Annotated in this window: 46 protein-coding genes (1 of these 46 only partly in view); 22 read left to right on the forward strand and 24 right to left on the reverse strand. The window is 71.7% G+C overall.

Going from position 1 to position 57,671, the window contains the following annotated elements; all coding sequences use genetic code 11:
* Nucleotides 1–73: 73 nt before the first annotated feature.
* Both ACIBM5_RS38040 and ACIBM5_RS38045 read left to right on the forward strand, forming a co-directional pair.
* Nucleotides 74–2,617, forward strand: a complete 2,544-nt coding sequence (locus ACIBM5_RS38040; RefSeq protein ID WP_396011299.1) for a CRISPR-associated endonuclease Cas3'' — start codon at nucleotides 74–76, stop codon at nucleotides 2,615–2,617.
* 160 nt (nucleotides 2,618–2,777) lie between these two features.
* On the forward strand, nucleotides 2,778–4,010 hold the full coding sequence (locus ACIBM5_RS38045; RefSeq protein ID WP_396011300.1) for a styrene monooxygenase/indole monooxygenase family protein: 1,233 nt from the start codon (nucleotides 2,778–2,780) through the stop codon (nucleotides 4,008–4,010).
* Nucleotides 4,011–4,114: 104 nt separating this feature from the next.
* Here the strand turns inward: ACIBM5_RS38045 and ACIBM5_RS38050 are convergent, their stop codons facing one another.
* Nucleotides 4,115–5,671, reverse strand: a complete 1,557-nt coding sequence (locus ACIBM5_RS38050; RefSeq protein WP_396011301.1) for a flavin-containing monooxygenase — start codon at nucleotides 5,669–5,671, stop codon at nucleotides 4,115–4,117.
* Nucleotides 5,672–6,120: 449 nt separating this feature from the next.
* Between ACIBM5_RS38050 and ACIBM5_RS38055 the strand changes: the two genes are divergently transcribed.
* Nucleotides 6,121–7,215, forward strand: coding sequence for a chitinase (locus tag ACIBM5_RS38055; RefSeq protein WP_396011351.1), 1,095 nt, complete (start codon nucleotides 6,121–6,123; stop codon nucleotides 7,213–7,215).
* Between the two features lie 314 nt (nucleotides 7,216–7,529).
* Here the strand turns inward: ACIBM5_RS38055 and ACIBM5_RS38060 are convergent, their stop codons facing one another.
* A complete protein-coding gene (locus tag ACIBM5_RS38060) occupies nucleotides 7,530–7,748 on the reverse strand; it encodes a hypothetical protein (RefSeq protein WP_360324319.1) in 219 nt (72 codons plus the stop codon).
* A 477-nt stretch (nucleotides 7,749–8,225) separates the two neighbouring features.
* Between ACIBM5_RS38060 and ACIBM5_RS38065 the strand changes: the two genes are divergently transcribed.
* On the forward strand, nucleotides 8,226–9,035 hold the full coding sequence (locus ACIBM5_RS38065) for an alpha/beta hydrolase (protein WP_396011302.1): 810 nt from the start codon (nucleotides 8,226–8,228) through the stop codon (nucleotides 9,033–9,035).
* A 56-nt stretch (nucleotides 9,036–9,091) separates the two neighbouring features.
* Here the strand turns inward: ACIBM5_RS38065 and ACIBM5_RS38070 are convergent, their stop codons facing one another.
* From ACIBM5_RS38070 to efeU, 3 genes are all read right to left on the reverse strand, one after another.
* On the reverse strand, nucleotides 9,092–10,297 hold the full coding sequence (locus ACIBM5_RS38070; protein ID WP_396011303.1) for a methyltransferase domain-containing protein: 1,206 nt from the start codon (nucleotides 10,295–10,297) through the stop codon (nucleotides 9,092–9,094).
* Nucleotides 10,298–10,604: 307 nt separating this feature from the next.
* Nucleotides 10,605–12,491: a Na+/H+ antiporter NhaA gene (nhaA, locus tag ACIBM5_RS38075; protein ID WP_396011304.1), complete on the reverse strand. Its 1,887-nt coding sequence runs from the start codon at nucleotides 12,489–12,491 to the stop codon at nucleotides 10,605–10,607.
* Between the two features lie 208 nt (nucleotides 12,492–12,699).
* The gene (gene efeU / locus ACIBM5_RS38080; protein ID WP_396011305.1) at nucleotides 12,700–13,548 is read right to left on the reverse strand and encodes an iron uptake transporter permease EfeU; all 849 of its coding nucleotides are present in this window, start codon (nucleotides 13,546–13,548) and stop codon (nucleotides 12,700–12,702) included.
* A gap of 408 nt (nucleotides 13,549–13,956) precedes the next feature.
* Here efeU and ACIBM5_RS38085 point away from each other — a divergent pair, with 408 nt between their 5' ends.
* The 7 genes from ACIBM5_RS38085 (at nucleotide 13,957) to ACIBM5_RS38115 (ending at nucleotide 23,823) form a co-directional block, all read left to right on the forward strand.
* Nucleotides 13,957–14,157, forward strand: a complete 201-nt coding sequence (locus ACIBM5_RS38085; protein WP_396011306.1) for a hypothetical protein — start codon at nucleotides 13,957–13,959, stop codon at nucleotides 14,155–14,157.
* Nucleotides 14,158–14,375: 218 nt separating this feature from the next.
* On the forward strand, nucleotides 14,376–14,906 hold the full coding sequence (locus ACIBM5_RS38090; protein WP_396011307.1) for a GNAT family N-acetyltransferase: 531 nt from the start codon (nucleotides 14,376–14,378) through the stop codon (nucleotides 14,904–14,906).
* A gap of 486 nt (nucleotides 14,907–15,392) precedes the next feature.
* Entirely contained in the window at nucleotides 15,393–18,761 is a 3,369-nt protein-coding gene (locus ACIBM5_RS38095; RefSeq protein ID WP_396011308.1) for a serine hydrolase, read from the forward strand.
* Between the two features lie 356 nt (nucleotides 18,762–19,117).
* A complete protein-coding gene (locus ACIBM5_RS38100; RefSeq protein ID WP_396011309.1) occupies nucleotides 19,118–20,467 on the forward strand; it encodes a M20/M25/M40 family metallo-hydrolase in 1,350 nt (449 codons plus the stop codon).
* Between the two features lie 134 nt (nucleotides 20,468–20,601).
* Nucleotides 20,602–22,140 (forward strand): YfcC family protein, encoded by a 1,539-nt coding sequence (locus ACIBM5_RS38105; protein WP_396011310.1) that lies wholly within the window; start codon nucleotides 20,602–20,604, stop codon nucleotides 22,138–22,140.
* 214 nt (nucleotides 22,141–22,354) lie between these two features.
* Nucleotides 22,355–22,654: a hypothetical protein gene (locus tag ACIBM5_RS38110; protein WP_396011311.1), complete on the forward strand. Its 300-nt coding sequence runs from the start codon at nucleotides 22,355–22,357 to the stop codon at nucleotides 22,652–22,654.
* A 233-nt stretch (nucleotides 22,655–22,887) separates the two neighbouring features.
* Complete coding sequence (locus ACIBM5_RS38115; protein ID WP_396011312.1) at nucleotides 22,888–23,823, forward strand: LysR family transcriptional regulator; 936 nt, start codon at nucleotides 22,888–22,890, stop codon at nucleotides 23,821–23,823.
* A gap of 165 nt (nucleotides 23,824–23,988) precedes the next feature.
* Here ACIBM5_RS38115 and ACIBM5_RS38120 read toward each other — a convergent pair whose 3' ends face one another.
* The 4 genes from ACIBM5_RS38120 to ACIBM5_RS38135 all read right to left on the reverse strand — a co-directional run bounded on the left by ACIBM5_RS38120 (nucleotide 23,989) and on the right by ACIBM5_RS38135 (nucleotide 26,906).
* The gene (locus ACIBM5_RS38120; protein ID WP_396011313.1) at nucleotides 23,989–24,720 is read right to left on the reverse strand and encodes an SDR family NAD(P)-dependent oxidoreductase; all 732 of its coding nucleotides are present in this window, start codon (nucleotides 24,718–24,720) and stop codon (nucleotides 23,989–23,991) included.
* A 102-nt stretch (nucleotides 24,721–24,822) separates the two neighbouring features.
* On the reverse strand, nucleotides 24,823–25,593 hold the full coding sequence (locus ACIBM5_RS38125) for an oxidoreductase (protein ID WP_391589477.1): 771 nt from the start codon (nucleotides 25,591–25,593) through the stop codon (nucleotides 24,823–24,825).
* 289 nt (nucleotides 25,594–25,882) lie between these two features.
* Nucleotides 25,883–26,005 carry a DUF397 domain-containing protein gene (locus tag ACIBM5_RS38130; protein WP_396011314.1) on the reverse strand — a complete coding sequence of 41 codons (123 nt, stop codon included), beginning with the start codon at nucleotides 26,003–26,005 and terminating at the stop codon, nucleotides 25,883–25,885.
* Nucleotides 25,962–26,906, reverse strand: coding sequence for a helix-turn-helix domain-containing protein (locus ACIBM5_RS38135; RefSeq protein ID WP_396011315.1), 945 nt, complete (start codon nucleotides 26,904–26,906; stop codon nucleotides 25,962–25,964). Before ACIBM5_RS38135 ends, ACIBM5_RS38130 begins: the two co-directional genes overlap by 44 nt.
* Nucleotides 26,907–27,024: 118 nt before the next feature.
* On the opposite strand from ACIBM5_RS38135, the gene ACIBM5_RS38140 reads away from it, so the two are divergent.
* Nucleotides 27,025–27,294 (forward strand): hypothetical protein, encoded by a 270-nt coding sequence (locus ACIBM5_RS38140; protein WP_396011316.1) that lies wholly within the window; start codon nucleotides 27,025–27,027, stop codon nucleotides 27,292–27,294.
* Nucleotides 27,278–27,481, forward strand: a complete 204-nt coding sequence (locus ACIBM5_RS38145; protein WP_396011317.1) for a hypothetical protein — start codon at nucleotides 27,278–27,280, stop codon at nucleotides 27,479–27,481. The genes ACIBM5_RS38140 and ACIBM5_RS38145 overlap by 17 nt, the downstream gene beginning before the upstream one ends.
* 638 nt (nucleotides 27,482–28,119) lie before the next feature.
* Here the strand turns inward: ACIBM5_RS38145 and ACIBM5_RS38150 are convergent.
* On the reverse strand, nucleotides 28,120–29,817 hold the full coding sequence (locus tag ACIBM5_RS38150) for a flavin monoamine oxidase family protein (protein WP_396011318.1): 1,698 nt from the start codon (nucleotides 29,815–29,817) through the stop codon (nucleotides 28,120–28,122).
* Between the two features lie 247 nt (nucleotides 29,818–30,064).
* Nucleotides 30,065–30,760 carry a TetR/AcrR family transcriptional regulator gene (locus tag ACIBM5_RS38155; protein ID WP_396011319.1) on the reverse strand — a complete coding sequence of 232 codons (696 nt, stop codon included), beginning with the start codon at nucleotides 30,758–30,760 and terminating at the stop codon, nucleotides 30,065–30,067.
* Nucleotides 30,761–30,969: 209 nt separating this feature from the next.
* Between ACIBM5_RS38155 and ACIBM5_RS38160 the strand changes: the two genes are divergently transcribed.
* From ACIBM5_RS38160 to ACIBM5_RS38185, 6 genes are all read left to right on the forward strand, one after another.
* On the forward strand, nucleotides 30,970–32,652 hold the full coding sequence (locus tag ACIBM5_RS38160) for an amidohydrolase (RefSeq protein ID WP_396011320.1): 1,683 nt from the start codon (nucleotides 30,970–30,972) through the stop codon (nucleotides 32,650–32,652).
* Between the two features lie 206 nt (nucleotides 32,653–32,858).
* Nucleotides 32,859–34,514 (forward strand): ABC transporter substrate-binding protein, encoded by a 1,656-nt coding sequence (locus tag ACIBM5_RS38165; protein WP_396011321.1) that lies wholly within the window; start codon nucleotides 32,859–32,861, stop codon nucleotides 34,512–34,514.
* Complete coding sequence (locus ACIBM5_RS38170) at nucleotides 34,511–35,542, forward strand: ABC transporter permease (protein ID WP_396011322.1); 1,032 nt, start codon at nucleotides 34,511–34,513, stop codon at nucleotides 35,540–35,542. Before ACIBM5_RS38165 ends, ACIBM5_RS38170 begins: the two co-directional genes overlap by 4 nt.
* Nucleotides 35,539–36,417 carry an ABC transporter permease gene (locus ACIBM5_RS38175; RefSeq protein WP_396011323.1) on the forward strand — a complete coding sequence of 293 codons (879 nt, stop codon included), beginning with the start codon at nucleotides 35,539–35,541 and terminating at the stop codon, nucleotides 36,415–36,417. Before ACIBM5_RS38170 ends, ACIBM5_RS38175 begins: the two co-directional genes overlap by 4 nt.
* On the forward strand, nucleotides 36,417–37,418 hold the full coding sequence (locus tag ACIBM5_RS38180; protein WP_396011324.1) for an ABC transporter ATP-binding protein: 1,002 nt from the start codon (nucleotides 36,417–36,419) through the stop codon (nucleotides 37,416–37,418). Before ACIBM5_RS38175 ends, ACIBM5_RS38180 begins: the two co-directional genes overlap by 1 nt.
* Nucleotides 37,415–38,290, forward strand: coding sequence for an ABC transporter ATP-binding protein (locus ACIBM5_RS38185; protein WP_396011325.1), 876 nt, complete (start codon nucleotides 37,415–37,417; stop codon nucleotides 38,288–38,290). Before ACIBM5_RS38180 ends, ACIBM5_RS38185 begins: the two co-directional genes overlap by 4 nt.
* An 18-nt stretch (nucleotides 38,291–38,308) precedes the next feature.
* Here the strand turns inward: ACIBM5_RS38185 and corA are convergent, their stop codons facing one another.
* Nucleotides 38,309–39,382 carry a magnesium/cobalt transporter CorA gene (gene corA, locus ACIBM5_RS38190; protein ID WP_396011326.1) on the reverse strand — a complete coding sequence of 358 codons (1,074 nt, stop codon included), beginning with the start codon at nucleotides 39,380–39,382 and terminating at the stop codon, nucleotides 38,309–38,311.
* Between the two features lie 341 nt (nucleotides 39,383–39,723).
* Here corA and ACIBM5_RS38195 point away from each other — a divergent pair, with 341 nt between their 5' ends.
* Nucleotides 39,724–40,995, forward strand: coding sequence for an aminotransferase class I/II-fold pyridoxal phosphate-dependent enzyme (locus tag ACIBM5_RS38195; RefSeq protein ID WP_396011327.1), 1,272 nt, complete (start codon nucleotides 39,724–39,726; stop codon nucleotides 40,993–40,995).
* Nucleotides 40,996–41,212: 217 nt separating this feature from the next.
* Complete coding sequence (locus ACIBM5_RS38200) at nucleotides 41,213–42,049, forward strand: alpha/beta fold hydrolase (protein ID WP_396011328.1); 837 nt, start codon at nucleotides 41,213–41,215, stop codon at nucleotides 42,047–42,049.
* Between the two features lie 172 nt (nucleotides 42,050–42,221).
* Here the strand turns inward: ACIBM5_RS38200 and ACIBM5_RS38205 are convergent, their stop codons facing one another.
* The 11 genes from ACIBM5_RS38205 to ACIBM5_RS38255 all read right to left on the reverse strand — a co-directional run bounded on the left by ACIBM5_RS38205 (nucleotide 42,222) and on the right by ACIBM5_RS38255 (nucleotide 56,028).
* A complete protein-coding gene (locus tag ACIBM5_RS38205; RefSeq protein ID WP_396011329.1) occupies nucleotides 42,222–42,881 on the reverse strand; it encodes an RraA family protein in 660 nt (219 codons plus the stop codon).
* Nucleotides 42,878–44,407 (reverse strand): class I adenylate-forming enzyme family protein, encoded by a 1,530-nt coding sequence (locus ACIBM5_RS38210; RefSeq protein WP_396011330.1) that lies wholly within the window; start codon nucleotides 44,405–44,407, stop codon nucleotides 42,878–42,880. The genes ACIBM5_RS38205 and ACIBM5_RS38210 overlap by 4 nt, the downstream gene beginning before the upstream one ends.
* A gap of 735 nt (nucleotides 44,408–45,142) precedes the next feature.
* Entirely contained in the window at nucleotides 45,143–46,741 is a 1,599-nt protein-coding gene (locus ACIBM5_RS38215; protein ID WP_396011331.1) for a hydantoinase B/oxoprolinase family protein, read from the reverse strand.
* Nucleotides 46,738–48,843 carry a hydantoinase/oxoprolinase family protein gene (locus ACIBM5_RS38220; RefSeq protein ID WP_396011332.1) on the reverse strand — a complete coding sequence of 702 codons (2,106 nt, stop codon included), beginning with the start codon at nucleotides 48,841–48,843 and terminating at the stop codon, nucleotides 46,738–46,740. The genes ACIBM5_RS38215 and ACIBM5_RS38220 overlap by 4 nt, the downstream gene beginning before the upstream one ends.
* A 73-nt stretch (nucleotides 48,844–48,916) precedes the next feature.
* Nucleotides 48,917–49,222: a ferredoxin gene (fdxA, locus tag ACIBM5_RS38225; RefSeq protein ID WP_391589497.1), complete on the reverse strand. Its 306-nt coding sequence runs from the start codon at nucleotides 49,220–49,222 to the stop codon at nucleotides 48,917–48,919.
* A complete protein-coding gene (locus ACIBM5_RS38230) occupies nucleotides 49,219–50,310 on the reverse strand; it encodes a 2-oxoacid:ferredoxin oxidoreductase subunit beta (RefSeq protein WP_396011333.1) in 1,092 nt (363 codons plus the stop codon). The genes fdxA and ACIBM5_RS38230 overlap by 4 nt, the downstream gene beginning before the upstream one ends.
* Nucleotides 50,303–52,171, reverse strand: a complete 1,869-nt coding sequence (locus ACIBM5_RS38235) for a 2-oxoacid:acceptor oxidoreductase subunit alpha (protein ID WP_396011334.1) — start codon at nucleotides 52,169–52,171, stop codon at nucleotides 50,303–50,305. The genes ACIBM5_RS38230 and ACIBM5_RS38235 overlap by 8 nt, the downstream gene beginning before the upstream one ends.
* A gap of 902 nt (nucleotides 52,172–53,073) precedes the next feature.
* The gene (locus ACIBM5_RS38240) at nucleotides 53,074–53,853 is read right to left on the reverse strand and encodes a class I fructose-bisphosphate aldolase (protein ID WP_396011335.1); all 780 of its coding nucleotides are present in this window, start codon (nucleotides 53,851–53,853) and stop codon (nucleotides 53,074–53,076) included.
* Between the two features lie 21 nt (nucleotides 53,854–53,874).
* Nucleotides 53,875–54,288 carry a nuclear transport factor 2 family protein gene (locus ACIBM5_RS38245; RefSeq protein WP_396011336.1) on the reverse strand — a complete coding sequence of 138 codons (414 nt, stop codon included), beginning with the start codon at nucleotides 54,286–54,288 and terminating at the stop codon, nucleotides 53,875–53,877.
* Nucleotides 54,285–54,746, reverse strand: a complete 462-nt coding sequence (locus ACIBM5_RS38250; protein WP_396011337.1) for a VOC family protein — start codon at nucleotides 54,744–54,746, stop codon at nucleotides 54,285–54,287. Before ACIBM5_RS38250 ends, ACIBM5_RS38245 begins: the two co-directional genes overlap by 4 nt.
* 82 nt (nucleotides 54,747–54,828) lie before the next feature.
* A complete protein-coding gene (locus ACIBM5_RS38255) occupies nucleotides 54,829–56,028 on the reverse strand; it encodes an aromatic ring-hydroxylating dioxygenase subunit alpha (protein WP_396011338.1) in 1,200 nt (399 codons plus the stop codon).
* Between the two features lie 185 nt (nucleotides 56,029–56,213).
* Between ACIBM5_RS38255 and ACIBM5_RS38260 the strand changes: the two genes are divergently transcribed.
* A complete protein-coding gene (locus tag ACIBM5_RS38260) occupies nucleotides 56,214–57,227 on the forward strand; it encodes an aldo/keto reductase (protein WP_396011339.1) in 1,014 nt (337 codons plus the stop codon).
* Nucleotides 57,228–57,328: 101 nt separating this feature from the next.
* Here ACIBM5_RS38260 and ACIBM5_RS38265 read toward each other — a convergent pair whose 3' ends face one another.
* On the reverse strand, nucleotides 57,329–57,671 hold the 3' portion of the coding sequence (locus ACIBM5_RS38265; protein WP_355547834.1) for a VOC family protein. Its footprint extends 44 nt past the window's final position; 343 of the gene's 387 nt are visible here — the last part of the coding sequence; the start codon falls outside the window, past its right edge; it ends in the stop codon at nucleotides 57,329–57,331.

Raw genomic sequence — 57,671 nt, forward strand, 5'->3', positions numbered from 1 at the left:
CCGATGGCGGTACGGGCCGGCAGGATGCTCGGTGTCCGGCTGCGTGCCGGGCGTCGGGGTGCGGGGGTACCGGATGGCCGAGCGTTCGTTCGTCGAATTCGTGCGTACGGCGACGGGATCGCCGCCGTACGCGTACCAGGAGACGCTGGCCCGGGACGAGTTGCCGCAGGTGTTGTGCGCGCCGACCGGCTGCGGGAAGACGGTCGCGGCCGTACTGCCCTGGCTGTGGCGGCGGTTGGCGCATCCCAAGCGCGCGGTGCGCCGGGCCACGCCCGGCCGGTTGGTCTACGTGCTGCCGCTGCGTTCGTCGACCGAGTACACCCATCGCCTCGTCGTCGAGTGGATCGAGCGGCTCGGCCACGGCGCCGACGTGGACGTGCACGTGCTGTCCGCCGGAGCCGAACGCGAGGCGGACGACTGGCAGGTGCGGCCCGCGCGGCCGGCCGTCTTCGTCGGCACCCAGGACGTGGTGTTGTCCCGGCTGCTGATGCGCGGGCACGGCGAAGGGCGGGCGTCCTGGCCGCTGTCCTTCGGATTGCTGCACGCCGGTACCCAGTTCGTCTTCGACGAGCCGCACCTGATGGGACCGGGGCTGGAGACATCGGCCCAACTCCAGGGCCTGCGCGACGAATTGGGGACGGTGGGTGGCTCGGCGACGATGTGGATGTCGGCGCTCGCCGATCCGACCCGACTGGGCACCCCCGACCACCCGACGGTCGCCCGGGTGGTGAACGCGCTCGACCTGCCGATCGGCGCCCAGCTGGCCCGGCGGCTGGATGCGGCGCGCACCGTCGAGTTCGCCGCCATGCCCACCGACGCCGAGTCCTACCCGGCCGCGGTGGCGGCGGAACTGCTGCGCCGACACCGTCCCGGAACGCGCACACTCGCGATCGTGAACACGGACGAACGGGCCTGCGCCATCCGGGCAGCGCTGGAGCGAATGTTGCCCGGCCGGGCGGCCGTGCCCGAACTGCTGGGCCTGCACGCGTTGCTTCGCCCGCCCGAACGCGCCGCCCTGGTCGAACGATCGACCCGGGAGCCGGGTGCGCCCGGACAGATCGTGGTGGCCACCCAGGTCGTGGAGGTCGGCGTCGAGATCACCGCGCGGGTGCTGCTCACCGAGGTGGCCGCGTGGCCGGCCCTGGTACAGCGGGCCGGGCGATGCAACCGGGACGGCCGCGAGCCGGACGCGCGACTGCTGTGGGTGTGGCCGCCGACCGACGGGTCCACCGGGACGCACCACGCGCCGTACTCGGAGCCGGAACTGCGCCGGGCGGCGCGGGCGCTGATCGGCCTGGAGGGGTGCGCGGTGACCGGCACCCGATTGGCCCGGACGCCGATGGGCACCGACACCCCGGTGCGGCACGTGTTGCGGCGGGCGGACCTGTTGCGGCTGTTCGACACCCTGCCGGGCGCCGAGTCCGAGGCGGTCGAGGGTGCCGAAGAGGTGGCCCGATGGACCCGCGACGATGCCGATCCGCACGTTGCGGTGACCTGGCGACACTGGCCGAACGGCCGCCCCGAGGAACGAGAACCGTACCCGCGCCGGGTGGAGATGTGCCCGGCGCCGGCGACCGAGGTGGCCGGCGCGTGGGCCCGACGGCCGGACCGGTGGTGGACCTTCGATCGGGCCGGCGGCTGCCGGCCGTTGACCGCGGACGACCTGCGGCCCGGGGCTGTGGTGCTGGCCGACGCCGCGGTCGGTTGCTACGACGTGGCGTCGGGCTGGGGGGTGCGGCACGCCGGCCCGGTGCCGGTCGTCCCGCTCGACGACGCGCCGAGCGCGGCCGAGGCGCCGGCGCCGGCGTGCGGGCAGGGCTGGGTCGACCTGCCCCGACACCTGGCCGACGTCGAGCGTGATGTGCGGGTGGTGGCCCAGGAGTTGGCCGAGACCGGCTTCGTGATCCCCGGGCACCTGGTCGAGTCGGCGGCCGTCGCCGGGCGGTACCACGACCTGGGCAAGGCGCACGACGCGTTCCAGGCGATGTTGTGCGACGACTGCCCGCCGGGCGCCGAACCCCCGGGCCCGGGCCCCTGGGCGAAATCGGGCCACGACCGGGGTCGGCACTCGCGCGCGCACTTCCGCCACGAACTGGTCTCCGCACTCGCCCTTTTGCACCCGGACGTGCACCTGCTGCACGACGCGGCCGACGCCGAACTGATCACGTACCTGGTCGCCGCGCACCACGGGCAGGTCCGGGTATCGGTGCGGCCCATGCCGGACGAGGTCGGGCGGGCCGTGCCGCGGGTGCTCGGCGTCGAGGCGGGGGACCGGTTGGGCCCGGTGGAGTTGCCCGGCGACCGGTGGGTGCCGGCGATCGTGCTGGATCCGACGGTGCTCTTCGCCGACGGCGGTGGGGACGGCCTCCGCGGTCGAACCGCAGCCGATCCGGGGACCGGCGGCGCGCCCGGCGACCGGGCAACCGGCCCGGCCGGCGCGCGGATCGGCCCCCGGACCGGCATCGCGGGCCCGCCGACGGCCTGGACCGAGCGGGTACTGCGGCTGCGCGACGCGCCGGGCATGGGGCCCTTCCGACTCGCCTTCCTGGAAGCCCTGGTCCGGATCGCCGACCGCCGCGCCAGTCGTTCCTACCTGCTCCCGACTCCGCAGCCCTGACCGACCCGCCGACCGCACTTCGCCGCCTGTCCTGCGCCGCGCCGCGATCGGCCAGGCGGTGTCGACGGTCCCGGCCGCGGCGGTACGGAGGGCTCCCGCCGACCGGCAGGATGCGTGGTCATAGCATGCATTCGACCGTGAACCGGAAGGAGCGTCATCCGTGCGCAGGATCCTCGTCGTCGGTGCCGGCCACTCCGGGCTCCAGCTCGCGCTGGGGCTCCAGGACCGTGGCTACGACGTCACCGTGATGACCGAGCGGACGCCGGAGGAGATCCGGGCCGGCCGGGTCAGTTCGACGCAGATGATGTTCCCCTCGCAACTGGCCCTGGAGGCCGCCCAGGGGCTGGACCTGTGGGACGAGCAGGTGCCCAAGCTGCCGCACACCGGATTCACCATCCCCGGGCCGGACGGCGTGCCGTTCGTGGACTGGCTCGGCGACATGGGCGGATCCGAGTCGGTCGACCAGCGGGTGAAGATGTCCGCGTGGCTGGACCTGTTCGCCCGCCGGGGCGGCCACGTGGTGTTGCACCCGGTCTCGGTCGGCGACATCGACTGGTACAGCCGGCACTACGACCTGGTGATCGTCGCGGCGGGCAAGGGCGAACTGGTCACCATGTTCGACCGCGACCACGAGCGCTCGGTGCACACCGTGCCGCAGCGGCACCTGGCCGTGTCCTACGTGCACGGCGTCACGCCCCGCCCGGAGGTCGGCCGGCAGGCGGTCCACCTGAACGTGATTCCCGGCCTGGGCGAGTTGTACTACCTGCCCGGGCTCACCCTGTCCGGGCCGTGCGAGATCATCCTGGTCGAGGCGATACCGGGCGGGCCGTTCGACCGCTTCACCGGTGTCCGCGATCCGCTGGAACACTGGGCGTCGACCCTGGAGTTGATCCGCACCCACGCGCCCTGGGACTACGAGCGCACCCGGGCGGCCGAGTTGACCGACGCGCTGGGCGTGCTCAGCGGCGCGTTCACCCCCGTGGTGCGCCGCCCGGTGGCCGAACTGCCGTCGGGCGGGCTTGCCTTGGGCATCGCCGACGTGGTGGTGGCGAACGACCCGATCACCGGCCAGGGCGCGAACAGCGCGGCCCGTGCGGCGGCGGTGTACCTGGCCGCGATCGTCGAGCACGGCGACAAGCCGTTCGACCGGGACTGGATGCAGGAGACCTTCGAGCGATTCTGGGCGTACGCCCGGCACTCGGTGAAGTTCACCACCGCGCTGCTCGCGCCGCCGCCCGAGCACGTGGTGCGGCTGCTCGCGGCCGGCAACGAGCATCAGGAGGTCGCCGACCGGGTGGCCCGGGCCATCGACACACCGGCCGACTTCGAGAACTTCCTGTACGAGCCGGAGCGGACGAACGCCTACCTGAGCGAGGTCGCCGCGCGGGCCTGATCGGCCCGCGAGCGCACGGCCGCCGACCACCCGTTCGTCCGGGCCTGATTCAGTCGGTGCCGCCGGCCACCGGACTCGGCCGGTCCGTTTCGTCCGGGCCCGACTCAGTCGGTCCCGCTCGGTACCGGAGTCGGCCGGTCCGATCTGCGCCCGAAGCGCATTCCCCGGTCCCGGAGGGAGCCGTGTCGGAGCATCAGCACGTCGCGCGGATAGTTCTGGTGCAGCCGCCAGGGGGTGGTCGGCCCCTGTTTGGGCAACAACGCGGTACCGCGCTGCACATAGCCGGACTTGAGGTCGATCAGCGGCTCCAGCGGTGCGTCGGCCGCGGGGGCCTGCGGCGTGCACACCTGGTAGTCGTGTGCGTCCATGTGGTTCAGCAGTCGGCATACGTACTCGCCGACCAGGTCGCACTTGAGTGTCCAGGAGGCGTTGGAATAGCCGATCGTGAGCGCGAAGTTGGGCACACCGGAGAGCATCATGCCCTTGTAGGCCACCGTCCGGGACGGTTCGACCGGTGTCCCGTCCACCCGCAGCGTCATGCCGCCGAGGGCGAGCAGGTTCAGCCCGGTCGCGGACACCACGATGTCGGCGGGCAGTTCGGCGCCGGACTCCAGGAGCACGCCGGTCCGGGTGAAGCCGGCGATCGTGTCGGTGACGATCGAGGCGCGCTCGCCGTGCAGGGCGGTGAACAGGTCGCCGTCGGGGACGAAGCACATGCGCTGGTCCCATGGGTCGTAGCGGGGCGCGAAGTGGGTGTCCACGTCGTAGCCTTCGGGCAATCGGCGGATCGCCCGCCTGCGCAGCAGCGACTTCATCAGCGCGGGCGCTCGGCGTGAGACGTGGAAGGCGAGCATGGCCATGCCGATGTTCTTGGCCCGGATCAGCGAATACGCCGTCCGGTCCGGCAACACCCGGCGCAGCCGCGCGGCCAGCGCGTCGCGCGCGGGCAGCGCCATCACGTAGCCGGGCGAGCGCTGGAGCATGGTCACGTGCGCGGCCGTGCGGGCCAGCGCGGGGACCAGGGTGACGGCGGTCGCGCCGCTCCCGATCACCACGATCCTTCGGTCGGCGTGGTCCAGATCCTCGGGCCACGCCTGGGGGTGCACCACCGGGCCGGCGAAGTTCTCGATGCCGGGGAACTCGGGTGTGTAGCCCTGGTCGTAGCGGAAGTAGCCGGTGCATCCGAACAGGAACGAGCAGGTCAGTTCCACGCTTTCGGCATCGCCGCCACCAGCCGGATCCGTGGCAGGCTCGGCGCCCGCGCCCGCGCCCGGCTCCGCGCCCGAGGGCGTACGAAGGGCCCGGACGGTCCAGCGGGCCGTCTCGGCGGACCACTCGGCCTCGACCACCCGGTGGCCGAAGCGCACCATCCGGTCCACGCCGTGCTCGCGTGCGGTGTCGCGGATGTAGTCCCGGATCGCCGCGCCTTCGGCGATCGACTCGGCGGCGGTCCACGGTCGGAACGAGTAGCCCAGGGTGTGCATGTCCGAGTCCGAGCGGATCCCGGGATAGCGGAACAGGTCCCAGGTCCCGCCGATCGCGTCGCGGCCCTCCAGGATCAGCACCGACTTGCCCGGTGCCCGCTGCCGCAGGTGACAGGCGGCGCCGATGCCGGAGAGGCCGGCGCCGACGATCAGGACGTCGACGTGTTCCGAGGCCATGCCAGTCCCCATTTCGCGATCGGACGCGTGCGGGTCGTCCGAGACCGGACCATGCGTACGACACCCCGGGTCGGCCGGCGCACACGCCTACCGGGTGGTGGTGGCCCGGCCACCGTATCGACGTGTTGTCGAACCGGTCAACACTGTGTCGACTCGGTCGACGCGCAGTAGTTTCGAGAGTGACCGACACCCCTGCCGAGGACGACCGCCGTCCGCGTCGGGCGCGGCGCGAGTCGACCTCGGAGGGCCTGGCTTCGGGCGCGGCGGCATTTGCCGGACTTTGCCAGTGGTCCAGACCTATTGACCGTAAGGTCTGGACCACTTTACGGTCGTGGCAATCGCACCACGTGAATCTCCGGGCCCGTCCCCGCCCGGGAGGCAGGCGTGCCACGCAGGACGTTCCTTCCGTGCCCGGTCGTGCTCGAAGTGCCGAAAGGGAATCGAGCATGATGGGTCGCACGTCACGCCTTCTGGGAGCCGCCCTCGCGGTCGCCTTCACCGTTGCCGGGTCGGTCGCGGCCGCACCGAACAACGCCGACACGAACGGCACTTCGCCCTCGACGAAGCGCGCGAGCGCGCCGGTGGGCAGCACCTGCGCGGTCAAGTCGAAGCCCGCGGGCAAGGTGCTCCAGGGCTACTGGGAGAACTGGGACGGTGCGGTGAACGGTGTGCACCCGCCGTTCGGCTGGACCCCGATCACCGACTCGCGGATCGCCGCACACGGCTACAACGTGCTCAACGCCGCCTTCCCGGTCATCCTCGGCGACGGCACCGCGCTGTGGCAGGACGGGATGGACTCGACCGTCAAGGTCGCCACGCCGACCGAGATGTGTCAGGCCAAGGAGGCCGGCGCCACCATCCTGATGTCCATCGGCGGGGCGGCGGCCGGCATCGACCTCAACTCCCGCGCCGTCGCGGACCGGTTCATCGCGACCATCGTGCCGATCCTCAAGACCTACAACTTCGACGGCATCGACATCGACATCGAGACCGGCCTGGTCGGCGGCGGCAACATCAACACACTGTCCACCTCGCAGGCCAACCTGGTGCACATCATCGACGGCATCCTCGCCCAGATGCCGAGCAACTTCGGCCTGACCATGGCCCCCGAGACGGCGTACGTCACCGGCGGCAGCGTGGTCTACGGCTCGATCTGGGGCGCGTACCTGCCGATCGTGAAGAAGTACGCGGACAACGGTCGGCTGTGGTGGCTGAACATGCAGTACTACAACGGCAACATGTACGGCTGCTCGGGCGACTCGTACTCCGCCGGCACGGTCGCCGGCTTCACCGCGCAGACGGACTGCCTCAACCGCGGGCTCGTCGTGCAGGGCACCACGATCAAGGTGCCCCTCGACAAGCAGGTTCCCGGGCTGCCCGCGCAACCGGGCGCGGGCGGCGGCTACATGACGCCGTCTCAGGTCGCCCAGGCATGGAACCGCTACAGCGGCGGCCTCAAGGGCCTGATGACCTGGTCGCTGAACTGGGACGGCTCCAAGAGCTGGTCCTTCGGCAACAACGTCAAGGCCCTCCAGGGTCGCTGACCGCACACCGGCGCTGCGGATCGCGGCGGTACCGTCGATGCCCGGTACCGCCGCGATCGGTGCGGTTGCGCGGCTGCCCGCCACCGCCGTCGAGGAGGGCCGGGGCCTGCCCTCGATGAGCGGCATCCCGGCCGCCCCCGCCTACCGTCCCCCGGCCGGGCCGCTTCGGGCTCGGGCGCTCGGCCTTGGTCGCACCGTAGGCCGGATGATCCGTCCGTTGCCGTCTCGAAGGCGTCCGAGCCCACGCGGCGGCGCAACCAGGCCGTTGTCGGGAGCCGGCCCCCGCCGGGTGTCGAGGGGAGGGGCGGGCGGCGTCAGGTTCCGTCGATCTGTAATTCGACGAACACGTCCGGATCGAACGGGACCCAGCGGGCCGGGCGATCGCTGCCCACGATCCGCAGGCGGCACCAGTCCTGCCCACGATCGCCGTGCCACCGGGCGTTGATTCGCCCGAGCGCCCAACTGCCGTCGCGGTTACGGATTTCCACCGGCTCGTAGACGCGGCGGATCTCCTCCTCCGGAGGAGCTTGCACCCACTTGGTCTCCGGGCCGTCGGCCGTGGACCGCTCTCGATGATCATTCGGCACAGTTCCACCCCTGATCCGCAGGCGACGGAGCGGTCTCGTCCGAGTCGAATCCGTCGAAACCGGGCTTCTACACATCTGTAGAAACCATACATCAAGCCCATCGGCGACCGTTGCCCCCCACCACCGCACCCGACCGGGCCGGGTACGGGCAGCGCGCCGGACGCAACGGGTCGGGCGGTAGGGCCCGTTCGCCGTGCGCCGGTCGCGCGCACCGGCCGCGAGACCGCGTGCCCCGACCCGCGGGACCGGTTTCGGCGCGCGATCGGGCGGCGGTGGTGACACAGTGGCGGTAAAGGATCTTCGTGTGGCCCGGTCGCAGGCGCGACCGGCGGGGTCGAGCGGCGTCGGTTGCACCGCGGCCCGCCACGAAGGTTGTCTCCGCGGCGATCCCCGGATCGAGACCATTCGCGAGCGAGGCGACGCATGACAACCAAGCGCACACCCGTCGTGTTCATCCATGGCCTGTGGCTGCACTCGACCAGTTGGCGGGCCTGGGCCGAGCGGTTTCGCGACGCGGGATACGAACCGCTGATGCCGGAGTGGCCCGGTGTTCCCGCCACCGTCCTGGCGGCCCGCCGACAGCCGGAGGAGCAGGGCGGCGTCGGTCTCGCGGAGATCGCCGAGGCGCACGTCCGGGTGATCCGCGAGCTGCCCTCCCCGCCCGTCCTCGTCGGTCACTCCGTCGGCGGCTTCATCGCCCAGCGGCTGTTGGGCGAGGGGCTCGCCGCGGCCACGGTGGCGATCTGTCCCGGCCAGATCAAGGGGGTCAAGGCGGTCGGTCCGGCCCAGGCGAAGTCGACGTTCCCGTTCCTGCGCAATCCCGCCAACATCAAGCGCGCGGTGTCGCTGAATCAGGACCGGTTCCGCTACGCCTTCGCCAACGCCGTCTCCCGCAAGGAGTCCGAGGACCTGTTCGCGGCGTGGACGATCCCCAGCCCGGCCCGGCCGCTCTTCCAGTTGGAGCTGGGCAACCTCACCCCGAACTCGGCCGCGCGGGTGGCCACCGAGAACCAGTCCCGCGGACCGCTCCTGCTGCTGTCCGGGAAGCTGGACCACACCGTGCCGGACGTGCTGACCCGCGCCACCTTCAAGCGATACGGCAAGTCCCGTGCCACCACCGAATATCGCTGTTTCGACAACCGCGGCCACTCGCTGATCGTCGACCACGGTTGGCCCGACATCGCGGATGCCTCGCTGACCTGGCTCGCCGACGCCGGCTTCCCGCGGGCCTGATCCGCGACAGGTCCCGATCGCCCCCGGCGCGGCGGCGCCGGGTGTGCCGCGTCGGGTCACCCGCTCGGGGGCGGTGTCCACTCGTGGGCCGGCGCGACGAGCGGATGGTCGGGGGTGCGGTACCAGGGTTGTTGCTCGACCGTGTCGTCGTCGGCGAGGCGTACGGTGAGGCCGAAGTCGTGAATGGTGGGACGGCCCTGGGAATGCCACCAGTACCAGGTCGCCTCGACCTCGTCCCACAACCGGCGGGGGCCGGATTGGCGAATCGTCGGCGGCTCGCCGACGGCGAAGTGGGCTGCGGCGATCGAGTGGCCGTGCCCGGTGTCGGCGCCGTAGAGCCACAACGTGCCGCCGAGCGCGCCGTGCAACACCGGGCGGGCCAGGCAATCGGGCACACACAGGCCCAGTACCAGGGCCACCGGGTCGAACGGGCCGCCCACCACGTCGTCGTAGCCGAGCGTGGTGGTGGTCGGATGAGCGTAGGCGGCCCAGTCCTCGGGGAGCGCGGCGCCGCCGTAGCGGCCCCAGTGCGGGTGATGCGCGCGCAGCTTCATGAACGCGGTGGCCAGGGTGAACGGCCCGCTGGCGGTGCGGCGATCCGGGTCGACGACCAGGCGCAGCGCGCAGTCGCCGCTGCCGTAGTCGGTGCCCCACGGGAGCACGATCACCGCGCCCGGCGCGGCCTGTTCGACCCACGCCGACGGCACGCGCCGGACCCCCGCGGTGACTTGGATGCGTTCGTACGGGCTGCCCGCCGGGTGGCCGAGCGTGCCGTCGCCGGTGACCACCTCGACGAAGTTGCCGAATCCGGCGGCGGCCAGGTTCTCCCGTGCGCGGCGGGCCAGTTGCGGGTCGACCTCGATCGAGGTCACCCGGCAGCCGCGCGCCGCCAGCAGGCCGGCGCTGTAGCCGGTCCCGGTGCCGACCTCCAACACCCGCATGCCCGGCGCCGCGTCCAGGTCGTAGAGCATCTCCGCGAGCGTGGACGGCGTGGAGGCCGACGAGGTGGCCAGCCGCCCGGCGGCGGCGCCGGTGTGCCGGCCGTCGTCCCACTGGGTCACCAGCGCCCGATCCGAATAGACCGCCCGGCGCCAGGCCTCCGGATCGCGATCGCGGTCCAACGGCGCATCGCTGTCGTCCGGCCAGATCCGGGCGGGCACGAAGTCCTCGCGGGCCACCATGCCGAACACCGATTCCCAGCCCGCCGGAAGAACGTCCTTGCCCTTCAGCAGGGCCGTGAGTGTGTCGGGCCCCACCGTCATGACACGAACCGTCGATCGGATAAGACGGACTGACCGAGCATCGTGAACCAACCTTTCCGGAGGGCGACTACTCACCGCACCCTAGGAACCCCGAAGCGTGATCGTCAAGGCACCGAAGGAACTTGCCGTGCCAACGAAGCACCACCCGCAGGAGTGCCCGGATCCGGGCATCACGACGGTCCGTCGGGTCGGCGACGGGCCGATGCGAGCGCTCGGCGGTGTGAAGTCACGGCGAGCTCACGGCGGTTGATCGGTTCGCGCGGGGAGGTCCCGGCGGTGCGGTCCTGCCGCCGACCGACCGGCCCGCTCAGCGGTCCATCAGCGCGCGCTCCTTGGCCGCGTGCACGGCGGCGGTGAGTCCGTCGATGTCGTACGGGCCGTGGTGGCGGCGGCCGTTGACGAAGAACGTCGGAGTGCCGGAGACCCCGCTCAGGTCGGCCGACTCCTCGTCCTCCGTCACCCGGTCGGCGCCGCGATGGGTGCGCAGCGCGATCCGGAACTCCTCCACGTCCAGTCCCAGCGCCTTCGCGTGGGCGAGCAGATCGCCGGGCTTGAGCGCGTCCTGGTTCTCCAGGAGATGGTCGAGCATCTCCCAGAATGCGCCCTGCTCGGCCGCCGCCTCGGCGGCGATCGCGGCCAGTCGGGCCCGCGGATGCACGTCCGGCAGCGGCAGGTGGCGCCACACGTAGCGCACGTCGCCGAAGTCGGCGAGCAGTTCGCGCACCACCGGCTCGGCCAGACCGCAGTAGGGGCATTCGAAGTCGCCGTACTCCACCAGCGTCACCGGGGCGTCGATCGGACCGCGGATGTGGTCGCGCTCGGGGTCCACCGGCACGGCCAGGTCGACCAGGCTCTGGGCGGTGCCCAGCAGTGCCCGGGAGCGGGCCGGGCGCGGCATCGCGGCGATCGCCACCGAGACCAGCCAGGTCACCACGAACGAGCAGACCACGGCGCTGAGCACGCCCACCTTGGCCTCGTCGAGCCGCTCACCCTCGAAGGCCAGCGTGGCGATCAGCAGCGACACGGTGAAGCCCACCCCGGCGATCGCGCCGCCGCCGACCACGGCGCCCCAGCCGACCGGCGGGCGCAGCCGACCGCGACTGAGCCGGGTGGTCAGCGCGGAGGTGCCGATGATGCCCAACGGCTTGCCCACCACGTAACCGACCAGGATGCCCAGCGTCACCGGCGAGGTGAAGGCCCGGGAGACCAGCCCGGCGTCGAGCGTGATGCCGGCGTTGGCCAGCGCGAACAGCGGCACGATCACGTAGCCGGTCCACGGGTGGTACATCCGCTGTAGGCGCTCGTTCGGCGACAGGGCCGCCGCCATGCCCAGCCGGGCGGTGCGTTCCAACTCCGGCGTGGGCTGCTCGCGGAACGAGCGGAACAGCCCGGTGGCCCGCTCCAATTCGATCCGCGACGCCGGGTAGGCGAAGGTCAGCAGGCCCATCACCAGGCCGACCACCACCGGATCCACGCCCGACTTGAGCACCGCGACCCAGGTGATCACGCCGAGTACGCCGTACGCGCTGCCGCGCCGCACCTTCGCGGTGCGCACCAGCACGATCACCACCAGCATCGCCAGCGCCACCAGAAGCGCGGGCACGTCGATGTGATCGCTGTAGGCGACCGCGATCACCACCAGGGCGACGAAGTCGTCCACCACGGCGACGGTCAGGATGAAGGTGTGCAGCCTGCGGGGGAAGCGGCTGCCGAGCAGTGCGAGCATGCCCAGCGCGAAGGCCGTGTCGGTGGACATCGCGGCACCCCAGCCGTGCACCGAGGATTCGCCCGCGTTGATCGCCAGGTAGATCAACACCGGCACCGCCATGCCGCTGAGGCCGGCCAGCAACGGCAGGGTCAACCGGCGCCGTTCGCGCAGTTCGCCCATGTCGAACTCGCGCCGGGCCTCCAGGCCGACCACGAAGAAGAACAGCGTCATCAGCCCGCTGTTGACCCATTCGCGCAGGTCCAGGGAGACACCGGAGTCGCCGAGCCGCACCGACAGGTGGGTGTGCCACAACGATTCGTAGGAGTCGGGGCCGATGTTCGCCCAGGCCAGGGCGACCAGAGTGGCGGCGAGCAACACGGTCGCACTGCCGCTCTCGGTCCGGATGAACGCCCAGCGCGCGGTGCGTGCGCCTCCCTCGTCGAGCGACTGCCCGGCCAGACCCTCGTCGCTGGTCGGCTGCGTCATGCGGATGCCCCCTGTGTACGTGCCGCGCTCCCTGGCGGTAGCGGATCAGAGGATATCGGCCGGTTCCTCACGCATGATCATCCCGCCGCCCGCCGCCCGCCGCCCGCCGCCCGCCGCCCGCCGCCCGCCGCCCGCCGCCCGCCGCCCGCCGCCCGCCGCCCGCCGCCCGCCGCCCGCCGCGGTGGGGTGGGCCGACCGTGTTCGTGGGTCAGGCGGTGGCCGTGGTCTCCCGGGATGCCGGTGCCGGGGTGTTGGTGCGGCTCTTGGGGAGGAGGAGGAACAGGGCCATGACGGGGATGAGGTAGAGCAGCCAGACGGTGGTCTGCAGGACGGTGGGGTCGGGTTGGAAGTTGAGGATGCCCTTGAGCAGGGTGCCGTACCAGCTGTCCGGGGGGATGGTGTCGGTGATGTCGAAGGCGCGGTTGTTCAGGCCGGGGAGGAAGTCGGCCTCCTGGAGGTCGTGGATGCCGTAGGCGAGGACGCCGGCGGCGACGACGACCAGGCCGGCTCCGGTCCACAGGAAGAATTTGGCCAGGTTGATCCGGACGGCGCCGGCGTAGAAGAGGTAGCCGAGGACGACGGCGGTGGCCAGGCCGAGGGCGACGCCGATCATCGGTTCGGTGTTCTCGCCGGTGGAGCGGGCGGTGCCCCAGACGATGACGGCGGTCTCCAGGCCCTCGCGGCCCACGGACAGGAACGCGGTGAGCACCAGTGCGCCGGTGCCCATCGCCAGCGCGTGGTCGAGCCGGCCCTGCAACTGCGCCTTCAGCGCGTGCGAGGTCCGGCGCATCCAGAAGATCATCCAGGTCACCAGCAGCACCGCGACGATCGACAGCGAGCCGCCGAACAGTTCCTGCTGTTCGAAGGTCATCTCGGCGGAGGTCAGTTCGAGGGTCGCCTCCAGCGCGACGCTCAGCGCCACCGCGGCGGCGACCCCGGCCCACACCGCCGGCAACGCGTCCCGACGCCCGCTCTTGACGAGATAGGCGATCAGGATGCTGACCACCAGAGCCGCTTCCAGGCCCTCGCGCAGACCTATCAGGTAGTTGGCGAACACAGGTGACCCCGCTCAGGATTTCGAACACGTCTTCAATTAGGCGAGCCTCACCAAAGCACCCGCCCGGACGGGGCGTCAACATGGCGTACGTCATGCCGAATGCGGCGGACCGGCCCGCTCGGGCGCCGCTCGGGTCGTGTCGTACTGCGGTGCACCTCGGAGTCGGTGTCGAGGCAGGCGTCGACGGGGACGGTGAGGCCGACGTCGGGTGTGTGGCGTCGACCATCTTGTGGTGATTCGGATGGCTGGGTGTCATACGGCGTCGAGAGCCTGTGCGATGAACGACACCGGCCGAGACGTTCGAAGCGCCCGTCTGGTGAGCCGGGCGCCGGCGTTGTTATGGATATGTCGCGCATTCGTGATCATTCGGCAGCCGTGGGCGTCTCCTGGGCGGGGCAGCGGCTCGACATGACGCAGCACGATGCATCCCGGGAGTCAGGTGCCGACGAATTGGCCGCCCTGGTGTGGCAGGCCCGTCGGTGGAGCGAGTCCGCGCCGGAATCGGCGGCCGAGCCGCCGTTGCCCGGCGGGTCCGGCAATTCCTTGCGCGCCCGGATGCGTCGCCTGGTGGCGAATCGCCCCGAACAGGAGCCGCCGCGCGACTCGTGACGCCGCTCTTCGTCCTCGGCTCTTCGTGCTCGGCTCTTCGTGCTCCGCTCTCCGCGAGCCGCGACCACCGCACCGGGGCGGTGGGCGCGGTCGGCACCGCAGGTATTGTCGTCGTCTCGGACAATCGCACCCGTCGCGTCCCCGGCGCACCGGCTTCGTACGCTGCCGACTCCCGGGTGCCGCCGACCGTGCCGACGGCGACCGGACGGAGTCGGATCATGAGTGGCGACGACCAGGTGTCCTTGCGTCCGGCGACGGAGGCGGACATATCCCTGCTCGAACGGTTCCTGACCGACCCCGAGGCGGTCGGGCCGTTCTCCTGGTACGGCTGGTCGGATCCGGGCCGTTGGCGTCGCCAGTGGGCGGAGGACGGCCTGCTCGGCGACGACCAGGGGCTGTTGCCGGTGGTTCGCGGTACGGAGGTGTCGGGCTTCGTGGCCTGGCGCAAGATCGTCACCTCGCGCACCGCGTACTGCTGGAACGTCGGGATCAACCTGTTCCCCGAGGCGCGCGGTCGAGGGATCGGCACCCGGGCCCAACTCCTGCTGGTGCGCTACCTGTTCGCACACACCCAGGTGGCCCGGATCGAGGCCGGCACCGAAGTGGACAACCTCGCCGAGCAACGCGCCCTGGAGAAGGTCGGGTTCACCCGCGAGGGCGTGGCGCGCGCCTACACTTTCCGCGACGGTCGTTGGCGCGACGTGGCCTTCTACGCCATCCTGCGCGACGAGCTCGCGCCGCCGGCCTAGGCCGTGCGCGACCTCATCCACCAGGATCCACCGGACACGGCCTAGCGGAGTCACATCCGGCCGCCCCGCGCGTCCACTCCACCCAGCGGCCCGCTCCGGCCCGCACGCCCTCCATCCGCAGGCCCACGCTTCCCCCTCCACCGGTCCGCCCCGCCCCCGGTCGCCCGTTTCCCGCCCGCCCCGGGCCTCCCGTTTACCGGCCGGCCCCGGTCCGCGCTTGGTGGGACGGCACCGAAAGCGGGGGCGTCCCTCGTCCGAGCCTACGAAGTCCACCGTGTTCGCACCCGGCTAGCGTCAGGGCAGCGCCGCGAGAGACTTCGACACCCCCGACGAGCGCCGGCACTCTCCGCTGCGGTCACCCCGCGCCGCGCGAGGTTCGGTTTCGGTGTCCATCGAAGCCTCGCAGCCCCGGTTCTCGCCGGGCGTTCCCGGTCCCGGACCGACCGGAGCGGCGACCGGGACGGGCCGACCAGGATGGAGAAAGCCATGACACGACGTCTGCGTCTGGACGATCTGAACGCGATCGCACTGCCCGAGCAGCCGGTGATCTCCCCCGACGGCACCCGGGTGCTCTACACCCTGGTCGGCGTCGATCCGCAGGCGGACCGCAACGTGCGCTCCCTGTGGCAGGTCGCCACCGCGGGCGGCGAGCCGGAAAAGCTCACCGAAGGCCCCTCGGACAGCACACCCGTGTGGTCGCCGGACGGCACCCGGGTGGTGTTCCTGCGCGCGGTCGACGGCCCGCCGCAGCTGTGGGAACTGCCGCTCGACGGCGGCGAGCCACGCCGGCTGACCCGACTGCCGATGGGCGCGGGCCAGCCGGTGTGGAGCCCCGACGGCACCCGCCTGGCCTTCGGCGCCGTGGTCGACATCCATGCCGTCGCGGGCGAGGACGAGTCGGCGAAGGCCGCCCGGGCGAGCGCGCCGATGGTCATCGACCGCCTGGACTACCAGGTGGACGGCGTCGGTCTGCTGGGCACCCTGCGCAAGCACGTGCACGTGCTGGACCTGGCCTCCGGCGAGGTCACCCGGGTCACCGAGGGCGACTGGCACGCGAGCGACCCGACCTGGTCGCCGGACGGACGACGACTGGCCTACGGTGCGGGCCCGGGCCCGGACACGGACCTGACCATGCAATCCGCGGCGTACGTCCTCGACCTGTCCACCCCCGGTGCGACGGCCGTTCGCGTGGGCACCGCGGACGGCATGGCCGGCTGGGTCGGCTGGACCCCCGACGGCGAATCCCTGCTGGTGTTGGGCGCCGAGCACACCCGCACCGGGCACACCCGCCTGCTGCGCGTCCCGCTGGCCGGCGGCCCCACCGAGGACCTCGCCGGGGCGCTGGACCGCAACGTGATGCCGGGCGGTGCCGGTTACCCGGGCGCGTTGCCGCAGGCCACGCCCGAGGGTCGGGAACTCCTGTTCTGCATCCGCGAGGCCGGCAACACCCACCTGTACGCGCTCGACCTGGCAAGCGGCGGCACGCGCCTGGTGCTCGGCGGTACCGGCCGGTCCGTCTCCGGCCTCTCCGTGCCCACCACCCCCGGCCCCGTCGCCACCGTGCTGTCCACCCCCTCCTCGTACGCCGAGGTCGTCCTGGTTGACCCGGCCGACGGCACCGAGCGGGTGCTCACCGCGCACGGCGCGCAGTCCCTGCCGGACGTCGAGCTGTACACCCTGGTCGACCGCCGGTTCACCCTCGCCGACGGCACCGTCGTGCACGGCCGGCTGCTGCGCGACCCGAAGACGACCGGTCCCTCGCCGGTGCTGATGGACATCCACGGCGGCCCGCACAATGCCTGGAGCGGCTCGGCCGACCCGGTGCACCTCTACCACCAGGTGCTGGCCGAGCGCGGCTGGACCATCCTGCTGATCAACCCGCGGGCCAGTGACGGCTACGGCGAGGAGTTCTTCGCCGCCACCGTCGGCGCGTGGGGCGAGATGGACGCCGCGGACTTCCTGGAGCCGCTGGACGAACTGGTCGCCGAGGGCATCGCCGACCCGCAGCGCCTGGCCGTCGCCGGCTACAGCTACGGCGGCTTCATGACGTGTTACCTCACCAGCCGCGACCGGCGTTTCGCGGCGGCCGTCGCGGGCGGCGTGGTCAGCGACCTGACCAGCCTGGCCGGCACCTCGGACCTCGGCTCCTACATGTCCCGGGCCGAGTTCGACGGCACCCCGTGGGACGCACCCGAGCTGTACGCGCGGTCGAACCCGTTCGCCAAGGTGGGCGACGTCGACACGCCCACGCTGATCCTGCAGGGCGGCGCCGACGTGCGCTGTCCGCTGGGCCAGGCCCAGCAGTGGTTCTCCGCGCTGCGCGAGCGGCACGTGCCCACCCGGATGGTGCTCTACCCCGAAGGGTCGCACCTGTTCATCCTCTCCGGCCCGCCCTCGCACCGACTGGACTGGAACCGCCGGATCGTCGATTGGGTCGAGCAGTACGCCGGATCCGCCGGCCGCGTCCGGCCGGCCGCACTGGACGCCGCGCACTGGCAACGCCGACTGGCCACGCTGGCCGAGCGGCACAGGATCCCGGGGGCGACCCTGGGCATCCTGCGCGTCGACGAGCACGCGTCGGACGATCTGGTCGAGGCCGCGTACGGTGTGCTCAACCTGAACACCGGGGTCCCGGTGACCACGGACTCGGTGTTCCAGATCGGCTCGATCACCAAGGTGTGGACCACGACGCTGGTCATGCAACTGGTCGAGGACGGTCTGCTGGACCTGGACCAGCCGCTGAGCGAGGTGCTGCCGGAACTGCGGCTGTCCGACCCGGAACTGGTCAAGCAGATCACTATGCGCCACCTGCTCACCCACACGAGTGGCATCGAGGGGGACCGGTTCATCGACACCGGACGCGGTGACGACTGCCTGGCGAAGTACGTGGCGACCCTCGGCGACGCGACGCAGGTGTTCCCGCCCGGCGGCGCCTGGTCGTACTGCAACTCCGGCTTCACGCTGGCCGGACGGGTGATCGAACACCTCACCGGCAAGACCTGGGACCAGGTGTTGCGCGAGCGGCTGAGCGGGCCGCTGGGCCTGGAACACACCATCACGCTGCCCGAGGAGGCGCTGCTGCTGCGCGCCGCGGTCGGCCACGTGTCCGAGGACGGCGGCAAGCCGCAGGTCGCCCCGGTGTGGATGTTGCCCCGCTCGGCCGGACCCGCCGGGCTGATCGGTTCCACCGCGGCGGAGCTGCTGCGGTTCGCCCGGCTGCACCTGGCCGACGGTGCGACCGCCGACGGCACCCGGCTTCTGGGCGCCGAGCACGCCCTCGCGATGCGCGAGAAGCAGGTCGAGGTGGCCGACCTGTCGGTCACCGGCGCCTCGTGGGGCCTGGGCTGGCACCGCTACGAGTGGGACGGCCACGAGGTGTTCGGCCACGACGGCGGCACCATCGGGCAGTTCGCCTTCCTCCGGACCATTCCCGAACTGGGCCTGGCGGTGTCGCTGTTGACCAACGGCGGGGACGCGCCGGAACTGTACGAGGACCTGTTCCGGGAGATCTTCGCCGAGGTCGCGCAGGTCGCCCTGCCCGAGTCGTTCAGCCCGCCGGCCGAGCCGCCGGCCGTGGACGTCGAGCGCTACGTCGGCGTGTACGAGCGCGCCATGCAGCGCGCCGAGGTGCGCACGACGCCCGAAGGCCTGGTGTTGCGGATCCAGCTGACCGGGGAACTCGCGGACACCCTGCCCGACGCCGTACAGGAAGTACCGTTGGTTCCGGTGGCCGAGGATCTGTTCGCGCTTCGCACGCCCGGATCGACGATCTGGCGCGAGACGACCTTCGGCACCTTCGAGACGGGCGAGCGCTACCTGTTCGTGAACGGTCAGGTCACGCCGCGGGTGAACTGACGGCTGTCCCACCCGCTCCCACCCACGCCGCCTCCGGCACGGAGGCGGGCAGGATCACCGCGTTCCCCCCGTGACGCGGTGCCGGCCGGTCCCCCGTCTCGCCCCGTGCGAGACGGGGGACCGGTTTCGTCGTTTCGGGGCGGCCACTCCCGGTGCGGCGAGACCAGCGCGGCGAGCAGCCCCGAGGACGGATGCCGGCCGGCGCGACCAGATCCGCCGTCAGGGCCTACCGCCACCCGGGTGAGCCTCCGCCGGCGCCGCGCGGCGTGCCGTTCGTTGCCCCCCGATTCGGGCGAGCATGGGTCGGGCGACGCGATCGGCGCACCGTGCCCGGCGCGCGGTTAGGGGCATGACGAATGGACGAGCTGACCACACGGGTCGACGGCATGCTCGACGAACTCTGCGAGGACCTGCGGCGGCTCACCCGGATTCCGTCGATCGCATTCCCCGGCCATCCGCCGGAGCCGGTGCGGCAGGCCCACGACATGCTGGCCGGGCTGCTGCGCGAGGCCGGGGTGCAGGATGTCGCCGCACTGCGGCTGCCGGACACCTCGCCGGTGATCACGGGTCATATCCCGCCCCCGCACCCGGATGCGCCGACCGTGCTGCTGTACGGGCACTACGACGTGCAGCCCGCCGGGGACGAGTCGTTGTGGACGACGCGGCCGTTCGAGCCGACCGACGTCGACGGCGCGATCCACGGGCGCGGGGTGGCCGACGACAAGTCGAACCTGATCGTGCACCTGGGCGCGCTGCGGGCCTTCGACGGGCGGCCGCCGGTGGGGATCCGGATCGTGTTCGAGGGGCAGGAGGAGTACGGCAGCGAGTTCGACGACTACCCGCAGGCCCACCCGGACGAGTTCGCGTGCGACGCGATGGTGATCGCCGACATGGGCAACGTCCGCCCGGGCACCGGCACGCTGACGGTGGCGCTGCGCGGGGTGGTCGAGGTGATCGTCGAGGTGCGCACCCTCGAAGAGGCCAAGCACAGCGGCAACTTCGGCGGGGCGGCGCCCGATGCGCTGTTGGTCCTGTTGCATGCCCTGGCCGCGCTGCACGACGCGAACGGCGACGTGGCGGTGCCGGGCCTGCGCCGCGAGCAGTGGGCGGGCGGCGGTTGGGACGAGGAGGAGTTCCGCCGGCTGGCCGGGATCCGCGAGGGCATGCCGCTGATCGGCACCGGAAACCTGGGCTCGCGCCTGTGGTCGGGACCGGCGATCACGGTCGTCGGCCTGGACGCGCCCTCGGTCGAACGAGCCGCATCCGCCGTGGTGCCGGCCGCCCGGGCCAAGCTGAACATGCGTTGCCATCCGGCCCAGGATCCGGCGGAGGCGCAGCGCCTGTTGATCGAATTCCTGGTCGGGCTGAGGCCGTTCGGGGTGCCGCTGCGGGTGACCCAGGCCGGCGTGCCGGGGTCCGGGTTCGCCGCGGCCACCGACGGGGTGGCCTACCGGGCCGCGCACGAGGCGCTGCGCACGGCGTGGGGCGCGGAGCCGGTACACGCGGCGGCGGGCGGATCGATTCCATTGGTCAACAGCCTGGCGGCGGCCCAACCGAACGCGGAGATCCTGCTGTTCGGGGCGCAGGACAGCATGTGCAACCTGCACGGGCCCAACGAACGGGTGCTGGTGAGCGAATTGCGCGACGCGGTGGTGGCGGAGGCCGCGTTCTTCGCCGCGTACGCGAAGCGCTTCGGGCGCGACTAGTGCCTGTGGCGAACGGCCTTGTTCGATAGGGGCGTTCGCCGTCGGAGTCGGCCCCGCGGAGGTCCCGTCGACGGGGCGCGGCGCGGGTTCGCCGGCCCACCCTCGGATTCTTCAGCAGCCGCAAGGAGCAGCGCGTGAGCACCGATCAAGCCTCGACGCAGGCCGAGGACGAAGCGCCCCCGCCCAAGCGCGGCTTCCGCTTTCCCAGCGCGCTGACCGTGCTGGCGATCGTGACGATCGCGGTGTGGGCGCTGACCTTCGCGATTCCGGCCGGCCAGTATCAGCGCGGCGAGGACGGCAAGCCGGTCGCGGGCAGCTACCACCACACCAAGTCGCCGGAGGACTTCGTCCAGCGGCTGAACGACCTGTTCCTGTCGCCGGTCAACGGCCTGTACGGGATCAAGGACACCCGCAGCGGGCAGGTCGCGCCGGACAACACGGGCGATCTGTACGGCAGCGCGGCGGTGTTCCTGTTCGTCCTGGCCATCGGAGCGTTCATCACCGTCGTGTTCGCCACCGGCGCGCTGGACCGCGGCATCGCCCGCCTTGCGCATCGGCTGCGGACCCGCGGTGTGGTGCTGATCGCGGCGATCATGACGGTGTTCGCCATCCTCGGCTCGGTCGAGGGCTTCGCCGAGGAGACGCTCGGGTTCTACGGACTGATCGTGCCGTTGATGCTGGCGCTGGGCTACGACCGGATGGTGGCCACCGGCACGATCATCCTGGGCGCGGGCGTGGGCGTGTTGTGCTCGACGGTCAACCCGTTCGCGACCGGGGTCGCCTCCTCGGCGGCGGGGATCTCGCTCGGCGACGGCATCGTGCTGCGGTTGCTGATGCTGATCGTGTTGACCACGGTGACCATCCTGTACGTGGTGCGGTACGCCCATCGGGTCAAGGCCGATCCGTCCCGTTCGTTGGTGGGCTTCCTGCCGGGGGACCGCGAGGCGGCCGACGCGGCGACCACCGACAGCGAGCCGCCGCCGCTGACCCGGACCCATCAGGTGGTCCTGGTCGCGGTGACGATCACGTTCGTGTTCATGATCTTCTCGATCATCCCGTGGGCCCAGGTGCTCAGCGGCGACGCCGACGCCGCCGCCTACGGCTGGGAACTGGACTGGTCCTTCGCCCATTTGGCTGCGCTGTTCTTCGTGGCGGCGGTGATCATCGGGGTGTTGGCGCGGCTCGGCGAACAAAAGCTCGCGGAGACGATCATCCAGGGCGCGGGCGACTTCGTCTCGCCGGCGCTGATCATCATGCTGGCCCGCGGCGTCACCGTCATCATGAACAACGCCCAGGTCACCGACACGGTCCTGCATTCGATGGAGGGCGCGGTCTCCGGCACGTCGTCGGCGGTTTTCGGCTTGTTGATCTTCGGCGTCAACCTGCCGCTGGCCTTCCTGATCCCGTCCACGTCGGGGCACGCGACCCTGGCCATGCCGATTCTGGCCCCGCTGGCCGATTTCGCCGACGTACCGCGTGCGTTGGTGGTCACGGCGTGGCAGTCGGCGTCCGGATGGATGAACCTGTGGGTGCCGACGACGGCGGTCGTCATGGGTGGCGTGTCGTTGGCGAAGGTCGGTTACAACCAGTACCTCCGCTTCGCGGCGCCCCTGTTGGCGATTCTCTTCGTCCTGATCTGCGCCTTCGTCGCGTTGGGCTCGGGGCTGTCCTGACCCGGCGCCCGGCCCCGGGTTCTCGATCGCGGGGGTCGTTTTCGTAGCACGGGCCGGGTACCGCAGCCAGTGGCTTTCGTAGCCGCGATCGGCAACTTTGGCCGGCTTACCGCTGCGCCGGGTCGTTGCGATCGTTGACTCGCTCCGGTGCACCCCGCGCAGGGCAGCCCTTCACGGGCATTCGTGCAATGTCGAAAAAGGGGACCGACTCCTCATGAGAATCCGTCGAATCGCCACTGCCATGGCACTCGCCGCCGCGGCGGGACCCCTGTTCGTCCTGGCCGTCGGAACGCCGGCGGCGGGCGTCGAGCCCGTGCCCTTGACCAAGACAAGGTGCGACGCGCAATGGAAGGCCACCTATTGGGCTGTCGGCGCTTCCCTCGCCACGACCATGTACTACCAGTGCATGCAGGGGGACATGCAGGTGAACAGCTTCCCGCCCGTTCCCGAGCTGAATCCGGTGACCATCGATCCCACGTGGGGAACCCCCACTCCCGTTCGGCCCCGTCCGTAGATCCACGTCCGCCGGGCGACATCTCCGGCTGACCGGCCTCCGAACATCGCCCTGCGGGACTCCACCCCGGAAACCCGCAGGGCGACAGGTGGTTGCGCGGTCCTGCGACGAGGATCGACTCCGGCCGTGTCCTCGGGAATCTTCACTGGTGGAACCGGGTTACTTGGCTTTACGACGATTACCGCGCCTACAACGGGTGGAGCGCGGTCACCGCAGGGAGGGGACGGGAGCCGATGAGCCTTCGTCAGTTCGAGTACGCCCTGGCGGTTGCCGAGGAGGGCTCGGTGACGGCGGCGGCGGAGTTGCTGCGCGTCGCCCAACCATCGGTGTCCCAGCAGATCCGCGGCCTGGAGCGGGAACTCGGCGTGGAGCTGTTCGCCCGTACGCCGACCGGACTGGTGCCCACCACGGTCGGTCGCGCGTTCCTGCGGGAGGCGCAGGCCGCGGTGAACGCGGCGCGGCGGGCGCGGGCGACGGCGCGGGCCGGCGCCGAAGAGCTGGTCGGCGAACTGGTGGTCGCGGTACAGATGGGCTTCGGCACACGGCAGCTACCGGGCGCGCTGGGCGCGTTGCGTCGCCGCTTTCCGCGGGTGGAGGTCACCGTCTTCGAGGAGACGAGCAGCGCCGAGCTGGAGCGGCTGTGCCGCCGGGGCGTACTGGACCTGGCCCTGATGGCGGCGTGCGAGCGGAGCCCTGCCGACGCCCACCACCTCGGCGACGAGGAGTTCGTCGTGGTGGCGGCCGCCGGACACCGGCTGTTCGGCGCGGACCGGGTCGAGCTGCGCGACCTGGAGGGGGAGCCGTGGGTGAGGTTCGACCGCGACAGCGCGCTCGACGGCGTGCTGCTGAACGTGCTGCGGAACAACGATCCGACCCCGACCACGGTCGCCCGGGTGTCCCAGACGGCGACGGCCGTGCGCTGGGCCGCCCACGGGCTGGGGGCGACGCTCGTCCCGGCCTCCGCGGTGCCCCACGGCTACGAGCACCTCGTCCGCCCGGTGTCCCCGGTCGTGTCCCAGCCCGTCATCGCCGTGCTTCGGTCGAACGCGGGCCCGGCGGAGACGGCGCTGCTCGAACTCCTGCGCCAGGAGACCTGGTTCGAGGCCGCCTCCCCGTCCGCTTCCTTGGACGAGAGGGCACCCGCCATCGAACTGTCTCATTCGACCTGACGGATACCCCCGGACCGGCGCGAAGTGGGTTGTAAACCCCGGGTGGAGGCCGCCGAGGCCGCCGCCACCGCGCGGGCGCTCGAACACTGAACCCGGCATCGGCGTGAGCCCGGCCGGTGGCCTCCTCCCGCGGCGCCCGGCCGCTCGCGCGGAGGATCGCCCCGACTAGAAAACGGTGCCGCCGGCGTCGACGTGGATCGTGGTACCGGTGATGTAGCCGGCGCGCGGAGAAACAAGGAAGCAGATCGCCTCGGCGATCTCGTGTGCCCGGGCCGTGCGCTTGAGCCCCAGAGCCTTGGCCACGCCCTCGTTGCCCTCCTCGCCCCACTCGGCCAGCACGCCTTCGGTGCGGGTCGGACCGGGAGCGACGCTGTTGACCCGTACGCCGCCGTCGGCGAACTCCGCCGCCCAGGTACGGGTCAGCGAGCCCAGCGCAGCCTTGGACGCACTGTAGGCCGAGGCACCGGGGGAGCTCTTGAACGCCGCAAGCGAGGTGACGTTGACGATGTTGCCCTCGCCCTTCCCGAGCATGTGCGGTACGAGCGCGGCGACCAGGAAGTAGGCGCCGCGCACATTGGTGTCGAAGATCCGCTCGTAGTCCGCCACGCTCTGTTCGACGGTGAGCGAGGTGGGGAAGGCGCCCGCGTTGTTGACGAGGATGTCGATCGGCCCGCTCCGCCGGGCCAGTTCGGCGACCGAGTCCAAGTCGGCCAGGTCGGCCGGGACGAATCGGACCGCGCCGTCCTCCTGCGCGGCGTGCGCCGCGTTCTCGCCACGCCGGCCGTCGCGGCCGGTGATGACGACTTCGGCGCCCGCACGGGCCAACAATCGAGCGGTTGCCAAACCGATGCCGGAGGTGCCGCCGGTGACCAGAGCGGTCTTGCCCTGCAATTCCATGTCGTGTGACCTTTCGTGATGCCTTGGGCGTGGGGAAGGACCGTCGACGACGCCCGACCGGATTCCTTTTGCCAAAACCGCGTTTCGGGAATGCGGGCGGTGTCAGCCCCGGGGGAATTCGCCGCCGTCCACGACGAGATTGCTGCCGGTCAGCCAGCTCGCCCGCTCGGACATGAGGAACAGCACCGCGTCGGCAATGTCGTCGGGCCGGCCGTCGCGCCCCAGTGGGGGTGTGGTGGTGTCCTGTCCCGGCCCCGAGTCCAGGCGCGCCCACTGCTTGCGCGTTTCCTCGCCGCCGGGGGTGGTCGTCCTGCCGGGAGACACGGTGTTGACCCGGATTCCGAAGGGGGCCAACTCCGCGGCCAGTCCCCGGCTGTAGTTCTCCAGCGCCGCCTTGGCCGCCGTGTAGTGCAGGAACGGTGGTGCCACGGTGGGGACCGCGGCCGAGGAGACGTGCACGATCGCCCCCGAACGCCGTTCGCGCATCCCCGGTGCCAGGAGCGCATCGAGCCGCACCGACGCCAGGAAGTTCAGGTCCAGCGCGTCCTGCCACTCCTCGTCGGGGATGGCCAGGGCGCCCCGGTACGGTCCCGCCCCACCCGCGTTGTGGACAAGGACGTCCACCCCGCCGAGCACCTCCTGCGCGGCTGCGGCGAGCGCCTGTGCGCCGGCCCGTGTCCGCACGTCGGCCTCCACGAAGGCGGCCCCTTCCGGCACGGTGCCCGTCGCCGACCTGGCGGTCGTGAGCACCTCGGCGCCGGCGTCCAGGAGGCGGCGCACGACGGCCGCTCCGATTCCGCGCGAACCACCCGTGACCAGGGCGCGCTTTCCCGCGAGTTCCTGCGTTCCCGATCCGTTTTCGATCGTGGTCATGCCACCGGTCCTCTCGATTGCGTGTTTGTCCGCTCGACGGAAGAAGGATCGACGTGCGCAGAGCGCGAATCTTGGAAGAATTCGCGGTGCGGTTTGCGGTACGCACCTCGTCGAGCGGTTTCACGGTAGGTCGGGAAGAGAAGGCGAGGCAAAGACGAAATGTCAGCAGGGGCTATAGGGGATGCCTATGGCACCTCGGCCCGACGCCGCGTTGGGCTCGGGCCCGACGCGACGACGACGGGCCCGGCGCCGAGGAGGCGGCCGGGCCCGTGGGGGCGAACCGATGGCGTCAGGCGCGGAGCGACGCGGTGAGGGCGGACCACGAGGCCGCGCCGATTATGAGATGGCCCGCGTTCGGACGCTTGCTGTCACGAACGGGGACGATGCCTGGGAAGTCGTCGGCGACCTCCACGCAGTTTCCGCCGGTGCCGTTGCTGTAGCTGGACTTTCGCCAGCCGTAGAGCTTGGGCTGAGCCTGGGATGCGTGCACGGTCCAGGTCCTCCAAGGCTTCTCGGATCATGTCCATGGACATCCCTAACGGTAGCGCTTTTGCCCGCTGCCGTTCATGGATTGCGGAGTATTGCCCGACCTCGTCCGGATCCTCGATCAGACGGCCATCTTCCGCACCCTCGGTGTAGGCAACCTTGCGCTTGTCCGGCGCCGTCAGCAACGTCAAAGCGCCCCCCATACGAGGGAAATTGCCTTCACTGAAGGGCAGGATCTGGAGACTGATGCGCTCGTTGTGCTCGGTTGCGAGCAGCCGTGCGAGCTGCTCACGCATGATGTCCGGTCCGCCGATTGGTCTGCGAATGACAGCTTCGTTGAGGACTACCCAGAGGTAAGGCGCGTCCGGGCCGTCTAGTCTTTCCTGTCGACCCAATCGGGTGAGTAGTCGTTCTTCTAGATGAGCCTCATCCCGAACTGTGCGAGCCGACCGTAGCAGCGCTCGTGCATAGCCTTCCGTCTGGAGTAGACCCGGAATGAACTGGTCGAGGTACGTGTGGATTTCGACAGCACTGCCTTCGAGTTCCATGAGTGGTTGTGACCACGTGAGAAACATGCGGCTGTTGCTGTGCTTCCACAGCTCGGCGAGGAGCCCACCTGTGTTGAGTTCGGCATCCAGAGCCATAGCGTTCGCCAGTGTCGGTGGGTGCCCTGTTCCTCGTTCGATCTGATTCAGCCGGGTGCTACTCAAGCCGTACATGGCACGCGCGAGTTCGGCTTGGCGGTAGCCGGCGGCCTCGCGGAGTGTTGCAACCATGCGCCCGAACAGTTCTCCGATCGACGCCCCTTCCTGGGTCCCGTCGCTCATGGATCCCCCCTTTACGGCAGGTCACGTAAACGCTGGCGGCTATTGCAGCCTAGGCGTCCGGTCGATGCTTGTTCACAGAGTGGCCGAATCAGTACTGGCGGCAACCGAGAGGACAGGTATGCCCACTCCCGAGAGCTACCCCGAAGATCCCCGTGACTGGACCACGGACCACGTGGCCCGCTTCTGGAAAGCCAACGCCAAACGCGCGGTCCGTTGTGAACTGTCGGGCAGAAGCGGCACGTTCGCCGCGGTCATCAACCTCCAGGCGTTCGTCCGGCTCCCGGGCGGCACCGAGTTCCGGACGCGCTGCGGGAACCTCCGGGTGCTGGAGGACGAGGTCGCCGCGCCCGGGTCCGCAAGGGGGAGCGGCGATGTATCGCGAGGGTGACTGGGTGGAACCGGCCAACGAGGCCGCGCGCCGGGTGCGTCACCCCGGGCAGATTCTGATGGCGCAGCCGCTCCCCGACGGGCAGCAGACGCTCACGGTGCAGCCTCCGGGCGGACGGGTCGCCTGGGCCATGCCCTCCGACAGCGTTCGCCCGGCCGAGCCGCCCGCCCGGCAGCCCGCCCCCTGAACCGCCGCACCTCGGCCACTGGCCTGGCCGGGGTGCGGCACCAACTCCCGCACCCTCACTCGCAGAAGACGGAATCGGAGGTACACCGATGAGCGCCGGCGACACACTCGATCGCATCGGTAGCAAGGTGAAGCACAGGGACGAGAGCCTGCGAAGGACACATCCGCCCGGGGTGATCGAGCACATCGACCCGGACACCGACCGGGTTCACGTCCAGCCCTTCGACCCGACCCGCCCCGCCTGGACCGCCGAACTCGCACTGGTGGAACCGGACGACGCCATCTGGTATCCGACCGACGGGCAACGCCCCGCCAGATCCATGGCGTTCCCCATTCCCCCCGGGCACGCGCCCCACGCGAGTACGGGTGCTACCGCCTGTGAGCCCCGACGCCGGGGTGCCGGCCCGGAGAGGTCGGCGGCGGCGCGGGCGCGGCGGGTGACCACCCGGGGAAGGTGGTCACCCGCCGCACCGGGTCGCCCGGACCGCGGGCGTGATCGTCCTCGGTCCGGGCGATCGTCGTGACCACGTGGCCTGATCGCTTGCGGGCCGGGCAACCGGCGTGCCGACCCCGGCGCCGTCGATGCCGCCGCTCCTCTCGGGGCGGGGCCGTACGACGCCGACGTCGACCCGGCCATCCTCAGATCTGGCAGGCGATCTCGTCCGCGGCCCGCTCCCCGGAGGCCACCGCCGCGTTCAGGGTGGAGTTGTCCACGTCGGTGTGCTCGCCCGCGAAGTGGATCCGGCCCTCCTGGACGCCCTCGTAGCCGGCGATCGAGGTGTACTGACCGACGCGGTAGTAGTGGTAGGCGCCCAGCGACCAGGGATCGAGCGACCAATGGTCCTCGTACGCCTTGCCGTTGTACGCCGCCGTGGTGCCCGGGAACAGATGCTCGATCTGTCCGTGGAACCACTGCACGTCGGCCGCCGGCGCCGGGCCGTGTGCCGCTCCGGTGAGGGTGTTGCGGGCGACGTTGCCGCCGGGGAAGTTCACCAGCAGGGCCGGCGCGCCGTTCTCGCCCAGGTGCACCGAACCGTCCCAGGAGGTCTGGTAGCCGGCCGGGCCGGTGTTGCTGATGCCGTTGCCGCCGACGGCGGGCCAGGTCTTGCGGGTGAGCTGGGTGACGATCTTCGCGTTCTGCCCCATGCCCTGCTCGCGGATCGCCTTGAGCTTGAGCGCGGACAGGCTCGCCCCGGACAGGTCGACGTTGCGCAGCGTGCTGAACGGCAGGGCCAGCACGACGTGGTCGGCGGTGACCGAGACCGTGCTGCCGGCGTGGTCGAACGTACAGGTGTAGCTGCCGTTGGCGTTCTGCCGCAGCGCGACCAGTCGGTGGCCCGGTTTGACGGCGCCGGCCGGGAGTTCCGCGACCATGCCGCTGACCAACTGGTCATTCCCGCCGACGAGATGGTACTTCTCGTCGAAGCCGCCGCCGGCGAATACCTCGGAGGAGCCGAGGAAGCCGATCAGGCTCATCGCCGAACAGTCGCCCGGTTCGCCGCCCGATTGCAGTTGCAGCGACTGGATCAGTTGGCCGAGCCGGGAGCCGGCCGGCAGCCCGATCTCCGCGAGGTAGTCCAGGGCGGACATGCGGTCGAGTCGACGCGCCTCGGCGGTGAAGTTGTTGTAGCGGGGTGTCCCGGCGGCGGCGTACGAGGCGCTGAACGCGCTGTAGGCGTGCGCGATCCAGTCGTCCTGCTGGGCGACGCCGTCGTATCCGGCGCCGTCGATCCACGCCTTGTAGTCCCCGGTGGCCAGCGCGCCGCCGGCGGCGACCTCCTTGTTCAGGCCCAGTCGGCGGGAGAGCGCGAGGATCTCGGTGTCGGTCGAGCTGATGAACGCGCCGCCGTGCTCGTGCACCTGGCCGCCGGCGAAGTAGCCGCGCAGGGACCGGCATCGGCCGCCCAGGTGGGTGTCGGCGGCCTCGTAGACGGTGGCGGCGACGGGCGTGTGACCCGTCCACAGTCGATGCGCGCAGCGCAGTCCGGCCAGACCCGCGCCGACCACGACGATGCGCGGTGCGCCGACCGGCGTGGCCGCCGAGGCGCGCGCGGGGGCGAGCAGTCCGCCGGGCAGCGTGGCGGCGACGGCCAACGCGCCCGCGCCACCGAGGAGTCGGCGTCGGCTGGGGCCGGCCGCGGCCTCGCGTTCCTCGGCGCGGCGGGCCCGCTCGCGGCGGACCGCCTCGGCCCGCTCGCCGGCCACCTCGGCCACGGGCAGGCCGCGCCGACGGGCCTCGGCGTGGGTGGCGAAGACGGCGCGCAGCGGTGCGGGCAGCCCGGCGCGGTCGACGGTTCGGGTGGGGGAAGTGCGTGGGCCGGAAGGTTCCTTGGGCATGAAATCCCTCGTCTCGGGATCGTGGCGACAAATGCCGAGCGGTGGTGTTCGCCTGTCACGGGCGAACGCGGCCGGTTGCGGCAAGAGGACCCGGACCGGTCGGCGTCGAAGCCCGACCTGTGCGATGGGACGAGAGTGAAGCGTCTGCGCATCACTGATGTCAACAGTGTTGCGCAGACGCTGTGGAAGAGACCTTCGGGCGTTGCGAGGGTGATGCGGACCCGGCCCGTCGACGCGGGCGGGGGTGTCAGCTCTCCCGGACGGCGGCCGCGCGCTGCGCGATCGCGGTGATCAGCGCCTCCACCCGGACGTGGAAGACCCGGTCCTGCGACACCTCGGCCAACTCCGCGCTCAAGCGGGTGATGTGCGGGAATCCCTGCCTGTCCACCAGTCGATACTCGACGTTCCAGGCGGACTCGTCCGACGCCCGGACCTCGGGATCGAACAGCAGGTAGGCCGCGCGCTGGCCGACGTACGCCAGCAGCGAGTCGCCGACCATCCGGTAGTGCAGGACCGCGTCGGCGCCGTCGAGGCCGGCTTCGGTGACCATCCCGAGGATGAGTTCGACGACGCGGAACTCGTTGGGGCGTCTGGTGGTGCGGCTGGCCATGGTGGAGGCGACCACCGGGTACTTCAGCGCGACCGCGAGCGAGCCGTCGGCCAGCGCGCGCAGTCGATCCCGCCAGTCGAGGCCGTCGGGGATGCTGTCGAGCACCTCGCCCAGCGTGCGGTCCGCGACGGACAGCAGCAGCTCGTCCTTGTCGCGGAAGTGCCGGTAGATCGCGGTCGGGTCGGTGCCCAACTCCTCGCCGAGACGGCGGATCGTGAACGCGTCGGAGCTGCCCCGCGCCGCGATGCGCAGGCTCGCGTCGATGATCGCCTCGGGGGTCAGCTGGGTGCCGGTGCGCTTGCTGCGGACTGGGGTTGCGGGTGGTTTCGGCATGGTGAGGTCAGTGTATCGATTCGATCGCCGGAATGCGCATCACTGTTGACAACGCTGTTGCGCTGCCGTTTCACTCCTCATCTCGGCACGTTCACCGGCGGCACCCGAACGGGGCCGACCCACGGCATGCCGCCGCGCTCACCGCCGCACGCGGACACCGAGCCGACATCCGCCAACCGGACGAATACACCGACCCAGAGGACGCGTTGATGGGGACCACCCGGCCCAGGGCCGACACCGTTTTTGTAGGAGGCAGGGTCTTCACCGCGACCTCGCCCGCCCCGATCGACGCCGCGGTCGCGATCCGAGACGGTCGGATCCTGACCGTCGCCGACGAGCACGCGGTACGCGAACTCGTCGACGCCGACACCGAGGTGGTCGACCTCGCGGGCGGCCTGCTGATCCCCGGATTCCAGGACGCACACGTGCACCCCGCGGTCGCCGGCGTGCAGATGGGCCGCTGCGACCTGGCCGGCCAACGCTCCGTCGACGGCTACCTCGCGGTGATCGCCGCGTACGCCGACGCCCACCCCGACGCCGACTGGATCTGCGGCGGCGGCTGGTCCATGGACGTCTTCCCGGGCGGCATCCCCACCCGGGCCATGCTCGACGCGGTGGTCCCGGACCGACCGGTACTGCTCACCAACCGCGACGGCCACGGCGCGTGGGTCAACAGCCTCGCGCTGACCCTGGCCGGCGTCGACCGGGACACCCCCGACCCGGCCGACGGCCGGATCGAGCGCGAACCCGACGGCACGCCGGGCGGCACGCTCCAAGAGGGCGCGATGGACCTGGTCGGCGACCACGTACCGACGGCCACCCCCGACGAGGCCCTCACCGGCCTGCTGGTCGCGCAGCGCCACCTGCACGGACTCGGCGTGACCGCGTGGCAGGACGCCATGATCGGCGTCTTCCCCGGCAACCCCGACAACTTCGACGTCTACCTGCGCGCCGCCCGCGACGGCTCGCTCACCGCCCGGGTGGTCGGCGCCCTGTGGTGGGACCGCGAACGCGGCCTGGAGCAGATCCCGGACCTGGTCGAGCGCCGGCGCACCGGGTGCGTGGGCCGCTTCGCCGCCACCACCGTGAAGATCATGCAGGACGGCATCGCGGAGAACTTCACCGCCGGGATGCTGGAGCCGTACCTGAACCGATGCGGCTGCGCCACCGCCAACTCCGGCCTCAGCTTCGTCGATCCCGCGCTGCTGGCCGAAGCGGTCCGCGAACTGGACCGGCTCGCCTTCCAGATCCACTTCCACGCCCTGGGCGACCGCGCGGTCCGCGAGGCCCTGGACGCCCTGGCCGCCGCCCGTGCCGCCAACGGCCGCAACGACAACCGGCACCACCTGGCCCACCTCCAGGTCGTACACCCCGACGACCTGCCCCGCTTCGCCGCGCTGGAGGCGGCCGCGAACATCCAGGCGCTGTGGGCGGCCCACGAACCGCAGATGGACGACCTGACCATCCCGTTCCTGGGCCCCGAACGCGCCGCGCTGCAATACCCGTTCGGTGATCTGGCCCGGGCCGGCGCCCGGCTGGTCGCGGGCAGCGACTGGTCGGTGAGCAGCCCCGATCCGCTGTGGGGCATCCATGTCGCGGTCAACCGGACCGTGCCGCACGACGCCCCCAACGCACCCGCCGACCGGGCCCCGCGCAAGCCGTTCCTGCCCGAACAGGCGCTGACCCTGGCCCAGGCACTGACCGCCTACACCGCGGGCAGCGCGTGGGTGAACCACCTCGACGACGTCACCGGCACGGTCGAGGCGGGCAAATACGCCGACCTCGTCGTGCTGGACCGGGACCCGTTCGCGGGCCCACCCGAGGAGATCGCCGCCACCCGGGTCCACCGCACCTACGTCGAGGGCCGCCCGGTCTTCATCGCGGGCGACTGAACCGCACGCCCGACCGGGCCGCACGACCGATGACCGACCGGGCGGCGCGACCGACCGGGCGGCGCGACCGACCGGGCACCACGACCGACCGGGCACCGCGACCGATCGGTAGCACGACCGACCGGGCACCGCCGCCGACACCGCGACCGATCGAGCACGACCACGCCACGCCCGCCCGCCACGCCCCCATCTTCCGGAGGAAGACGATGCCCGCACCCCGTACCGGACGCCCAAGACGCCTCCGCCGCATCGCCCTCGCCTGCGCCCTCGCCGCGACGCTGGCCGCGAGCGCGTGCAACGGCGGCAGCGGCAAGCCGGCCGCATCCGGCGACCGCGCCTACGAGTTGACCGCCAAGACGGCGCCCGGCGCCCCGATCGACTCCTTCACGTGGTCGCTGTTCGGCGAGCCCGCGTCGATCGACTACGCCTACGCCTTCGACTACCCGCCCAACCAGATCCTCGCCAACGTGTGCGAGAGCCTGCTGCGCTGGAACCCGGACCTGACCACCTCGCCCGGCCTGGCCAGTTCCTACACCAACCCGACGCCGACCTCGTGGGTCTACGAGATCCGCCCCGGCGTGCGCTTCCACGACGGCACCGCGCTGACCGCGGACGACGTGGTCGCCTCGCTGCGCCGCAACCTCGACCCGGAGGTCGGCAGCTACTGGGCCTACCCGTACCGCAACGTGCAGTCGGTGGACAAGAGCGGCCCGATGCAGGTCACGGTCACCCTCAAGACGCCGGACTCCGCCTTCAACAAGTACCTGGCCGCCAGCCCCGGCACGGTCGAGTCCGCGGCCACCCTGGCCAAGGCCGGCAAGGACTACGGGAACCCGGCCAAGGGCGTCAACTGCACCGGCCCGTTCGCGTTCTCCTCCTGGACCGCGGGCCAGTCGATCGTGCTCAAGCGCTTCGACGACTACTGGAACCCCGAGCTCAAGGCCAAGTCGGGACAGGTGAAGTTCGTCTTCCTGCCGGACGCCACCACCCGGGTCAACGCCTTCCAGACCGGCGAGGTGGACGGTGGCTGGATGGTTCCCGCCAACTCCTACGGGCAACTGCGCAACACCCCGGCCGGCAAGCTCTATTTCGGCCGCAACACCACCGTCGCCGACGAGGTGGTCGGCAATCTCCAGGGCCCGCTCGGCGATGCCCGGGTCCGCCAGGCACTGCTGATGGCCATCGACCGCAAGGGCATCGTCGACGCCGGCGTCGGCGGCATCGGCCGGGTGGCGGACTCGCTGGTCACCGACGACGTGTGGGCAGGCGCCCCCGGCCCGGTCCGGGACGAGCTGACCAAGACCACGCCCACCTACCCGTACGACGTGGCCAAGGCGAAGGAACTCGCGGCCAAGGCGGGGGTCAACGGGCAGAAGATCGTGATCGCCACCAGCCCGCTGGACTCGCAGACCACGATCATCACCCAGGCCGTCGCCCAGGCCGCCACCGCCATCGGGCTGAAGCCGCAGATCGACACCATCTCGCCGGAGAAGTACTCCTCGCTGTTCACCGATCCCCAGGCGCGCAAGGGCATCGACCTGTTCCTGACCTTCTGGTACACCTCGATCACCGACCCGTTGGACATGTACGGCTCATTGCAGACCGGCGCGTTCAGCAACTACGGCAGCTGGTCGAACCCGGAGTTCGACGCCGCGGTGAACCAGGCCCTGGGCGCCCCGGACCCCGCCGCGCAGTCCGCCGCGGCCGCCCGGGCCCAGCAGATCGCGCTGCGCGAACTGCCGTGGCTGCCGCTGTACACCTCGCCGGTGAGCGTCTTCCTCGGCAAGCGCATCACCGGCGTGCAGCCCTCCATCGCCTACCTCTACTACCCGTGGGCCGCCGAGATCGGGGCGAAGAGTTGACCCTCGCATCCTCGACCGAGGCGACCGTGCCCGCCGCGACCCGCCCCAGCGGCGGGCGCGGCGGGCGCGGCCCGGCGCTCGCCCTGGCCGCGCTGCGCCGCCTCGCCGGCATGGCGACGACCCTGCTGGTCACCTCATTCCTGGTGTTCTCCTCGCTCTACCTCGCCCCCGGCGACCCGGTGAGCTTCCTGGTCAAGGGCCGCAGTCCCAGTCCGCAGGAACTGGACCTGATCCGCGAGCAGTACGGCTTCAACGACCCCTTCCCGGTGCGCTACTGGCACTGGCTGGAGGGCGTGTCGCAGGGCGACTTCGGCCGCTCGTACCTCTTCCACCAGGGCGTCGGCGACGTGCTCTGGTCCCGACTGCCCGCCTCGCTGCTGCTGATCGGTGTCTCGATGCTGCTCATCGCGGTGTTCGGAGTGGGCGCCGGGATCGTGGGCGCGCTGCGCCGCGGGACCTGGGCGGATTCGACCGTGCTGCTGATGGTCACCGTCGGCGCCGCGGTGCCCTCGTTCGTCGCGGCGATCCTGCTGCGCTCGGTGTTCGGCGTACAACTGGGCTGGTTCCCGACGTTCGGCAACGGCGAGGGCGCGCTGGACCGGCTGCACCACGTGGTGCTGCCCGCGATCGCCCTCTCGGTGACCTTCACCGCGCTGGTCACCAGGGTGACCCGGACCGCGATGCTCGACGAACTGCGCCGCGAACACGTCGAGGTCGCGCTCAGCCGAGGCATTCCGCGGCGCAGCGTGATCAGGCGACACGTGCTGCGCAACGCGCTCGGACCGATCGTGACCGTCTCGGCGCTGCTGGTCTCCGGAATGTTGGTGAGCACCGCGCTGGTGGAGACCGCGTTCGGGATGGCCGGCGTCGGTTCGCTGCTGGTACAGGCGGTGAGCCAACAGGACTTCCAGGTGGTGCAGGCCATCGTGCTGCTCGTGGTGGCCGCGTTCGTGCTGATCAACGCACTGGTGGACCTGCTGTATCCGCTGATCGACCCGCGGGTCGCGGCACGAGGGAGCGCCCGATGAGCGCCGGCACGCTTGATTCCACAGCGGCGCCGGCACGCCGCGACCCGCTGCGCCGACTCCGCCGGCTCGGCGGCTCGTGGCTGGTGAACACGTGCCTGGGGATCCTGGCGGTGTTCCTGCTGGTCGCCCTGGCCGCACCCTGGCTGGCTCCGCAGGACCCCAGGTTCGGTTCGCTGTCGGAGACCTTCGCCGACCCGGGCGCCGGCCACTGGCTGGGCACCGACCAGGGCGGCCACGACACCTTCTCGGCGCTGATCGAGGGCACCCGGACCAGCCTGTTCGGACCGCTCGCGGTGGTCGTCTTCGCCACCGTCGCGGGCATCGCCGTCGGACTGTTCAGCGCGTGGCGCGGCGGCTGGGTCGACGCGGCCATCGGGCGCGTGCTCGACATCCTGTTCGCGTTCCCGGCGCTGCTGCTGGCGATCCTCGCGGTCGCCCTGTTCGGCAAGGGCCTGACCGCGCCGGTGCTGGCCATGGCCATCGCCTACCTGCCCTACACCGCCCGCCTGGTCCGCGGCCTGGCCGCCGCGGAGAAGTCCAGGCCCTACATCGCCGCCTACCGGGTACAGGGCCACTCGCCCGTGTTCGTCTCGGTCCGCGGCCTGCTGCCCAACATCACGCCCACCGTGCTGGCCCAGGCCACGGTCAACTTCGGCTACGCGCTGCTCGACCTGGCGGCGCTGTCCTTCCTGGGCCTGGGCGTACAACCGCCCACCCCGGACTGGGGCTCGATGATCAACCAGGGGCAGTCCGCCGTACTCCAGGAACGACCGCTCTCCGCGATCGTGCCGGCGGTCGCGATCGTGCTGGTGGTCGTCGCGTTCAACGTCGTCGGGGAACACCTCGCCGACCGGGTCGCGGGAAGGGACGCCTGATGACACTGCTCGACATCGACGCGCTGAGCGTCACCCTGCCCGGCATGGCCCGCCCGATCCTGGACCGGATCGAACTGACCGTGGCCGCCGGTGAGACCGTGGCCCTGGTCGGCGAATCCGGCTCCGGCAAATCGGTCACCGCCCGAGCCGCGCTCGGCCTGTTCCCGGCCGGCGCCGACCCGACCGGCCGGGTCCGGGTCAAGGGCATCGACCTGGTCGGCGCCGATGCCGCGCGGCTGCGCGAGGTGCGCACCGGGCTCGCGGCGATGATCTTCCAGGATCCCCGGGCCGGGATCAGCCCGGTGCGCCGGATCGGCGACTTCCTGACCGAGGCGCTGCGCCTGGTCGGCGGGTGGTCCCGGGCCCGGGCGGACGCCCGCGCGGCGGAACTGCTCGCCGCCGTCGGCCTGCCCGACCCCGAGCGCCACCTGCGCCAGTTCCCGCACGAGATGTCCGGCGGCATGCTGCAACGCGTGATGATCGCCGCGGCCCTGTGCGGAGAACCTGAGCTGCTGCTGTGCGACGAGCCGACCACCGCCCTGGACGTCGCCACCCAGGCGGAGATCCTGGCCCTGCTGGGACGCCTGCGCCGCGAGCGCGACCTGGGCCTGTTGCTGATCACGCACGACATCGAACTGGCCGCCGCCTCGTGCGACCGGATCTACGTGATGTACGCGGGACGGATCGTGGAGACCGCGAGCGCGGCCGAACTGTTCACCCGGCCGCGTCACCCCTACACCGCCGGACTGCTCGGCTCGTCCCCACCGCTGGAGGGCCCGCCGACCCGGCTCACCCCCATCCCGGGCGCGCCGATGAGCCTGCTGGAGTCCGCGACCGGCTGCGCGTTCGCGCCGCGCTGCCGGTTCGCCGAACCGGGCCGCTGCGACCAGGCGCCACCCGCCCTCGAACCGCGCGGCACGGGCCGGGTCGCCTGCCATCGCGCGGACGAACTCGGCTCACCCGTGCTCGCCCACCTCGCCCCGGACTCGGAGGACCGTTGACCACCGACGTCACACCCCCTGAAGCGACACCCCTGATCGAGGTCAGCGGCCTGCGCAAGACCTACCGCACCGGCACGAGCGAGGTGGTCGCCGTCGCGGACCTGTCCTTCTCGCTGCCGGTCGGCGGCGCGCTGGGCCTGGTCGGCGAGTCCGGATCGGGCAAGACCACCACGGCCCGGATGTTGCTCGGCCTGGAACGCCCCGACGCGGGCCGGATCGTGGTGCGCGGCACCCCGTTGGCCGAATCGGTGCGCGGCCGGGCCGCCCGGCTGGCCCGGGCCAAGGCGGTCCAGATGGTCTTCCAGGACCCCTACCTGTCGCTGGACGGCCGGTTGACCATCGGTGCGACGCTCGACGGCGTACTGCGCCTGCACGGGGTACGCGATCCGGCCGCCCGCACCGCGCGGGTCGGCGAACTGCTGGCCCAGGTCGGCCTGGGCCCCCGGGAGGCCGCGACCCGGCCGCGCGGGCTCTCCGGCGGCCAGCGCCAACGTGCCGCCATCGCCCGGGCGCTCGCGGTGGAGCCCGCGCTGCTGGTCCTGGACGAGGCGGTCTCGGCGCTGGACGTCTCGGTCCAGGCACAGGTGCTCAACCTGCTCGCCGACATCCGCCGGGACACCGGCATCGGACTGATCTTCGTCAGCCACGACCTGGCCGTGGTCCGCTACCTGTGCGACGAGGCGCTCGTGCTGCACCGGGGCCGCACCGTGGAGCACCGACCCGTGGGCGACCTGCTCACCGCGCCCGCGGACCCCTACACCCGACTGCTGCTCGCCTCGATCCCGCGCCCGGGCTGGGACCCGGAGCGGATCGCCCGGCAACGCCGCGAACTGCCCGCCCCGACCGCGGGCGGTGCGGTCCCGAGCGGGTGAGGGGGGCGGCCTCCGGGGTCACAACCAGTCGTTGCGCCGGAACGCCCGGAACATCAGCACGCACGCGGTGACCATCACGGTCAGGACGGCCGGATAGCCGTACGTCCACTTCAGCTCGGGCATGTGCTCGAAGTTCATCCCGTAGATTCCGACGATCAGCGTGGGGACGGCCAGGATCGCCGCGATGGCGGCGATCTTGCGCATGTCGGTGTTCTGCCGGACGGTCACCCCGGCCAGGCTGGCCGAGAGGATGCCGTCCAGCAGTTCGTCGAACGCGGCCAAACGTTCGCGGACCTGCGCCAAGTGGTCGGCGACGTCGCGCAGGTAGGCGGCGAAGCCGGTGCCGACGCCGGGCAGGGTGCCGGCGGTGAGCCGCTCCAGCGGTCGGGCCAGCGGCAGCACCGCCCGCTTGAACTCGATCAGTTCGCGCTTGAGTTGATAGATCCGCTCCGCGTCGTTGCTCGGCCGGGGCGAGAACACGTCGACCTCCAACCGCTCGAAGTCGTCCTCGACCTTGTCCGCCACCCGCAGGTAGTCGTCGACGACCCGGTCGGTGATCGCATGCACGACCGCGGCCGGGCCGTGCGCCAGCGTCGCCGGGTCGGCCTCCAGCGACTGGCGCAGCTCGACCAGCGGCGGCGCGCTGCCGTGCCGGACCACCACGACGAACTTCTCCCCGGCGAAGAGCATGATCTCGCCGGTGTCGACCACCTCGCTGGTGGCGGTCAGCGTGTCGTGCTCGACGTAGACGATGGTCTTCAGGACCAGGAACAGCGTGTCGTCGTAGTACTCCAGCTTGGGCCGCTGATGGGCCTCGACCGCGTCCTCCACGGCCAGCGGATGCAGGTCGAACGCGTCGGCGACGCCGGCCAGGTCCTCGGCGAGCGGGGCGTACAACCCGATCCACACGAAGGTGTCCTCGCCCGCCTGGGCCGCGTCCAGCGCCTCGCTCAGCGGCACCCGACCCGGGCGCCGCACGCCCTTGTCGTACAGCGCGCAATCCACCACCACGGGAGCGCGCGAAGCCCCCGCCTCGGGCGTGGGTACCGCGCCGCCGTGCCGGAACCGCCTGGCCGTGCGCCACGAGCTCATGGTCCTACTCCCGTATCGAGGGTGTCCCCGCCGATGGTAGGCGGCGCCCGCGTCTGCGGTGCGGGCAGCGGCGGATCCGGCCGCCCGGGGGGTGCCCACCACACCCGGCGGCGACGCCCCCGTCGACCCGGGCCGTCGGCGGCGGCGTCGCCTACGTTGCCTGCCGTACGTCGGGTTTCCGAGCCGGCGTCGACCGAGGAGGCAACCGGTGCGGCACCAGCGGCCGGTCCGGCACCGTGCGCCCCGGACCGATGGGCCGTGGGCGCGGATCCACCCCGGGCGTGTTGCTAGATTGGCCCTGCCGCAAGTGTCTGCGGCCCTCCGCCTATTTTGGGGATTCCGTGCCGCTCAGCACCACCGTGTCCATTCCGGAAATCGACCTCGTGGCCGCTCGTGAGGAGTACGCCGCCCTGGCGGCGGAGGGCCTCCGTCTCGACCTGACCCGGGGCAAGCCCTCGCCGCAGCAGCTGGACCTGGTCAACGGCCTGCTCGCGCTGCCCGGCGGCGAGGACTTCAAGGCCGCCGACGGCACCGACTGCCGCAACTACGGCGGGCTGAACGGCCTGCCCGAGCTGCGCGCGATCTTCGCCGAGCTGCTCCAGGTGCCCGCCGCGCAGCTGCTCGCCCTGGGCAACGCCAGCCTCACGCTGATGCACGACGTGATCGCCAACGCGCTGCTGTCCCGGGTGCCCGGTGCCGAGCGCCGCTGGGTGGACGAGCCCGAGGTGCTGTTCCTGTGCCCGGTGCCCGGCTACGACCGGCACTTCGGCGTACTGGAGCGGTTCGGCATCGGCATGGTCCCGGTTCCGCTGACCGGCGCGGGACCGGACCTGGACCGGGTGGAGGCGCTGGTCGCCGCCGACCCGAGGATCAAGGGCATGTGGTGCGTGCCCAAGTACAGCAACCCCACCGGCGAGAGCTACAGCGACGAGACGGTGCGCCGGCTGGCCGCGATGCCGACGGCGGCGCCGGACTTCCGGCTCTTCTGGGACAACGCCTACGCCGTGCACCACCTGACCGACACCCCGGTCGAGCTGCTGTCCGTCCTGGACGCGTGCGCCGAGGCCGGGAACCCGGACCGCGCGTTCGTCTTCGGCTCCACCTCGAAGATCAGCTACGCCGGTGCCGGCGTCGCCTTCTTCGGTGCGTCCGAGGCCAACGTCGCCTGGCTGACCGGCCTGCTGGCCAAGCAGACGATCGGCCCGGACAAGGTCAACCAGCTCCGGCACGTGCGCTTCTTCGGCGACACCGAGGGCGTGGTGGCGCACATGCGGCTGCACCGCGAGCTGCTCGCGCCGCGCTTCGAGGCGGTGTACGAGGTGCTGGAGCGTGAGCTCGGCCCGCTCGACATCGCCACGTGGACCCGGCCCGAGGGCGGCTACTTCGTCAGCCTGGAGGTGCCGGACGGCTGCGCCGCCGAGGTGGTGCGGCTGGCCAAGGAGGTCGGCGTCGCGCTGACCCCGGCGGGTGCGGCCTTCCCCGGCGGCAACGACCCGCGCGACCACCAGATCCGTCTCGCGCCCAGCTACCCCACCGTCGACGAGGTGCGCCGCGCGATGCGTGCGGTCGCCGTGTGCGTGAAGCTGGCCGCCGCCGAGGCCGCCGCGGTCTGACGACCCTTCCCGACCCCGTCGCGCTCACCCCCAGGGTGGGCGCGGCGGGGTTTTTGCATGCGTGTGCGAGCACCTGGCTCGGCGGACCCGGTGTCGTCCGTGCGGTGCCGAGTGCGGCCCGCGAGCGCGCTGGGGTCGGCGGAGGCGATGCTTGACATCATCCGGCTAACGCTGTTAGCTACGTGCTGATCGACACCAACGCATGGGGGCACGGATCATGACGGAATTCCTGGAGATCGACGGCGGTCGGCTCGCCTACGACGTGAGCGGGCAGGGTCGGCTGATCGTGCTCGCACCCGGCATGGGCAACACCAGGTCGGTCTACCGCGAGGTCGCCGAACGTCTCGTGGCGTCGGGATACCGGGTCGCCTGCGCGGACCTGCGCGGCCACGGCGAGTCCACCGTCGGATGGCCCACGTACACCCGTACCGACACCGCCGGCGACCTGCTCGCCCTGATTCGACACCTGGGCGGTCCGGCCGTGCTCGTGGGCCATTCCTTCGCCGGCGGTTCCGCCACCATCGCCGCCGCCCGCGAACCGGAACTGATCGACGCGATCGTGGAGATCAGCCCGTTCACCCGGGCCCAGAAGGTCGACGCCAAGGCGTTGCTCTCGAACGCCCGCTACCGCAAGGGGACGACCCTGCTGCTGGGCGCCTGCCTGCTGCGCAGCGTCGGCGTGTGGAAGCGCTACCTCGCGCTCGCCTACCCGGGGACCAAGCCCGCCGACTTCGCCGCATACGTGGCGGACCTGGGCGTCGACCTGAGCCGGCCGGGTCGGATGGCCGTGGTCGCCAAGATGGGCATGTCCGCGCCCACCGACGCCGGTGCGGTGCTCGGCGACATCCGCTGCCCCGCACTGGTGATCGAGGGCGCGCTCGACCCCGACTGGCCGGACCCCGCGGCCGAGGGCGCGGCCATCGTCGCGGCCATGCCGGCGGGCCTGGGCCGACTGGAGGTCGTCGAGGGCGCCGGCCACTACGCACACGGCCAATTCCCGGAGCGCGTGGCCGACGCCATCCAGGCATTCCTGGCGGCCAACGCCCACGACTGACGACCCTTCGCCCGCCGTCGCCGGTCGACTTGCTCCAGGGGTGTGCGAACTGCCGGTGGGATCGGGCCGGTTCGTGCGAAGGACGACGGTTGCGGCTTCGGGGCGACGGTGGCCGGCTGCTCCGCCACCCGTTACCCGCCACCCGCCACCTGCCACCTGCCGACCCGCCGCGTCAGCGGCCTCGCAGACGGGTGATCGCCTCGGCCTTGGGGGTGTAGGCGCGAGGCAGACGCAGGCCGGCGGTCAGGGCGGCCAGCACCTCCTCCTCCGCTCGGTGGTAGGTGAGCGCGTCGGCGAGCAGGGTGTCCGCGTCGGCGGCCGGCAGCACCACCGCGCCGCCGTCGTCCAGCAGGATCGGGTCACCGTCCGTAACCGGGGTGCCGGCGATCTCGATCGGGCCGCCGACCTCGGCGACATGGACGGCGCCCCCGGGACCCGCCGTCGCCTCGGCCAGTGCCCACAACCGCAGGCCCAGCCGGGCCACCGCCGACACGTCCCGGACGCAGCCCTCGATCAGCGCGCCGACCGCCCCCCGGCCCAGCGCGGCGGCGGTCAGAATCTCGCCCCACACCGCGCCGGGCGCCGCGTCCGCGCCGGCGATCACCACGACCCGGCCGCTCAGGTCCTCCGCGAGCAGCGCGTGCAGCGGCTTGAGACCGTGTGCACCCGGGCCCGCCGCGATCCGGACCGTACGGGCCACCCCGAGCACCGCGCCCTCCCCCCGCCGGAACGGCCGCAGCGGCGGGGTCAACCAGCCGGTCCGGCCCCGGAGTTGGAGCAGGTCGGCGAGTGCGGCGGTGGCGGGCAGGGACGCGGGGGCGGCGTCGGTCACGGCGCGGTCCTCTCGGTCAGCAGGAACTTGCGGATCTTGCCGACGGAGGTCCGCGGCAACTCGGCCACCCGCTCGAAGCGCACCGGCCGCTTGGACTTGGCGAGCCGATCGGCGCACCAGTCGGCGAGGTCGTCGAGCGCGGTCGGACCGGCCTCGGGCACCGCCACCACGAACGCGACCGGCACCTCGTCGCGCACGTCGTCCGGCGCACCGACCACCGCCGCCTCCAACACGGCCGGATGCTCGGCCAGGACTGCCTCGATCTCCACGACCGAGACGTTCTCGCCGGCGACCTTGAGCACGTCGCCGCGCCGCCCGGCGAAGTGGAAATGGCCGTCCCGGTCCACCCGGGCGCGGTCGCCGGTGACGAACCAGCCGTCCCGATAGGCGGCGGCGGTCGCGGCCGGGTCGTCGAGGTAGCCCGCGAACAGGCTCACCCCGGGTTCGCCGCCGACCACGATCTCGCCCTCCGCCGCCGGTTCGCCGGTCGCCGCATCGTGCACGGCCACCACGCAGCCGGGCGTCGGCCGGCCCATCGAGCCCGGGACCGGCGCATCGGCGGGATTGCTCAGCACCGCCGGGATGGTCTCGGTCATCCCGTACAACTGGCGCGGCCGACACCCGCCGAGCAGGGTCGCGAACCGCTCGTACTGGTCGTCGGTGACGTTCTGCGCGTACCAGCAGTGCCGCACTCGAAGTCCCGGCGGTGCGTCCCGGTCGGCGGTGCGGGCCAGGATCATGCGGATCGGTGCGGCGAACAGGCTCACATGGGTGACCTCGTGCCGGGCGGCCTGCGCCACGAACCGGCTCGCGGAGAAGGCGGGCATCAACACGACGCTCGCGCCCACCGTGATCGCGGCGGCGAACGAGTAGTACTGCGCATTCGCGTGGAACATCGGCAGCACCACGAACTGCCGGTCCTCCGGGCCGAGTTCGGCGGCGGCGGCCATCACGGCGCCGGCGAAGGCGTAGTTGGCCTGGGTGACGATCACGCACTTCGGCTCGGCGGTGGTGCCCGACGTGAACATCAATCCCGCCGGATCGGTGGGGCCGGGCAGGTGGGCGCCGGCGGCCGTCGGTCGACCGAGCAGGATCGCCAGGTCGGTGTCGTCCTCCGCGATCTCGACCACGGTCGTGCCGGTCCCGGCCGCCGCGGTCCGATAGTCGGCGGCCCGTTCGGGCGCGCAGAAGCCGAGTCGGGCGCCGGTCCGGCGCAGGTGCGCGGCCAGCTCGGGGGTGCGTGCGGAGGGGTCGGAGCACACCATCGCCGCGCCGAGTCGGGCCAGGGCGAGCCAGAGCGCGACGTACGCCGGGCAGTTGCGCAGCGCGATGCCGACCCGGTCGCCGGGCCGGACGCCGCGCGCGAGCAGCCCGCCGGCCACGCGGGCGACGAGGGCGTCGAACTCGGCATAGGTCCACCGGGTCACGCTCGCGTCGGGCGCCTCCCAGATCAGGAACGGCGCGTACGGGTGCGCCACGACCGTTTCGGACCAGCGGGCCGCGAAGGTGGGCGGGACGGACGTCATGTCGACCTCCAGGACATCGACCGAGGGAGCGGGAAGGACCGGGGGAGCGGGAAGGACCGGGCCGGCTCGGCAGGGCGAGCCGGGACGGCCTGAGGGCAACGATCCGGACGCGACCAACCATCGCAGGGCGACCGGCACTCGGATGTGCGTGACGCGGTCAACCCGCACTCGGGTGCGTCCGGCGTGGGCCGTCCGCACTCGGCGGCCCTCGCGTGGGTGACCTGCACTCGGTGCACCTGGCGTGGGCGACCGGCAGGCGGGCGGCCCTCGCGTCGGCGTCCCGCATTCGGCCCGCCTCGCGTGGACGTCTCGCACTCGGGCGCACCTCGTGTGGGCGACCCGCCGCGGGCGGGCCTCGCGTGGGCGATCCGGACGGGTACGTCTTGCGTGGGCCATCCGCACTCGGCGGCCCTCGCGTGGGTGACCCGCACCTGGGTGTTGCCTGGCGTGGGTGATCCGCAGGCGGGCGGGCCTGGCGTGGGCGACCCGCACTCGGCGGCCCTCGCGTGGGTGACCCGCACTCGGGTGCGCCTCGCATGGGCGACCCGCACGTGAGTGTGCCTCGCGCGGGTGGGCCCGTCCGCAGGCGGCGTCACGGGCGCACCCGCGGGCGGGTCCAGGGGGCCGGCCTGCGAGCCGCCGGCCGACCCGGGAGCCGTCGGTTCGGCCCACGGGCCGACCGCAGACCCGCAAGCCGCCTGCCGAGCCGCCGGCCCCCGGGCCGCCCCGCGTCGCTCACCCGATGGCTGCGGCCACCGCGTTCCCGGTCGGGGCGACCGGCGTGCCGTACCCGCCCCCGCCCGGCAGTTCCAGCCGCACCACGTCACCCGGCTGCAGAGTGATCCGGGCCTGGGTGCGCACCGGTTCGCCGTTGACCAGGAAGCGTCCCGTGGCGCCCTCGCCGCCGCCGAAGATCCCGCGTGGGCCGCGTGCGAGCCGGCTGGCCACCGCGTTGAGCACCCAGGGCGAGGGCGAGTCGACGGTGAACTCGATGGTCTGGCCCATCCCGCCCTCCTGCGCGCCCGCGCCGCCCGAGCCGCGCCGAAGTTCCTTGCGCAGGAAGCGGATCGGCGCGGACGCCTCGACCACCTCAAGCGGTACGGCGGACACCCCGGTCGGGTAGGACGTGGTGGACAGGCCCGGCTTGCCGGCCCGCGCGCCGACGCCGCCCGCGTAGGTGAACATCGCGGTGATGAACGGCTTGCCCTCCGCGTCGTGCCCGCTCACCTGCATGGTCCACACCGCCGCCGAACCCTCGGCCATCACCGCCTCCGGCAACGCCTGCGACATCGCGTTCAGCAGCGGCATCGGCAGGAACATGCCGACCACGTGCCGCGCGGTGCACGGCGACGGGGACACCGCGTTGACGATGCTGCCCAACGGCGCCTCGACCCGGATCGGGGCCAGCGAGCCGGCGTTGTTGGGCACGTCCGGGTTGAGCAGGCTGCGCAGGGTGAACGTGGTGTAGGCGTGCGTGTAGTTCTTGACCACGTTGATCCCGAACGGACTCGCGCCGGACGAACCCGCGTAGTCGACCAGGATCTCGCCGGCGTCGGGGTCGATGGTGACCGCGACCCGGATGGTGATCTCCGAGCCGTCCGCGAGGTCGAGGATCGACGCCGCCTCGTAGGTGCCGCCGGGCAGCGCCCGGATGGCCCGCCGGGTGGCCTCCTCGGAGCGGCGGATCACCTCGTCGCCGAGATCCTCGATGTCCTCCAGCGCGTAGGCGTCCAGCAGCGTCTTCAGCCGGGCCGCGCCCACCTCCCCGGACGCCATCTGGGCGTGCAGGTCACCGGCCATGTGGGTGGGCTGTCGGACGTTGGCCAGCACGAAGTCCCAGACCGGCTCGTTGCGTTCGCCGCCGACCATGAGCTTGCTGATCGGGATCCACAGGCCCTCCTCGAACACGTCCCGCGCGCCCGCGCCGATGCCGTAGCCGCCGACGTCGGTGTGGTGGATGGTCGAGCCGAAGAAGGCGATCACCCGCCCGCCGCGCCAGACCGGCACCAGGACGGTCACGTCGAGGAGTTGGCCGGCGGTCTTGTACGGGTCGTTGGTGACCAGTACGTCGCCGGGGGCCAGCGAGTCGACCGGATGCCGGTCCAGGATGTTGCGACACGCGATGGCGAGCGAGTTGATGTGGCCCGGGGTGCCCGTGACGGCCTGGGCGACCATCCGGCCGCGCCGGTCGAACAGCGCGTTCGCCAGGTCGCCGGCCTCGCGCACGATCGGGCTGAACGCGGCCCGCTGAAGGGCCTTGGCCTGCTCGTTGACGGTGGCGACGAGGGAGCCCCACAGGACTTCCAGCTCGATCGCGTCGAAGGTGCGGGTCACGCGGATCCCTCCTCGGAGGCCGTGGTTGCGGTGGCGATGATCGAGCCGTCGGGCGCGACCTCGCAGGTCCAGCCGTCCGGGACGACCGAGGTGGTCTCGCGCTCCTCGATCAGGGCCGGACCGGGGAAGCGGTGGCCGGCGCCGAGTTCGGCGCGGCGGTAGACCGGCACGTCGACGGCGGGCGTGCCGAGCCGGAAGCGGGCCGCGCGATAGCGGTTCGGGGTGGGACTGCCGGTGCCGACCGGCACCGTGGGCACCTCGAAGCCGGGTGCGTCCGACCACGCGGCGACCCGCCAGGTGACCACCTCGACGCCGACGTCGGGGATCCGCAGGCCGTAGATCTTCTGGTACTCGGTGTGGAACTGCTCGACGGTGTCGGCGAGCGAGGTGGGCCACGCGTCGCCCTCGCCGACCCACAGGGTGATCTCGTTGCCCTGTCCCTCGTAGCGCGCGTCCAGGCCGTAGCGGAAGCTCACGTCGCCCTCCTGCGCACCGGCGGCGGCGAGCACCCGGCGCGCCTCCTGTCGCATGTCGGCGAGCAGTGTGTCCCGGTCGGCGGACACGCTCTCGTCGAGCGTGCGGACCATGCTCCGGGCCAGGTCGATGCGGACCGGGCTGACCAGGGTGCCGAACGCGGACAACACGCTCGCGTTGACCGGGAAGATCACCCTCGGCGCCTCCAGGAGTGTGGCCACCCCGCACGCGTGCACCGGCCCGGCGCCGCCGAACGCGATCAGCGCGACGCCGCGCAGATCGATGCCGCGCTCGACGGCGTGCATCCGGGCGGACGCGGCCATGTTCTGGTTGATCACCTCGTACACGCCGACCGCGACGTGGTCCGCGTCGGAGCCGGCGCCCAGCCGCTCGGCCAGCGGGGCGAACGCGGCCCGCGCGGCGGGCAGATCCAACGGCATCTCGTCGCCGAGGAAGTACTGCGGGTCGAGCAGACCGAGCACCAGGTCCGCGTCGGTGGTCGCCGGAACGGTGCCGCCGCGGGAATAGCCGACCGGGCCCGGGTCGGCGCCGGCCGAGTCCGGGCCGACCTTGAGCAGACCCAACTCGTCGACCCGGGCCAGGCTTCCGCCGCCCGCGCCGATCTCGACAAGGTCGACCGAGGGAATCGAGCACGGGTAGCCCGAGCCCTTCTTGAACCGGTAGACCCGGGCCACCTCGAACGCGTTGGTCAACTCGGGCCGGTAGTCCTCGATCAGACAGGACTTGGCGGTGGTGCCGCCCATGTCGAAGCAGAACAGCCGCTCCTCGCCCAGGCGTCGGGCGTACCAGACGCCGGCCAGCGCGCCGGCGGCCGGGCCGGACTCGACCAGTCGGATCGGCACCCGGCGGGCGTCGTCGGCGGAGACCACGCCGCCGTTGGAGAGCATCATCAGCACCGACGCGCCGAAGCCCTCGGCGGTCAGCCAGGCCTGGAGCTCGGTCAGGTAGGGGCCGATCACCGGCATCGTGGCCGCGTTGCACGCGGTGGTGACCATGCGCGGATACTCGCGGATCTGCGGGGTCACCTCGTGCGACGCGCACACCGGCACCGACAGCCGCTTGGCCAGCCCCTCGGCGACCGCGCGCTCGTTGGCCGCGTTCGCGTACGAGTTGAGCAGGCACACCGCGACCGCCTCGACCTCGTTCGCGGCCAACCGGGCGGCCAGTGCGTCGAGTTCGGTCTCGCTCGGTGCGGTACGGACCTCGCCGGTCGCGGTGGTGCGCTCGTCGATCTCGAAGACCAGCTCGCGCGGGATGGGCGGGGCCGGGAACTCGATCTGGAGGTCGTACATGTCGTACCGGTGCTCGTTGCGGATCTCCAGCGTGTCGCCGAAGCCCGCGGTGGTCACCAGCGCGGCGCGGCCGGTCTTGCCCTCGATCAGGGCGTTGGTGATCAGCGTGGTCGCGTGCACGATGGGCCGGGTGATGTCGGCCGGCGTGATGCCGGCCTTGGTCAGCGCGGAGGTCACGCCCGCCCGGACCCCGCCGAGCGGGGCGGACGGGGTGGTCAACGTCTTCTCGACCACCACGCGGCCGGTGTCGGCATCCAGCAGGACCACGTCGGTGAAGGTGCCACCGATGTCTACGGCAAGGCGCCAGTCGGTCACGTCAGGCCTCCTCTTCTTCTCGGTGTGTCCGGAGTGTCTTCTCGATGGGTGGGGACGTGTGCCCCCGGGCGGCTCACCCGGTCGCGGGTCGGGCCGGCAGTGCGGCCACGGCCGCCGGATCGGGCACCGGCTCGACGTCCTCGCGGCCCGCGGTGGCCTCGGTCGCCGCATCCAGGTGCCACAGCCAGTCGGCGGGCAGGTCGTCCACGTGGTAGATGGCCTCGACCGGGCACACCGGCTCGCAGGCGCCGCAGTCCACGCACTGTTCGGGATGGATGTAGAGCATGCGGTCGCCCTCGAAGATGCAGTCGACCGGGCATTCGGCCACGCAGGTGAGGTCCTTGACGTCCACGCAGTTCGCGCCGATGACGTAGGTCACGCGGGATCACCTCCGACGGATCGCGGGTCGGGCACGGTCGGCTCGGGCGCGGTCGGCTCGGGCACCGTCCAGGCGTCGCCGCCGAGCAGGTCGGCGACGCTGCCCGGCCCGCGCTCGGCGAGCGCCCGCCGGCCCTGCTCGACCACCAGGCGGCCGTACGCGGGCCGGCGCACGCTGCGGAACACCCCGATGGGGGTGGGGCCGCCCGCCTCCGGCAACCGGGACAGCGCGAACGCGGGCACCGGGTCGAGCGTCTGCGCGTCGTGCGTCACGGCGATGTCGTCCGGACCACCCGGTCGCAACCCGCCGCCCGGATCGCGCACCACGGTGCGCGCGCCGTCCGGCCCATAGCGCATCGGCTCGCCGTGTTCGAGCCGCAGCAGGAAGTCGTCCCGGATGCCGGGCGTCTTGAGCTGCTCGAACGCGCCGTCGTTGAAGATGTTGCAGTTCTGGTAGATCTCCACAAGCGCGGTGCCCTCGTGGGCCGCCGCGGCGCGCAGCACCGAGGTCAGGTGCCTGCGGTCGGAGTCGATGGTGCGGGCGACGAACCCCGCCTCGGCGCCGAGTGCGAGCGAGACCGGGTTGAACGGGTGGTCGAGCGAACCCGCCGGGGTGGACTTGGTGATCTTGCCGGTCTCGGAGGTCGGCGAGTACTGACCCTTGGTCAGGCCGTAGATCCGGTTGTTGAACAGCAGGATCTTCAGGTTGACGTTGCGCCGCAGCGCGTGGATCAGGTGGTTGCCGCCGATCGAGAGCGCGTCGCCGTCGCCGGTGACCACCCACACGCTCAGGTCGGGCCGGGATACCGCCAATCCGGTGGCGATCGCCGGCGCGCGGCCGTGGATCGAGTGCATGCCGTAGGTGTCCAGATAATACGGGAAGCGGCTGGAACAGCCGATGCCCGAGACGAAGACGATGTTCTCCCGGCGCAGGCCCAGTTCGGGCAGGAAGCCCTGGACGGCGGCCAGGATGGCGTAGTCACCGCAACCCGGGCACCAGCGCACCTCCTGATCGCTGCGGAAGTCGCGGGCGGACAGCGGGGGATCCGCCGCCGGTCCGGCGATGGTGAGAAGCGGTGACTCAGGCATCGGCGGCGACCTTCTCGATCGCGGTGCGCAGTTCGGCCACCTTGAACGGCATGCCGCGCACCTGGGTGAGGGATTCGACGTCGACCAGATACCGGGCGCGCAACAACCGGGCGAGCTGACCCAGGTTCATCTCCGGGACCAGCACCCGCCGATAGCGGGCGAGCAGGTCGCCGAGATCGGCCGGCAGCGGGTCGAGATGGCGTACGTGGGTCCGGGCCACCGAGCCGCCCGCGGCACGAACCTCCGCGCACGCGGCGGCGATCGGCCCGGCGGTGGAGCCCCACCCGAGCACCAGCACCTCGGCGGCCCCGTCCGGATCCTCGACGGTCAGCGGCGGCAGTTCGCGGGCGATCCCGTCCACCTTGGCCCGCCGGGTGCGCACCATGTGTTCGTGGTTGGCCGCGTCGTAGGAGATCTCGCCGGTGCGGTCGGCCTTCTCCAGGCCGCCCACCCGGTGTTCCAGACCGGGCGTGCCGGGCACCGCCCAGGGGCGGGCCAGGGTGTGCGGATCACGCAGATAGGGTTGGAAGCACGGCGCGCCGGCCGCGTCGACCGCATTCGGTCCGGTGGCGAACGCGGGGTCGATCGTCGGCAGTTCGTCGAGATCCGGCACCCGCCAAGGCTCCGAGCCGTTGGCCAGGTAGCCGTCCGACAGGAGCACCACCGGGGTGCGGTAGACGACCGCGATCCGGACCGCCTCGACGGCCGCGTCGAAGCAGTCGCCGGGGGAGGAGGCGGCCAGCACCGGCACCGGCGACTCGCCGTTGCGCCCGTACAACGCCTGGAACAGGTCGGCCTGTTCGGTCTTGGTGGGCAGCCCGGTCGAGGGGCCGCCGCGCTGCACGTCCACGATCACCAGCGGCAGTTCGAGCGAGACCGCCAGACCGATCGTCTCCGCCTTGAGCGCGAGCCCGGGGCCGGACGTGGTGGTCACCCCCAGGGCGCCGCCGAATGCCGCGCCCAGCGCCGCGCCGATCCCGGCGATCTCGTCCTCGGCCTGGAACGTGGTCACCCCGAAGTGCCGATGCCGGCTCAGCTCGTGCAGGATGTCGGAGGCCGGGGTGATCGGGTACGAGCCCAGGAACAGCGGCAGTCCGGCCCGCTCGGCGGCGGCGATCAGCCCGTAGGCGAGCGCCCGGTTGCCGGTGATCGTGCGGTGCCGGCCGGGAGCGCGCGGGGCCGCGGGCACCTCGTGGCTCACCGCGAACGACTCGGTGGTCTCGCCGAAGTTCCAACCCGCGGTGAACGCGGCCACGTTGGCGGCGGCCAGGTGCGGACGCGCGGCGAACTTTTCCCGCAGGAAGGCCACGGTGGCCTCGGTCGGACGGTGATACAACCACGACACCAGCCCCAGGGCGAACATGTTCTTGGCCCGCTCGGCGTCCTTGCGCGGCAGTTCGAACGCGCGCAGCGCCTCGACGGTCAGGCCGGTCAGCGGCACCGCGTGCAACCGATAGTCGGCCAGCGAATCGTCGGTGAGCGGGTCGGTGCCCGCCGGGTAGCCCGCCTTGACCAGGTTGCGCGCGGTGAACTCGTCGGCGTCCGCGATGATCTGGGCGCCGTGCGGCAGATCGGGCAGATTCACCCGAAGCGCGGCCGGGTTCATCGCGACCAGTACGTCGGCCGCATCCCCGGGGGTGGTGACCCGGTGGTCGGCGAACTGCACCTGGAAGGCGGAGACCCCCGGCAGGGTCCCGGCAGGAGCGCGGATCTCGGCCGGAAAGTCGGGAAAGGTGGAGACGTCGTTGCCGAAAAGCGCGGCCTGCGCGGTGAACCGATCACCGGCAAGCTGCATACCGTCCCCGGAGTCACCGGCGAACCGGATGACCACCCGGGATACGGGGGTGACCTGTTGGGACATGATCGCAACTCCTGATCACAGGCATGGCGAAGACACCACTCGACACAAGAAAGGAAGATCGCCGAACGAACAAACCTCGCCCGCCCGCCGCTCGACGACACCGGACCCGCAGCTCCGTCTCGGACCCCAGCCGATTCCACTTCGGCCCGTCCGGCGTTCGAGGCCCGGGAAGCCGCAACTCCCGCTCGGACTCCGGCCGATTCCACCTCAGCCCGTCCGGCGTTTGAGGAGACCGGAATCCGCAGCCCTGCTCGGAAGCCCGGCCGATTCCACGTCGGCCCGTCCGGCGTTCGAGGACCCGGGAATTCGCAGCTCCCGTTCGGACTCCGGCCGATTCCACCTCAGTTCGCCCGGCGTTTGAGGAGACCGGAATCCGCAGCCCTGCTCGGAAGCCCGGCCGATTCCACTTCGGCCCGTCCGGCTTTTGAGAACAAGGGAATTCGCAGCTCCAGCTCGGACTCCGGCCGATTCCCCTTCAGCCGGTCCGGCGTTTGAGGAGACCGGAATCCGCAGCTCCGCTCCGAAGCCCGGCCGATTCCCCCTCAGCCCGTCCGGCGTTTGAGGACACGGGAATCCGCAGCTTCGCTCCGAAGCTGGGCCGGTTCCACTTCAGCCGGTCCGGCGTTTGAGGACACGGGAATCCGTAGCTCCGCTGCGAAGCTGGGCCGGTTCCACTTCAGCCGGTCCGGCGTTTGAGGACACGGGAATCCGCAGCTCCGCTGCGAAGCTGGGCCGGTTCCACTTCAGCCCGTCCGGCGTTTGAGGACACGGGAATCCGCAGCGCCGCTCCGAAGCCCGGCCGAATCCACCTCAGCCCGTCCGGCGCTTGAGGACAACAGGCCGAAGGCCGTTCCCGCCCCAGCCCGTCCGGCGCCTGAGGACCAGCGTGGCCGCAGGCCGAATCAAACCCCACCCCCATGAACCGCATCGCGCAACCGCTCCACGAGCAATTGCGGCTTGGCCGACCCCCACACGTTCCGGCCGAAGGCCACCCCCGCACCGCCGGCCGAGACGACACCCTTGGCCAGCGCGACGACCTCGTCCTCGCTGTCCGACTTGGGCCCGCCCAGCGCCACGACGGGGACCGGACACGCCGCGACCACGGCGGCGAACTCCTCGGGGCGTCCCGGGCAGACCGTCTTGACGATGTCGGCGCCCAGTTCGGCGCCGATCCGCGCCGCGCGGGCCACGTTCTCCGTGGTCCACGGCACCGCTTTGCCCCAGCCGCCGGGAATCATCTCGGCCATCACCGGCAGGCCGAGCTGTTCGCACTCGGAGGTGAGCCGGGCGAGCCGCTGCAACGACAGGTGCTCGTCGGGCGCACCGGGGAAGGCCAGCACGACCACGCAGTCGGCGCCCAGCTTCAGTGCCTGCTCGGGCAGATGCATGATGTCGGTGACATCGCCCGGGGCGAAGTCGCCCAACTCCGAGGCCCCGCCGTCGATCCGCAACACCAGCCCGGAATCGGCGAACGTGTCGGCGTAGGCCCGGGCCAGGTGCCAGGTCGCGAGCACCGCGTCCGGCCCGCCGGCGGCGATCTGCGCCATCGGCTCGCCCAGCGGCGGCCCCTCGCCCATGTAGGCGGCGTGGTCGATCGCGACGAACACCGCGCGGCCGTCCGCGCCGAACATCCGGCGCATCCGGCGGAGCTTGCCTGCCCCGGTGGCGGAAAAGGTCTGCACAGTCGTTCCCTTCGATGGTTGTCAGTGGTTCTTCTCGACGCCGGCCGTCTGCCGCTCGAACTCGGCGCCGTCCCAGTAGTCCACGCGATGCGCGACCAGATCGCCCAGCACGCGCAGTCGGAACACCCCACGGATCCGCACCGGTTCACCGGCCACCGCGCCGCGCGGGCGAAACGTCATGGTGTACGCGAGCGCGGCCCGATCCCCGTCCACGAGCAGGTCCTCGACGGCGTAGTGCAATCCCTCGAATTCGGCCAGGAATCCGGGCAGTCGCTCGCGATACGCGGTGCGCCCGCGCAGACTGCGGCCGAGCGCCGAGGTGTGCTCGTTGTGGAAGTCCTCGCTCACCCGGGCCGCGATCGCCTCCGGATCCCCGGAGTTGAGCGCCGCGACATACGCCTCGACGGCCCGCCGGGTCCGCGCCGGGTCGCTCACGCGTCGGCCCGGTCGCCCCACAGCTCGCGGACCTCCGCGAACACCTGCTGGTTGTGCGAGATCTCCACCACGTTGCCGTCCGGGTCCTTGAGCGCGCAGATGTAGCCCACCGGCGGTGGCACGTCCATCGGCTCCCAATGCAGGCATCCGGCGGCCCGGGCCCGCTCGGCGACGGCGTCCACGTCCGCGCGGGCGGCCACCTCCATGCCCAGGTGCGCGAAGGGGGTCAACTGCGGCTGCGGCTTGCCCTTGTCCTTGTCGAAGGCGACCAGGACCAGCACGAACGGCGTGTGGACCTGGTTGGGGTTGGACAACCAGGCATTGGAACCCGCGGCGTCGCTGTGCCGCGAGACCACCACCAGCGGGGTGAACGAGGTGTAGAACTCGACCGCCGCCTCCAGGTCGGACGACGGCAGCGCGATATGGGTCCAGCGGGCCTCGGTCAGCGTCGGTTCCATCGCGGTGGCTCCTCTCACGTTCCGGTGTGTTCGGGATGGGTGGTGTCGAACCGCCGTGCGGGCGCGGCAGGGGCGGCGGCGCTCAGTCGATCGGGCCGGTGAACTCGTCGGCGGCCAACGGCGTGGCCACGTCCCGGCGGATCTGCCGCATCATGTGCTGCGCGCGGCCCTCCCAGGCACTGGGCGGACCGACCCGGTAGAACGGCGAACGGAGGTTCTCCATGAGCACGGTCACCATGTCCGTGTCCTCCTTGTTGGTCAGCTCCAGGTTGACCAACTCGCGCTCCTGGAGCTCGATGTCCTCGGTCAGTCCGTAGATCCGGGAGAACAACCGGGTCCGGTCCGGTGCGATCGGGTCGGCGCGCACCATGATCAACTGGGATGCGTAGGGCAGCGGCGTGAGGTTGGGGTAGATGAACTCCGCATAGCTCCCGCGCAGGTCCTCCTCGCCCAGGTCGGTGCGCCCGAGCGACATGTCGTACGCGTCGCTGTGCGGCTTGTAGCCGCTGGTGGTCCGGCCCTCGAAGCGCACGATGGTGTCCATCTGCTTGCGCACCTTGTTCAGCCGCCGGTGCACGAACCGCACGTGGTAGTCGTCGTTGGAGTTCTCCACGAACGCCTTCCAGTTGAACGCGTACTCCTCGTCCAACTCGCGGTGGTAGCGGTGGTACTCGCCGATCTTGTACGCCGTGTAGCGCGGCAGCAGCGGCGCGATCCACTCCTCGAACGACGGCGCCTTGTGCGACAGGCACGCGAAGACGAGCTTGTCGAAGGCCACGTGCACCCGGATGGGCACCAGGCCGTACTGCTGCATCGGGAAGTCCGGCCCGTACATCCGGTTCATGTCCGGAATCGACAGCAGCTTGCCGTCCAGACCGTACGTCCAGGCGTGGTACGGGCACGCGAACGCCTTGCCGCAGTTGCCCGCCGCATCGAACGCGACGCCGGAGGCGCGGTGCCGACAGTTGTTCAGGAAGCCCTTGATCGAGCCGTCCCGCTGTTTGACCACCAGCACCGACTGGCTGCCGATCCGCCCGGTGACGAAGTCGCCGGGTCGGCGCAGATCCTCCGTGTCGCCCAGCCACACCCACGAGCGGGCGAACACCCGGATCATCTCCAGGTCGAACAGGTCCCGGTCCCAGACCTCCCACGGCTGCAACATCTCGCTCGGCAGGGGAGCGACCACGAGCCCGTCGCTCTCACGCGCCGCCGCGGTCCGGCGAAGTTCCGCCACCCGCTCGTCCAGGGCACGTTCCGCAGCCCCCAGCTGGTCAGTCGGCACAGCTTCCTCCCCGTCACCTGGGATGTTTGCGATACAGCCGAAGGTAGGCGCCGGGAAACGGCCCCGATATGTGCTTGAGGCACGAACAAACGGCCCGTGCGCTGCGCCGGGACCACATCGGTGCACACGCGCCGTCGTGCCAGCCTCGGGGGAGGACCTGCGACGATCACCCTTGGAGGGCACCCGTGGAGTACACCCCGCTCGGTCGCACCGGCATGCGGGTCAGCCGACTGTGCCTGGGCACGATGATGTTCGGCGCGTGGGGCAATCCGGACCACGACGCGTGCATCCGCATGGTGCATCGCGCACTCGACGCCGGGATCAACCTGGTGGACACCGCCGACGTGTACGCCTTCGGCGAGAGCGAGGCGATCCTGGCCAAGGCGCTCAAGGGCCGGCGCGACGACGTGGTGCTGGCGACCAAGTTCGGCGAGGCGATGGACCCGGACGCGCCGCTGCGCCGCGGGGCGTCGCGGCGCTGGATCTTTCGCGCCGTGGAGGACAGCCTGCGTCGCCTGGAGACCGACCACCTCGACCTCTACCAACTGCACCGCCCCGACCCGGGTACCGATCCGGACGAGACGCTCGGCGCCCTGACCGACCTGGTCCGGCAGGGCAAGGTGCGCGCGATCGGCTCCTCCGCACTGCCCGCGGAGGGCATCGTCGAGGCACAGTGGATCGCCGAGCGACGCGGTCACGAGCGCTTCGCGGTCGAGCAGCTGGCCTATTCGGCGTTCGCCCGGCACGCGGAGACGGCCGCACTGCCCACGTGCGGGCGGTACGGCCTGGGCGTGCTGGTGTTCAGCCCGCTCAACGGCGGCTGGCTGACCGGCAAGTACCGCGCGGGACAAGCCGTTTCCGCCGATTCGCGGGCAGTGCGCAACGCCGAGCACTTCGATCACGCGGATGCCGCCGTGCGGGCCGCGAAGACCGCACTGGTCGAGGAGTTCGCCGCGATCGCGGCCGATGCCGGCTGCTCGCTGCCGGAGTTGGCCCTGGCCTTCGCGCTGGCCCACCCCGACGTCACGTCGGCGATCATCGGTCCGCGCACCGAGGAGCAGCTGGAATCCCAACTCGGCGCCTGCTCGGTGGAGTTGACCTCCGAGACGCTGACCCGCCTGGACGCCCTGGTCGCCCCCGGCACCGACGTCAATCCGGCGGATTCGCCCTACCCGCGCCCGGTCCTGAACCGCGCCTGAGCGTCGGTCCGCTCCGAGCCGGGACGGCCACATGCCGGTATCCGCGATCCGACTCGGATCGCGGATACCGGCATGTGGCCGTATGGGCGCTACGCGCTACCTCACTTCTCCCACATCACGATCTGGTTCCCCCACGGGTCCAGGAACGAGGCGTGGTGGCCGCCGAACTCCTCCCAGAAGCACTGCTCCCACAGCGCGGTCGCGCCCAGCAGCACGGCCTTGTTCAGGTATTCGCTGGGGGCCGCGTCGACCAGGATGTACACCCGGGCGTGCAGGCCGGCGCGCGGCTGCTGGGGCAGCGGCGCCGGGTCGGGCACCTGGGCGACCTCGTCGTACAGGCCCAGGTGCAGCCCCTCGCCCGGGACGATCTGGTGGAAGACGCCCTGCGGACGCGGGTTGATGGTCCAGCCGAACAGCTCGCGGTAGAACTCGGTGGTCGCGTCG

Origin of the sequence: Embleya sp. NPDC050493 (genome assembly GCF_044458105.1) — a bacterium.
Taxonomy (GTDB): Bacteria; Actinomycetota; Actinomycetes; order Streptomycetales; family Streptomycetaceae; genus Embleya.

Bases quoted from the DNA above. Each gene is read 5' to 3' on its own strand.
- ACIBM5_RS38110 (WP_396011311.1), top strand. From the start codon at position 22,355: ATGAGAATCCGTCGAATCGCCACTGCCATGGCACTCGCCGCCGCGGCG.
- ACIBM5_RS38145 (WP_396011317.1), top strand. From the start codon at position 27,278: ATGTATCGCGAGGGTGACTGGGTGGAACCGGCCAACGAGGCCGCGCGC.
- ACIBM5_RS38040 (WP_396011299.1), top strand. From the start codon at position 74: ATGGCCGAGCGTTCGTTCGTCGAATTCGTGCGTACGGCGACGGGATCG.
- ACIBM5_RS38135 (WP_396011315.1), bottom strand. From the start codon at position 26,906: ATGAGCGACGGGACCCAGGAAGGGGCGTCGATCGGAGAACTGTTCGGG.
- ACIBM5_RS38180 (WP_396011324.1), top strand. From the start codon at position 36,417: ATGACACTGCTCGACATCGACGCGCTGAGCGTCACCCTGCCCGGCATG.
- ACIBM5_RS38070 (WP_396011303.1), bottom strand. From the start codon at position 10,297: ATGACGGTGGGGCCCGACACACTCACGGCCCTGCTGAAGGGCAAGGAC.
- ACIBM5_RS38095 (WP_396011308.1), top strand. From the start codon at position 15,393: ATGACACGACGTCTGCGTCTGGACGATCTGAACGCGATCGCACTGCCC.
- ACIBM5_RS38065 (WP_396011302.1), top strand. From the start codon at position 8,226: ATGACAACCAAGCGCACACCCGTCGTGTTCATCCATGGCCTGTGGCTG.
- ACIBM5_RS38085 (WP_396011306.1), top strand. From the start codon at position 13,957: ATGACGCAGCACGATGCATCCCGGGAGTCAGGTGCCGACGAATTGGCC.
- ACIBM5_RS38140 (WP_396011316.1), top strand. From the start codon at position 27,025: ATGCCCACTCCCGAGAGCTACCCCGAAGATCCCCGTGACTGGACCACG.
- ACIBM5_RS38055 (WP_396011351.1), top strand. From the start codon at position 6,121: ATGGGTCGCACGTCACGCCTTCTGGGAGCCGCCCTCGCGGTCGCCTTC.
- ACIBM5_RS38175 (WP_396011323.1), top strand. From the start codon at position 35,539: ATGAGCGCCGGCACGCTTGATTCCACAGCGGCGCCGGCACGCCGCGAC.
- ACIBM5_RS38210 (WP_396011330.1), bottom strand. From the start codon at position 44,407: ATGACGTCCGTCCCGCCCACCTTCGCGGCCCGCTGGTCCGAAACGGTC.
- nhaA (WP_396011304.1), bottom strand. From the start codon at position 12,491: ATGACGCAGCCGACCAGCGACGAGGGTCTGGCCGGGCAGTCGCTCGAC.
- ACIBM5_RS38115 (WP_396011312.1), top strand. From the start codon at position 22,888: ATGAGCCTTCGTCAGTTCGAGTACGCCCTGGCGGTTGCCGAGGAGGGC.
- corA (WP_396011326.1), bottom strand. From the start codon at position 39,382: ATGAGCTCGTGGCGCACGGCCAGGCGGTTCCGGCACGGCGGCGCGGTA.
- ACIBM5_RS38125 (WP_391589477.1), bottom strand. From the start codon at position 25,593: ATGACCACGATCGAAAACGGATCGGGAACGCAGGAACTCGCGGGAAAG.
- ACIBM5_RS38235 (WP_396011334.1), bottom strand. From the start codon at position 52,171: ATGTCCCAACAGGTCACCCCCGTATCCCGGGTGGTCATCCGGTTCGCC.
- ACIBM5_RS38160 (WP_396011320.1), top strand. From the start codon at position 30,970: ATGGGGACCACCCGGCCCAGGGCCGACACCGTTTTTGTAGGAGGCAGG.
- ACIBM5_RS38120 (WP_396011313.1), bottom strand. From the start codon at position 24,720: ATGGAATTGCAGGGCAAGACCGCTCTGGTCACCGGCGGCACCTCCGGC.
- ACIBM5_RS38230 (WP_396011333.1), bottom strand. From the start codon at position 50,310: ATGCCTGAGTCACCGCTTCTCACCATCGCCGGACCGGCGGCGGATCCC.
- ACIBM5_RS38100 (WP_396011309.1), top strand. From the start codon at position 19,118: ATGGACGAGCTGACCACACGGGTCGACGGCATGCTCGACGAACTCTGC.
- ACIBM5_RS38250 (WP_396011337.1), bottom strand. From the start codon at position 54,746: ATGGAACCGACGCTGACCGAGGCCCGCTGGACCCATATCGCGCTGCCG.
- ACIBM5_RS38090 (WP_396011307.1), top strand. From the start codon at position 14,376: ATGAGTGGCGACGACCAGGTGTCCTTGCGTCCGGCGACGGAGGCGGAC.
- ACIBM5_RS38200 (WP_396011328.1), top strand. From the start codon at position 41,213: ATGACGGAATTCCTGGAGATCGACGGCGGTCGGCTCGCCTACGACGTG.
- ACIBM5_RS38155 (WP_396011319.1), bottom strand. From the start codon at position 30,760: ATGCCGAAACCACCCGCAACCCCAGTCCGCAGCAAGCGCACCGGCACC.
- ACIBM5_RS38050 (WP_396011301.1), bottom strand. From the start codon at position 5,671: ATGGCCTCGGAACACGTCGACGTCCTGATCGTCGGCGCCGGCCTCTCC.
- ACIBM5_RS38165 (WP_396011321.1), top strand. From the start codon at position 32,859: ATGCCCGCACCCCGTACCGGACGCCCAAGACGCCTCCGCCGCATCGCC.
- ACIBM5_RS38150 (WP_396011318.1), bottom strand. From the start codon at position 29,817: ATGCCCAAGGAACCTTCCGGCCCACGCACTTCCCCCACCCGAACCGTC.